The 56,674-nt window shown below is 56.2% G+C and carries 53 protein-coding genes and 1 pseudogene (1 of these 54 only partly in view); 24 read left to right on the plus strand and 30 right to left on the minus strand.

Annotated features, from left to right (window positions below):
• Nucleotides 1-666, minus strand: partial view of an efflux RND transporter periplasmic adaptor subunit gene (locus tag F3I21_RS11270; RefSeq protein WP_058776044.1) — the 5' portion only. It extends 510 nt beyond the left edge of the window; only the first 666 of its 1,176 coding nucleotides appear in the window; the start codon lies at nucleotides 664-666; its stop codon lies off the left edge, out of view.
• Between the two features lie 143 nt (nucleotides 667-809).
• A complete protein-coding gene (locus F3I21_RS11275; protein WP_150058927.1) occupies nucleotides 810-2,522 on the minus strand; it encodes an ABC-F family ATP-binding cassette domain-containing protein in 1,713 nt (570 codons plus the stop codon).
• Between the two features lie 331 nt (nucleotides 2,523-2,853).
• Between F3I21_RS11275 and F3I21_RS11280 the strand changes: the two genes are divergently transcribed.
• The gene (locus F3I21_RS11280; protein WP_058781102.1) at nucleotides 2,854-3,072 is read left to right on the plus strand and encodes a hypothetical protein; all 219 of its coding nucleotides are present in this window, start codon (nucleotides 2,854-2,856) and stop codon (nucleotides 3,070-3,072) included.
• A 195-nt stretch (nucleotides 3,073-3,267) separates the two neighbouring features.
• Here F3I21_RS11280 and F3I21_RS11285 read toward each other — a convergent pair whose 3' ends face one another.
• Nucleotides 3,268-4,284 carry a DMT family transporter gene (locus F3I21_RS11285; RefSeq protein ID WP_150058928.1) on the minus strand — a complete coding sequence of 339 codons (1,017 nt, stop codon included), beginning with the start codon at nucleotides 4,282-4,284 and terminating at the stop codon, nucleotides 3,268-3,270.
• Here F3I21_RS11285 and F3I21_RS11290 point away from each other — a divergent pair.
• A complete protein-coding gene (locus F3I21_RS11290; RefSeq protein WP_150058929.1) occupies nucleotides 4,284-5,138 on the plus strand; it encodes a LysR family transcriptional regulator in 855 nt (284 codons plus the stop codon). The genes F3I21_RS11285 and F3I21_RS11290 overlap by 1 nt on opposite strands.
• Nucleotides 5,139-5,477: 339 nt before the next feature.
• On the opposite strand, the gene F3I21_RS11295 is transcribed toward F3I21_RS11290, so the two are convergent.
• The 6 genes and pseudogenes from F3I21_RS11295 to F3I21_RS11320 form a co-directional block, all read right to left on the minus strand.
• Nucleotides 5,478-6,389, minus strand: a complete 912-nt coding sequence (locus tag F3I21_RS11295) for a DUF4365 domain-containing protein (protein ID WP_223815684.1) — start codon at nucleotides 6,387-6,389, stop codon at nucleotides 5,478-5,480.
• Nucleotides 6,390-6,532: 143 nt separating this feature from the next.
• Nucleotides 6,533-7,131, minus strand: a pseudogene (locus tag F3I21_RS11300) (tyrosine-type recombinase/integrase); the annotation flags it as partial.
• Between the two features lie 113 nt (nucleotides 7,132-7,244).
• Nucleotides 7,245-8,114: a hypothetical protein gene (locus F3I21_RS11305; RefSeq protein WP_150058930.1), complete on the minus strand. Its 870-nt coding sequence runs from the start codon at nucleotides 8,112-8,114 to the stop codon at nucleotides 7,245-7,247.
• 399 nt (nucleotides 8,115-8,513) lie between these two features.
• Entirely contained in the window at nucleotides 8,514-8,810 is a 297-nt protein-coding gene (locus tag F3I21_RS11310) for a hypothetical protein (RefSeq protein WP_150058931.1), read from the minus strand.
• A 231-nt stretch (nucleotides 8,811-9,041) separates the two neighbouring features.
• Nucleotides 9,042-9,572 carry an outer membrane lipoprotein Blc gene (gene blc / locus F3I21_RS11315; RefSeq protein ID WP_021508986.1) on the minus strand — a complete coding sequence of 177 codons (531 nt, stop codon included), beginning with the start codon at nucleotides 9,570-9,572 and terminating at the stop codon, nucleotides 9,042-9,044.
• Between the two features lie 97 nt (nucleotides 9,573-9,669).
• The gene (locus tag F3I21_RS11320; RefSeq protein WP_058759059.1) at nucleotides 9,670-10,365 is read right to left on the minus strand and encodes a hypothetical protein; all 696 of its coding nucleotides are present in this window, start codon (nucleotides 10,363-10,365) and stop codon (nucleotides 9,670-9,672) included.
• A gap of 234 nt (nucleotides 10,366-10,599) precedes the next feature.
• Between F3I21_RS11320 and F3I21_RS11325 the strand changes: the two genes are divergently transcribed.
• Together F3I21_RS11325 and F3I21_RS11330 are read left to right on the plus strand one after the other, a co-directional pair.
• Nucleotides 10,600-11,463, plus strand: a complete 864-nt coding sequence (locus F3I21_RS11325; protein ID WP_150058932.1) for a substrate-binding domain-containing protein — start codon at nucleotides 10,600-10,602, stop codon at nucleotides 11,461-11,463.
• Between the two features lie 172 nt (nucleotides 11,464-11,635).
• Entirely contained in the window at nucleotides 11,636-13,063 is a 1,428-nt protein-coding gene (locus tag F3I21_RS11330; RefSeq protein WP_150058933.1) for a trehalose-6-phosphate synthase, read from the plus strand.
• 24 nt (nucleotides 13,064-13,087) lie between these two features.
• Here the strand turns inward: F3I21_RS11330 and F3I21_RS11335 are convergent, their stop codons facing one another.
• Nucleotides 13,088-13,378, minus strand: a complete 291-nt coding sequence (locus F3I21_RS11335) for a hypothetical protein (protein ID WP_021508990.1) — start codon at nucleotides 13,376-13,378, stop codon at nucleotides 13,088-13,090.
• 305 nt (nucleotides 13,379-13,683) lie between these two features.
• Between F3I21_RS11335 and F3I21_RS11340 the strand changes: the two genes are divergently transcribed.
• Both F3I21_RS11340 and F3I21_RS11345 read left to right on the plus strand, forming a co-directional pair.
• Complete coding sequence (locus F3I21_RS11340) at nucleotides 13,684-14,067, plus strand: type II toxin-antitoxin system RelE/ParE family toxin (RefSeq protein ID WP_021508991.1); 384 nt, start codon at nucleotides 13,684-13,686, stop codon at nucleotides 14,065-14,067.
• Entirely contained in the window at nucleotides 14,060-14,386 is a 327-nt protein-coding gene (locus tag F3I21_RS11345; RefSeq protein WP_021508992.1) for a DNA-binding transcriptional regulator, read from the plus strand. The genes F3I21_RS11340 and F3I21_RS11345 overlap by 8 nt, the downstream gene beginning before the upstream one ends.
• A 165-nt stretch (nucleotides 14,387-14,551) precedes the next feature.
• On the opposite strand, the gene F3I21_RS11350 is transcribed toward F3I21_RS11345, so the two are convergent.
• A complete protein-coding gene (locus F3I21_RS11350) occupies nucleotides 14,552-15,451 on the minus strand; it encodes a LysR family transcriptional regulator (protein WP_058770278.1) in 900 nt (299 codons plus the stop codon).
• Nucleotides 15,452-15,620: 169 nt separating this feature from the next.
• Between F3I21_RS11350 and mgrA the strand changes: the two genes are divergently transcribed.
• Entirely contained in the window at nucleotides 15,621-16,655 is a 1,035-nt protein-coding gene (gene mgrA / locus F3I21_RS11355) for an L-glyceraldehyde 3-phosphate reductase (protein WP_021508994.1), read from the plus strand.
• A 27-nt stretch (nucleotides 16,656-16,682) separates the two neighbouring features.
• Here mgrA and F3I21_RS11360 read toward each other — a convergent pair whose 3' ends face one another.
• Entirely contained in the window at nucleotides 16,683-17,615 is a 933-nt protein-coding gene (locus tag F3I21_RS11360; RefSeq protein WP_223815664.1) for an AraC family transcriptional regulator, read from the minus strand.
• Between the two features lie 108 nt (nucleotides 17,616-17,723).
• Here F3I21_RS11360 and F3I21_RS11365 point away from each other — a divergent pair, with 108 nt between their 5' ends.
• From F3I21_RS11365 to F3I21_RS11375, 3 genes are all read left to right on the plus strand, one after another.
• Complete coding sequence (locus tag F3I21_RS11365; protein ID WP_150058935.1) at nucleotides 17,724-18,758, plus strand: aldehyde reductase; 1,035 nt, start codon at nucleotides 17,724-17,726, stop codon at nucleotides 18,756-18,758.
• Nucleotides 18,759-18,848: 90 nt separating this feature from the next.
• The gene (locus F3I21_RS11370; protein ID WP_141495897.1) at nucleotides 18,849-20,048 is read left to right on the plus strand and encodes an FAD-dependent oxidoreductase; all 1,200 of its coding nucleotides are present in this window, start codon (nucleotides 18,849-18,851) and stop codon (nucleotides 20,046-20,048) included.
• Nucleotides 20,049-20,392: 344 nt separating this feature from the next.
• Entirely contained in the window at nucleotides 20,393-21,589 is a 1,197-nt protein-coding gene (locus F3I21_RS11375) for a cupin domain-containing protein (RefSeq protein ID WP_150059106.1), read from the plus strand.
• Between the two features lie 131 nt (nucleotides 21,590-21,720).
• Here F3I21_RS11375 and F3I21_RS11380 read toward each other — a convergent pair whose 3' ends face one another.
• From F3I21_RS11380 to F3I21_RS11395, 4 genes are all read right to left on the minus strand, one after another.
• Entirely contained in the window at nucleotides 21,721-24,801 is a 3,081-nt protein-coding gene (locus F3I21_RS11380) for an efflux RND transporter permease subunit (protein WP_150058936.1), read from the minus strand.
• Nucleotides 24,785-25,954, minus strand: a complete 1,170-nt coding sequence (locus tag F3I21_RS11385) for an efflux RND transporter periplasmic adaptor subunit (RefSeq protein WP_150058937.1) — start codon at nucleotides 25,952-25,954, stop codon at nucleotides 24,785-24,787. The genes F3I21_RS11380 and F3I21_RS11385 overlap by 17 nt, the downstream gene beginning before the upstream one ends.
• 97 nt (nucleotides 25,955-26,051) lie before the next feature.
• Nucleotides 26,052-27,224 carry a cell wall metabolism sensor histidine kinase WalK gene (locus F3I21_RS11390; protein WP_150058938.1) on the minus strand — a complete coding sequence of 391 codons (1,173 nt, stop codon included), beginning with the start codon at nucleotides 27,222-27,224 and terminating at the stop codon, nucleotides 26,052-26,054.
• Complete coding sequence (locus F3I21_RS11395; RefSeq protein ID WP_021509002.1) at nucleotides 27,221-27,916, minus strand: response regulator transcription factor; 696 nt, start codon at nucleotides 27,914-27,916, stop codon at nucleotides 27,221-27,223. The genes F3I21_RS11390 and F3I21_RS11395 overlap by 4 nt, the downstream gene beginning before the upstream one ends.
• A gap of 125 nt (nucleotides 27,917-28,041) precedes the next feature.
• Between F3I21_RS11395 and F3I21_RS11400 the strand changes: the two genes are divergently transcribed.
• The gene (locus F3I21_RS11400) at nucleotides 28,042-28,821 is read left to right on the plus strand and encodes a MipA/OmpV family protein (protein WP_150058939.1); all 780 of its coding nucleotides are present in this window, start codon (nucleotides 28,042-28,044) and stop codon (nucleotides 28,819-28,821) included.
• Nucleotides 28,822-28,879: 58 nt separating this feature from the next.
• On the opposite strand, the gene F3I21_RS11405 is transcribed toward F3I21_RS11400, so the two are convergent.
• The gene (locus F3I21_RS11405) at nucleotides 28,880-29,608 is read right to left on the minus strand and encodes an SDR family NAD(P)-dependent oxidoreductase (protein ID WP_031279994.1); all 729 of its coding nucleotides are present in this window, start codon (nucleotides 29,606-29,608) and stop codon (nucleotides 28,880-28,882) included.
• Nucleotides 29,609-29,709: 101 nt separating this feature from the next.
• On the opposite strand from F3I21_RS11405, the gene F3I21_RS11410 reads away from it, so the two are divergent.
• The 3 genes from F3I21_RS11410 (at nucleotide 29,710) to F3I21_RS11420 (ending at nucleotide 32,432) form a co-directional block, all read left to right on the plus strand.
• Nucleotides 29,710-30,087, plus strand: a complete 378-nt coding sequence (locus F3I21_RS11410; protein ID WP_150058940.1) for a helix-turn-helix domain-containing protein — start codon at nucleotides 29,710-29,712, stop codon at nucleotides 30,085-30,087.
• 281 nt (nucleotides 30,088-30,368) lie between these two features.
• Nucleotides 30,369-30,947, plus strand: a complete 579-nt coding sequence (locus F3I21_RS11415; RefSeq protein WP_058759072.1) for a YceI family protein — start codon at nucleotides 30,369-30,371, stop codon at nucleotides 30,945-30,947.
• 417 nt (nucleotides 30,948-31,364) lie between these two features.
• Entirely contained in the window at nucleotides 31,365-32,432 is a 1,068-nt protein-coding gene (locus tag F3I21_RS11420) for a mechanosensitive ion channel family protein (protein ID WP_058759073.1), read from the plus strand.
• A gap of 307 nt (nucleotides 32,433-32,739) precedes the next feature.
• Here F3I21_RS11420 and F3I21_RS11430 read toward each other — a convergent pair whose 3' ends face one another.
• Complete coding sequence (locus F3I21_RS11430; protein ID WP_150058941.1) at nucleotides 32,740-34,416, minus strand: DUF4041 domain-containing protein; 1,677 nt, start codon at nucleotides 34,414-34,416, stop codon at nucleotides 32,740-32,742.
• A 556-nt stretch (nucleotides 34,417-34,972) separates the two neighbouring features.
• The gene (locus F3I21_RS11435; protein ID WP_150058942.1) at nucleotides 34,973-35,614 is read right to left on the minus strand and encodes an HD domain-containing protein; all 642 of its coding nucleotides are present in this window, start codon (nucleotides 35,612-35,614) and stop codon (nucleotides 34,973-34,975) included.
• A gap of 112 nt (nucleotides 35,615-35,726) precedes the next feature.
• Between F3I21_RS11435 and F3I21_RS11440 the strand changes: the two genes are divergently transcribed.
• Nucleotides 35,727-36,695, plus strand: coding sequence for a GlxA family transcriptional regulator (locus F3I21_RS11440; RefSeq protein ID WP_150058943.1), 969 nt, complete (start codon nucleotides 35,727-35,729; stop codon nucleotides 36,693-36,695).
• A gap of 55 nt (nucleotides 36,696-36,750) precedes the next feature.
• Here the strand turns inward: F3I21_RS11440 and yddG are convergent, their stop codons facing one another.
• Nucleotides 36,751-37,665 (minus strand): aromatic amino acid DMT transporter YddG, encoded by a 915-nt coding sequence (gene yddG, locus F3I21_RS11445; RefSeq protein ID WP_136547317.1) that lies wholly within the window; start codon nucleotides 37,663-37,665, stop codon nucleotides 36,751-36,753.
• A 342-nt stretch (nucleotides 37,666-38,007) separates the two neighbouring features.
• Here yddG and F3I21_RS11450 point away from each other — a divergent pair, with 342 nt between their 5' ends.
• Complete coding sequence (locus tag F3I21_RS11450) at nucleotides 38,008-38,988, plus strand: alpha/beta hydrolase (protein ID WP_369974302.1); 981 nt, start codon at nucleotides 38,008-38,010, stop codon at nucleotides 38,986-38,988.
• 48 nt (nucleotides 38,989-39,036) lie between these two features.
• On the opposite strand, the gene F3I21_RS11455 is transcribed toward F3I21_RS11450, so the two are convergent.
• A complete protein-coding gene (locus tag F3I21_RS11455; RefSeq protein WP_058781545.1) occupies nucleotides 39,037-39,891 on the minus strand; it encodes a Vmh family MBL fold metallo-hydrolase in 855 nt (284 codons plus the stop codon).
• A gap of 123 nt (nucleotides 39,892-40,014) precedes the next feature.
• Between F3I21_RS11455 and F3I21_RS11460 the strand changes: the two genes are divergently transcribed.
• Nucleotides 40,015-40,896, plus strand: coding sequence for a LysR family transcriptional regulator (locus F3I21_RS11460; protein WP_150058944.1), 882 nt, complete (start codon nucleotides 40,015-40,017; stop codon nucleotides 40,894-40,896).
• A 31-nt stretch (nucleotides 40,897-40,927) separates the two neighbouring features.
• Here the strand turns inward: F3I21_RS11460 and F3I21_RS23530 are convergent, their stop codons facing one another.
• Entirely contained in the window at nucleotides 40,928-41,059 is a 132-nt protein-coding gene (locus F3I21_RS23530; RefSeq protein WP_255467576.1) for a hypothetical protein, read from the minus strand.
• A 38-nt stretch (nucleotides 41,060-41,097) separates the two neighbouring features.
• On the opposite strand from F3I21_RS23530, the gene leuE reads away from it, so the two are divergent.
• The 4 genes from leuE to F3I21_RS11480 all read left to right on the plus strand — a co-directional run bounded on the left by leuE (nucleotide 41,098) and on the right by F3I21_RS11480 (nucleotide 45,441).
• Nucleotides 41,098-41,736: a leucine efflux protein LeuE gene (gene leuE / locus F3I21_RS11465; protein WP_058770263.1), complete on the plus strand. Its 639-nt coding sequence runs from the start codon at nucleotides 41,098-41,100 to the stop codon at nucleotides 41,734-41,736.
• A gap of 253 nt (nucleotides 41,737-41,989) precedes the next feature.
• Nucleotides 41,990-43,438 (plus strand): amidase, encoded by a 1,449-nt coding sequence (locus tag F3I21_RS11470; RefSeq protein ID WP_104187461.1) that lies wholly within the window; start codon nucleotides 41,990-41,992, stop codon nucleotides 43,436-43,438.
• Nucleotides 43,431-44,741 carry a cytosine permease gene (locus F3I21_RS11475; protein WP_021509019.1) on the plus strand — a complete coding sequence of 437 codons (1,311 nt, stop codon included), beginning with the start codon at nucleotides 43,431-43,433 and terminating at the stop codon, nucleotides 44,739-44,741. Before F3I21_RS11470 ends, F3I21_RS11475 begins: the two co-directional genes overlap by 8 nt.
• On the plus strand, nucleotides 44,734-45,441 hold the full coding sequence (locus tag F3I21_RS11480) for a cysteine hydrolase family protein (RefSeq protein ID WP_104187459.1): 708 nt from the start codon (nucleotides 44,734-44,736) through the stop codon (nucleotides 45,439-45,441). The genes F3I21_RS11475 and F3I21_RS11480 overlap by 8 nt, the downstream gene beginning before the upstream one ends.
• A gap of 125 nt (nucleotides 45,442-45,566) precedes the next feature.
• Here the strand turns inward: F3I21_RS11480 and F3I21_RS11485 are convergent, their stop codons facing one another.
• From F3I21_RS11485 to F3I21_RS11515, 7 genes are all read right to left on the minus strand, one after another.
• Nucleotides 45,567-46,361, minus strand: a complete 795-nt coding sequence (locus F3I21_RS11485; protein ID WP_058770261.1) for a hypothetical protein — start codon at nucleotides 46,359-46,361, stop codon at nucleotides 45,567-45,569.
• 34 nt (nucleotides 46,362-46,395) lie between these two features.
• Nucleotides 46,396-47,550 carry an MFS transporter gene (locus F3I21_RS11490; protein WP_150058945.1) on the minus strand — a complete coding sequence of 385 codons (1,155 nt, stop codon included), beginning with the start codon at nucleotides 47,548-47,550 and terminating at the stop codon, nucleotides 46,396-46,398.
• Between the two features lie 500 nt (nucleotides 47,551-48,050).
• The gene (locus F3I21_RS11495; protein WP_058759086.1) at nucleotides 48,051-48,434 is read right to left on the minus strand and encodes a VOC family protein; all 384 of its coding nucleotides are present in this window, start codon (nucleotides 48,432-48,434) and stop codon (nucleotides 48,051-48,053) included.
• A 57-nt stretch (nucleotides 48,435-48,491) separates the two neighbouring features.
• The gene (locus tag F3I21_RS11500) at nucleotides 48,492-49,187 is read right to left on the minus strand and encodes a YafY family protein (protein ID WP_059012491.1); all 696 of its coding nucleotides are present in this window, start codon (nucleotides 49,185-49,187) and stop codon (nucleotides 48,492-48,494) included.
• 40 nt (nucleotides 49,188-49,227) lie between these two features.
• Nucleotides 49,228-50,544, minus strand: coding sequence for an MmgE/PrpD family protein (locus F3I21_RS11505; protein WP_127834948.1), 1,317 nt, complete (start codon nucleotides 50,542-50,544; stop codon nucleotides 49,228-49,230).
• Complete coding sequence (locus F3I21_RS11510; protein WP_058775941.1) at nucleotides 50,541-51,692, minus strand: amidohydrolase; 1,152 nt, start codon at nucleotides 51,690-51,692, stop codon at nucleotides 50,541-50,543. Before F3I21_RS11510 ends, F3I21_RS11505 begins: the two co-directional genes overlap by 4 nt.
• Nucleotides 51,689-52,234, minus strand: a complete 546-nt coding sequence (locus tag F3I21_RS11515) for a GNAT family N-acetyltransferase (protein WP_021509027.1) — start codon at nucleotides 52,232-52,234, stop codon at nucleotides 51,689-51,691. Before F3I21_RS11515 ends, F3I21_RS11510 begins: the two co-directional genes overlap by 4 nt.
• Nucleotides 52,235-52,486: 252 nt before the next feature.
• Here F3I21_RS11515 and F3I21_RS11520 point away from each other — a divergent pair, with 252 nt between their 5' ends.
• Genes F3I21_RS11520 through F3I21_RS11530 form a run of 3 tightly spaced genes read left to right on the plus strand, consistent with a single transcriptional unit; the run spans nucleotide 52,487 to nucleotide 56,106 of the window.
• Complete coding sequence (locus tag F3I21_RS11520; RefSeq protein WP_058770256.1) at nucleotides 52,487-53,557, plus strand: iron-containing alcohol dehydrogenase family protein; 1,071 nt, start codon at nucleotides 52,487-52,489, stop codon at nucleotides 53,555-53,557.
• A gap of 34 nt (nucleotides 53,558-53,591) precedes the next feature.
• Nucleotides 53,592-54,890, plus strand: coding sequence for an LLM class flavin-dependent oxidoreductase (locus F3I21_RS11525; protein WP_058770255.1), 1,299 nt, complete (start codon nucleotides 53,592-53,594; stop codon nucleotides 54,888-54,890).
• A 16-nt stretch (nucleotides 54,891-54,906) separates the two neighbouring features.
• Nucleotides 54,907-56,106 (plus strand): aminotransferase class I/II-fold pyridoxal phosphate-dependent enzyme, encoded by a 1,200-nt coding sequence (locus F3I21_RS11530; protein ID WP_150058946.1) that lies wholly within the window; start codon nucleotides 54,907-54,909, stop codon nucleotides 56,104-56,106.
• 156 nt (nucleotides 56,107-56,262) lie between these two features.
• Here F3I21_RS11530 and F3I21_RS11535 read toward each other — a convergent pair whose 3' ends face one another.
• Nucleotides 56,263-56,664, minus strand: a complete 402-nt coding sequence (locus tag F3I21_RS11535) for an H-NS family nucleoid-associated regulatory protein (RefSeq protein WP_021509031.1) — start codon at nucleotides 56,662-56,664, stop codon at nucleotides 56,263-56,265.
• Nucleotides 56,665-56,674 lie beyond the last annotated feature (10 nt).

The raw sequence follows: 56,674 nt of genomic DNA on the forward strand, positions 1-56,674 counted from the left end.
CATGGTGCCGAGCTGCGCCAGTTTGGCGATGGTCGGGGCGCTCTGTACGGCGTTTACGGTCTGGCCCTGCTTCGTGACGATCGCCACTACCGTGCCGTCAATGGGTGCCATGATGCGCGTGTAGCCGAGATCGAGTTGCTTTTTATCCACTTCGATCTGCGCCTGAATCACCCGCGCCTGCTGCGCCGTCAACTCTGCCTGGGCGATGCGCCACGCTTCGGCGGCGGTATCAAAATCCTGGCGGGAAACGGCATTGGTTTTAACCATCTGCTGCAGGCGCTGAAACTGTGCCTGCTGGCGTACCAGCGTAGCCTGACGGGTCTGTAAATCCGCCTGCGCCACGCTCAGCGCCGCCTGCGCATTACGCAGATCGCTGCGCTGCGGCTGATCATCGATCTCCGCGATCAGCTGGCCCTTGCGCACGTTGTCGCCAGCTTTGATATACAGCTTTTTCACCTGACCGGAGACCTGCGCACCGACGTTAACGCGCTCAATCGCGTCCATTTTGCCGGTAGCGGCAATCACGTTTTCGATGTCGCCCTGACGCACCGCGGCGGTCATCAGCGGATTGGGTTTACTGCGTGACGCCGAATACCCCCAGAGAACCAGAATCATCACCAGCGCAGTTAGCGCGGCAAACAGCCATTTTTTCGTCATTGTGTGCATCATCGTCCCTTAAATTTAGCGAGAATAATAATCACTAAGCGGGACAAACTGGAGAAAAATTCTGCGGAATTTTGTCAGCCGCAGGGGAGTGCGCCATCCCTGGCGCAGTTTATGGGTTAGCGATACCCCGTCAGTCAATCCGTTCAGAGCAGATTCAGCTGTTGCTTCAGCTGCGCAATCTCCCTGCGCCACTGCTGCTGTTGCGCCGGTTTCTGATGCTTTGCCTTACGCGCTTCGTCCTGCTGCAGCTTTTCTTCCAGCACCAGCAGCGCCTGCAACAACGCATCTTCATCGCCCGGGCGGCCATCGACGGCGGCAGCGGCAAGCGGGTGATCGACTGGCACATGGGCGGTGGCCAGCCTGGCGGTCACCTGCGGCCAGTCGTGCCACTCGCTCAGCTGCTGCTGTTCAATCAGCCAGAAGCGATTGCAGCTGCTGGCGATCAGGCTGCGGTCGTGAGACACCAGCAGCACCGCGCCGGCGAACTGCTGCAGCGCCTGCGCCAGCTCCTCTTTGCCTGTCATATCCAGATGGTTGGTTGGTTCATCCAGCAGCAGCAGCGAGTAGCGCGCCAGCGTCAGGCCGACAAACAGCAGGCGCGAGCGCTCACCACCGCTGAGTGAGGCAACCTTCTGCTGATGGCGCAGCCAGGGAAAGCCTGCGCTAATTAGCGCCATTTTGCACTGCTCATCGCTCAGCGCAGCGAAACCGTGCAATGCCGCGCTTAACGTATGGTCGTCACGCAACTGTTGCAGGCTCTGGTCGTAATAGCCGACGCGGGCGCGCGGATGAAACAGCGGGCTGTCGCCTTGCTGCCAGCTGTGCCACAGCTGGCGCAGCAGTGAGGATTTGCCGCAGCCGTTGTGGCCGACAATCGCGATGCGATCGCCACTTTTCACCTGCAGCGCCGGCAGGGAAAAAAGGGTCGGCGCCCCGGCAGCAGGCTGAATCGACATCGGCGGCAGCGCCAGCACGCGATCCGCCTGCAGCGCTTCGCCCTGTAACTGCAGCTGCCACGGACTGCCGGCACTGAGCGTGGTCTGCGCGGCTTTCAGCCAGTCGATGCGCTTCTCCATCTGTTTCGCTTTACGCGCCAGACCTTCGTTGTCATAGGTCCGACCCCAGATCGCCAGCCGTTTTGCGCTGCTCTCAACCCGGGCGATCTCCTGCTGCTGTGCCTGGTGGCGCTGCGCATCCGCCTCATCCTGCTGCGCCAGCGCCTCGCGGGCGGCCGTGCAGGGCAGACGGAAAACATGCAGCGTGCGATCGCGCAGGATTGCGCTGCAGTTGGTGACGCGGTCCAGCAGCGCGCTGTCGTGGGACACCAGCACAAAGCTGCCCTGCCAGCCGATCAGAAAATTCTCCAGCCACAGCAGGGTCGGCAGGTCGAGATGGTTACCCGGTTCGTCCAGCAACAGTAAATCGGGCTGCAGAATCAGCGCGCGCGCCAGCAACAGCCGCATATGCTGTCCGCCGCTCAGCGTCGCCGCGGTTTGTGACTGCTGCGCTGTGCTGAAACCCAGCGTATGCAGCAGCGCCTCGGCACGCCAGCGCTCGCTGCTGCGCTGTGCTGCGGGCAGCCGGGCGATCACGCCATCCAGCAATGAGGCCTCAAGTAACGTTTCCGGCAGGTGTTGTTCGATGCGCGCCAGCAGACAGTGGCTCGCTGGCGTGACGCTGCCGTGACTGGCGGCCAGTTCACCGCTGAGAATTTTCAGCAGGGTACTTTTACCGCTGCCGTTGTCGCCAATCAGACCGATGCGGTCGCCTTTTTTCAGGCTGAAATCCAGGGAATGGAAAAGCGGGCCAAAGGCATTGTCGAAGCCGACGGCGTGTGCGGAAAGGAGTGTGCTCATCTACTTACTCTCAAGTTGCAGGCGCAAAAAAGCCTGACGTCAGAATTTCGCTGACGACAACCCGGTAAGCCGGAGAGAAGGGATTAGATTGTCAGAACTTCGCTCAGGCGGATTATCGCAGCACGAGTGCGGTAAAACCTGAGCGGGTCCAGTCACCATAGAAGTGTGAGTAAACAAACAGTTCACACGACGGCATAGGGATCCTCCTTAGTTATCAGCAGGTGAATAAGTCAGCCGATAATAGTGGCGGTGTGCGGCTTTTTCCAGCGATTTGTATCAGCGTTGGTATAGTATGGCGTCAGAGTCTGATTGATATCACAGGAGAGTGAATATGTTGATTTATGACGTTTTTGGCCGGCACATTGGCGTTCTGCGCAAGGAGGATGCCTGGCAGGTATTTCGCGCCGACGTGACAGAAAGAAAATTCTCACGAATGTTTGATATCGCTATTCCAGATGATATGCCAGAAGACGAAATTGCAGGCTGGCTGGGTGATATCTTTCATGAAGCTGCAACTGAGCATCATCCCGATGTGAAACGCATCGAATAAAACCTGGTTATGTTGAGATGTTTGCCTTTGGCATAAAGCGGACGGTGCACAAGTCCATGTCCGTTATGAGCGAAAAGCGGACATGGCAGATATCTCGATGTATTAATCTTTGGATAGCCGGTCACAGACTTATGTTCTCATGATCCAACAAAGAGTTACTCTCGAATAATCAGCGCATTGGATTAAAATGTCAGCTCATGAGGGAGGCGTTTTATCTGCTGCCTCACCATGTATGACCATCCAGATCCCGACAGAAGAAATTGCCATACCGAAAGCCATCTGCCAGGAAAGGGGCTCATTGAACATAGCCCATGCCCAAATCATAGTGACAGGTGGACTGAGGTATAGCACGGTGGTAACACGGGTTGCTGAGCTCCGGCGTAGGCAAATCCAGTATAGACCGTAGCCACCAAAAGTTGGCAGAGTCGCCGTCCATAAGACGCTGAGCGTGAACCCCAATGTGGGGATTGGCACCAGGCTACCGTTAAAGCCTTCAATAACGGCAAAACCTATCACCGCGACGAAACACTGTAGCCAGAGATTGGGCAGGAGATCCATTGACTGTGAATCATTACTGCGTTTCTGCCAAAGCGTCGCCATTGCAAGCGACAACATACCCGCCACCGGCAAACCATAAGCCCAGAGTGGGGCGTTGCCAAAAGTGAGTACGTTATGGGTCACCCATATCACGCCGAGCAATCCCGTGATTAGCCCAAGCCAGACTTGGGCGGCTAACCGTTCCCCCAAAAATGCTGTTGCCAGCAACGCCATTCCCAATGGAAGCAGGTCAGCACACAGGGCTGCGAGCCCCGCCGGGACTCCCAATGCAATCCCCCGGGTCACTCCGAACATATATCCGACCATGGCCAGCAGGCCGATTCCGGTATTTATTATTAGCACTCGAGGAGGTGTTTTTAACAGGGGGCGGTACACGAAGGGTAAGAGGATCAGGGTTAGCAAAACATAGCGCCAGAACACGACCAGTAATGCCGGGGCGTAATTAATCGAAAAGCGTGCGCCGATGAAACCTGAACTCCAGGAAAACAGTAAAGCTCCCTCAAGTACGGGCAGAGGAACGGTATAAAGCCAGTAAAGGCTTAACGAATTTTTTCTTTGAAATTGATTTAGTTTGCTCATTCCAAAAAGGTAATAGATGAGTGTAATCTGGTAAATCAAAATGATATGTACAACTGGTTTAAAGAAGGTAAACATTGACCATAACGCTTTCTATCGAGCTACTTCGCACCTTCCATGCAGTCGTACGAACAGGAAAATTCAGCGCGGCAGCTAATCTTCTCCATAAGAGTCCTGCAGCTGTGAGCATTCACATTCAGCGTCTGGAGGCCGTTGCAGGCGGGCAGCTACTGCACCGCGATAATCAGTCCGTAATGCTAACTACACTGGGGAAAAAGCTTCTGCGCTCAACAGCAGAACTCCTACGCTCGCACGATCGGATACTGGCTGACCTCCATGGGGCGAATCTTGCCGGACGAATCAGCCTTGGCATGCCTGATGAGTATGCTGCTCAGGTTATCCGGGAGATACTTCCTCCATTTAGTGCGGCGTGGCCGAACGTTGTAATGGAGTTGAAAATGGGGCCCAGTAACGAGCTTGAAGAGTGGATAGACCGAGGAAAACTGGATGCGGCAGTGGTCGTCCAGCCTAAAGAAAAAACCAGTCCCAATGCGCAGTTGTTAATGTCAACCACGCCCGTCTGGGTGGGTCCTCTGAACAATAACGTGGCGCTTGAAGATCCCTTGCCTCTGGCTGTCTACGCAGCGCCATGTATTTATCGCAAGGCTATTACAGCCTCGCTGAAAGCTTCAGGTCGAAGTTCGCGCATCGTGCTGGAGAGCCATTCAAGTAAGGCGGTCCAGGCATGTGTTGAAGCTGGATTGGCAGTAAGTTTAATGGACCGGGGAAAGGTATCAGGCCGCATGCTTATTCTTGAGAATATGCCAACTATTCCTGACCATAATATCGTGTTCATACGAAACGTCGCATCATATGGGGACGAAGCTGTAGATCTACTTTCAAAAGCTTTTCATCAATCATTCCGGCTTTAGATAGCTGATGGGATTCCTGCAATCAGATGTTCTTATCTCATTATAACTATCTGAAAGATTTCCACTGACATACGCCAATTGATGCAAACAATCTTTTTTCAATAACGTCCGCTTCTGGCACGAAGCGGACAGCCCATATCCTCAGATGTCTGCTATGAGCGAGGAGCGGACATTAGTAATTGTATCGTCGTGGGCGCATTATTATTTTTCTATTCAACTAAATGTGATAGGGGTGTCCTTTAGTGTTGTTTCTATTGTTCACAAAGGCTTCAATTTGATATGAAGCCCTTATTTAGGGATTTAGGGCCAGGATGCTTTTGCGTAGCATTGCTAATATTATTATTTAGGGCGGGCTGATGTTAATGTCGCTAGGAAGGTTGGCATGAACCACTCTCTAACAAGCTCCTCATACATATTTGAAAGATTTGTTAACTTATGCCAAACCACTTCGGAACAGTAACTCAAAAAATGTTCATAATGTTCAGGTTTTACTTCTTTATCAATATCTATTTGAAGTTGGATTAACTCCTTTTGGCTCCATGCCATCGGCTTCCAAAATTCATGTCCAGACCATATATCTTGTCTAAGAGCAATTACAATAAAGTTATTTACCATCTCTATAGCTTCATCGAAAGAGACAGGAAATTGTACGGCCGCTTTACCTTGTAGTCGGTTTATTTCTTTTAATTGATAGTTAAAAAGTGAGAATGCGCCATACATTTTTGATCTTTTACCATATGCACGTAATGAAACAAGCGCATCTTCACCATCCAGAATCTCATTTTCAAGAGGTATATATATAGTCTTTGAGTCTTTTTTAGAATAATTCGGGTCTTCTGGTATAAGAACTTTATCTATGTAATCATTAAGGCAAATAAAAAATGCCTTTTCTGTATTAGTGTCAACTAGTATCAATAATACTGGAATTGCAATGCCTATAGACTGAATAGTCAAAATGTCTGATATGTCTAACTTAAATTTTGCGACAGGAATTTCGACAAAATCGCTTTTATCTTCTGTTAAATTTCCTTTGGTTACATTTCCACGAGCATAGGCTTTACGTGTACAATATTCAATACAATCTGAAGATTTTAGTTGTACAAAGAAGTTTTCACCAAGGGTTTCTGCAATACTTTCACTGTCATCAACAAAATCAAATAATTCAACAACGCAATCAATACCATAGTCAGCGCCATAGCTATGTACGACCCATTCGCGAGGTAGTTTTTCCCGCAGGACCCTGATTGAAATGTCTTCTTTTACTTAGCTAATAGACCGTCTTTTCTTTGGCATGTTACCTCCTAAAATTACAAATTAAAAAACAGATCTTACACTCGAATGCTTAAAATGTTTGCTTCTGGCACAGGGCTGCTGTTGCAGCCCTGACAACCTAAGACTTCAATCGATTCAGAGATGTCTAACGCATCATCGACTTCAATGCCCAGATAACGGACTGTGCTTTCCAGTTTCTTATGATCCAACAGAACTTGGATCACCCGGAGATTCTTGGTTTTCTTGTAGATCAGGTAAGGTTTTGTTCTTCTCATGGAATGTGTGCTGTAAAGCGAATCTTCGAGACCAAGCTTTTGTACCCACCCATGAAAGATTCGGTTGTATTGCCGGGTTGAAATGTGCTGGTTAGTTCCGACCCGAGACCGAAACAAGAAGTCTTTACTGTGCAAATTGCTAAGCTTTATCAATGCAGCAACAGCTTCTCTTGTCCCTTTGGTTATCTTGAATTGCACAGGGCTACCGGTTTTCTGTTGCAACACCGTTGTTCTGCTTGAAACCGAACTTCCATATGCCACATCCGATACTTTGAGTTTGACAAGATCACAGTCTCGAAGCTTACTGTCCAGGGCCATATTGAACAGAGCTAAATCGCGCGTTTTACCTTCCAGTTCAAGCCGGATTCGGATCCCCCAGATATGAGATATCTGAAGTGGTTTTTTTGGCCGATGATACGGTCTTTGTTCCACGGTGACGTGTTCATACTCAAATCTCCTGCAATGTGGAATATTTGAGTATGGTTGTCCCTTATGAGCGAAGAACTGCCATATATATGGTTCTTGCGTGCAACGGAGAAAGTAGTATACGTCTGTAAGTTTAGCCAAACAATACTGAATCCATTTTGGATGCTTCAATGTTCATAAACTGACTCACTGGGAAAATTTTTATCCTGTCATTTTTATCATGATAAACATTTGATTGAATCAATCTTGTCTGCAATTCTTCATATTTTTCTTCACTGAAAACCCCGTCCTCTATTAATATTAACACAAGAGCGATTGCTTTTTTTCCTCTGAACTGTTCATATAAGCTTTTTTTATAAAGATGCTTTAGAAAAACCTCTTTTAACCAACCAAAATTAAATCCTTTGCGTATGTATTTTACTTCTACCAAACAATCACTTCTGAAGAAGTTACCTTTAATAATAAAGTCCACTTCATGATTTGCTATGATGACATTTCTTTCCAGTCCATTGCCTATATTAGTGTTTGTTAATTTTTCGGCAATTTTATCCTCCATACGTTCCCAAACACTTACCTTCTCCGAAAAGTTATTCACGCAACTTACTTCAGGTTCTGATTCTATAATCTCACTCTCAAGTTTGTCAATGATCTCATCCTGAGTAGCAGGTCTCAAACTGGCTTGTTTCAAATCGTGTTCAATTTTTATTTGCTCATCCAATAGTAATTGATTCTTTCTCCATTTTGCCACGCCAAAAATAACAACCAATACCCCTACGATAAAAAACACAGGGGAAATAACCGGTATTGATTTAAGAATATAGTAAATAATTTCTTTTTTTGTATGCGCAACGTCACAATCAAGACTTGATATCTTACATATAGCATCGGTATTTAATTCCAGTTTTTCCTTTAAAAATAACCATGGAAAAACAAATGCAGAACTTATCAAAAAAATACCCAATGAAACGATAAACCTGTATAAATCACCAAATTCAAACTTCATAATTCCTCTTATTTATCATGAATTCCTAATAAAAATGGACTGATATAATGCATTAAAACTGTAGCATTAAATGAAAAAATAGTTAATCACATGTTTGAACTTGTGACATATTTCAACGTCCGCTTCTGGCACGGAGCGGACGTTCATAGCAATTCCAGCTGTCCATAGGCATTTGACACTGACAGGCAGTATGCAGCCAGTACATTGTGTGCCATGTATTGGAATGCGTAGGTTGAGCATACTTACCGGCGGCGGCGCAATAGAGAATAGGTTTGCTACTGGCCTTTGGCGGCACCAGCCTGCTGCTGTCACTTAGAGAGTGAATGAAACCGTACATGACGAGGAAATAACTCACCCCCTGGCCCGAACATGCACTTACTCCGGCAACGCGCTAGCGAATTAAGCGCCGGTTACCGTCGGCTGATGAATCTTCATCGAATCATGCTTGCCTGGATTGCACTCCTGAGTGGTACCTGGGAGATAAAATTTTCCGTCCGCATCAGGATCAGTGCCGCCGGGACATCCCGGTCTGCCGGCAGAGCCATCAGTATTACCCCCATCTGAACCGTTTCCACCGTCAGCGCCGGATTCTCCCGCATAGCCGCCGTTTCCTCCTTTACCTCCAGCTCCTCCCTGTCCAGCGCTGACAGAACATGCAAACAGTGCCAAAAAGCAGGCCAGAAAATACTTACTCATTGGTTAGCCTCTCGATTCGTAACGGGCAGCTCAGGCTGCCGCGGCGGGTTATACTCACGAAGAGATACACTACCATCCGTTTTATCTCTGCTGACTTAACAGATCATCAACACCCGTTTTTCAATAAAAAGTAAGGCCGTCAATTTACGCAGTGCCTGCTACTGACCTTACTCTTATTAGTGCCAGGGTAATAACTGAAGCCCGCGCGGGAGTCACTGGCGCTGCACCCTTTTATCGTGACTGATTAACCCAAATCAGTTGATCGGTTGCGAAGCCCAGTCGCTGGGCATAGGCGAGATAACGCTGTTTGACTTCAGCCGGAATGGTGGGCTGACGCGACAGAATCCACAGATACCCCCGGTTCGGCCCGGCGACCAGTGCATACTGATAATCTTCATCCAGCGCGATCACGTTATAACCACCGTAAAAAGGTCCGAAGAACGAGACCTTCAGCGCGGCGACGTCAGGTTTACCGGTGAAGTAAGCTTTGCCTTCGCTCTCGCTCCACGCTTTTTTCTCCGGATCGTAACCGCGATTCAGCACGCTGATACCGCCGTCGCTGCGTTTGCCGTAGGTGGCGGTCACATGATCTTTACCGCGTTCGAAACGGTGATCGAGGCGGGCAATTTCATACCAGGTGCCGAGATAGCGATCGGCATTGAAGTGGGTGATGGGCTGCACCCCTTTAGGTGGCGTCGGGGATTTACAGGCAACCAGGGTAACAGACAGCGCCGTAATGGCGACTAACGGCCAGATTTTCATCGCAACTCCTTTATATCTCTCAAAATCCTGTCTGAAGTATAGATAAGGATAGCGAAACCGGCGCGGCACAAAACCTTACGCCGCGCCGGTCTGTCGATTAACGGCGTTTCTCAACCTCATCTTCTGGCGGAATCACCGGCTCATCGATAGCGATCGATTTGCCGGATTTCAGTAGCTGAATATCCAGAATCACGTAGGTCATAGTGGTAATAAACAGTGAGATCACACTGCCAATCACGCCGCTGGTGGTGAAGGTGAAGTAGTTGTACATCACCACCCAGGTGAGGCAGATAAACATCGCCAGCGCCACGGTAATCGCCGACTGCGAGTAATGCGTGGTACGCGCCCCCATTTCATTAATCTGCAGACTCAGGTTGCAGCCGCTGTATTTTTCCAGCAGCACGATAGTGTGATCCCAGTTGTGCAGGCGGCGTGCGCTGCCGCGCGCGGCGAACAGAAACAGCAGCGAAAGGAACAGACCAGAAAAGGCGATCAGGACCGGTACCGCTTCCAGCGCATAGGCAATGCTTTTATGGCTCGACGCTTGTGCGACCGCGCTCAAATCCAGCGTTAGCGAGCAGCCCAGTGCGCCATACAGGAACACAAACAGCAGCAGATAGAGCGCGTTGCGTTTCCAGTCGAGCTCTGCTTCATGATTTCTCTGTAACCGCGCATCCTGCAACGCCTGTCGCAGGCGCAGTTGTTCGTCAGACGTGGAATCAATACTGGCGATCTCCTCGCCCAGTAAGCGGTGAATAAAAGGCTGATCGGCCTGATCGAGGGTGATGCGCATAAGTTTTCCGCTAGCAAAATATTCGTGGCGTCAGTGTAACGTAAAACGAAGCTCACCGGGCGTCCGGTGCAGCGGCTGCGCATTTTGCCGCCGTCAACACGCACCGGATGAAGGGGGAGCGCAGCAATCCTTCGCATCCACCGATTGGCGATATCTGATTATTCGGGTAACGTGGAATTTCATACTAATACGTCAAGATTATTCCCGTACCCTACGTAGCAGGAGAGGTCAGTTATGTCCGTCCATTCGCCGCTCATCGGCATCGTCAGCGATGATGTCAGCCATCCGCACAGTATGCACATGCTCAAAGAAGTCACGCGTCAGCTCAGTGCGCGTGATCTGCTGCCGGTGCTGCTGTGCGCCGCTACGCGCGAGGATTTTCAGGCCGCGCTGCGGAACGCGGCGTCGCTGCCGCTGGGTGGACTGCTGTTCCTGAGCTCGCCGTGTCAGGATGCGCAGGAGATGGTCGCGCACCTGCAGCCATCGCTGCGCGCGGTGCATCTGTGCCCGAGCGACAGCGCGGGCGCTGATGTGGTGATTGCGGATGCGTATCACGCCGGGCAGCAGCTTGGCGCACTGCTGCTATCGCAGGGGCACCAGCGTTTGGGCGCTATGCAGGTGCAGGCAAGTGACACGCCGCCGCGCCAGGTGCAGGGGTTTATTGCCAGCCTGCAGGCGGAGGACAAGACGCTGCACGCAGCACTGCACGCCGGCGCGCTTCACCGTGAGCAGGCTTATCAGGCGATGATGGCTTACCTGAAGAAAACCCGTGCGGCAGAACGCATCAATGCATTGATGTGCGAATACGACGAGCTGGCCTTTGGCGCACTGCAGGCCGTGCGCGACTTCGGTCAGGGCGCGCATATTGCTGTGGTGGGCTTTGATGATGCTGACGAGGCGCGCGGCTCCACATGGCACCTGAGCAGCTGGGCACCGCGCCGTGATTTACTGGTGACGGAAGCCCTCAACCGGCTGCTGGATCAGCGTCCGGACCACAGCCGCGCCTGGCAGCAGGGTGAGCTGCAGGTGCGCCATTCGCATCACGGCAAATATGTGCCTGGCGAAATGTCGCAGTGCGGCTGCGCCATCCGTCACTGATCGCTGCAAGCCTTTCCCCTTTGGCGCCGGGCTGATTTCCACACACTGGCGCTGATCTTTGCCGGATTTTTATATCCGCGCAGGTTTTCTTTACGCCTTTTTTATATTGCCGGCGGTTAAATCAGCGCAGCAGGCGGCACTGTGGCGCGCCTTAACCTCAAAGGGAAATATCATGCCCGGCACTATTCTGGTCACACATAATCAGCATCAGTCTTCCACGCTGGCAGCCATTTACGATCGCCTGATGGCGCGACGCGGTGGCCTCTGGGTCTGCTGGGATGGACAACGTACCGTCGCTGCGCAGGAAGCGGCGCGCACGCTTAGCTTTCAGCAGGATAACGAATACGACAGGCTGCAGTTTGCGCTGACGCGCGCAGAATACGAAGAGGGCTATCACGGCTACGTACATCAGGGGTTGTGGCCGGTGTTTCACCAGCGTCCAGACCTGGCACGTTTCACCAGCGCCAGCTTCCTGGCCTATCGCCAGCTGAATGCGGCTTATGCCCACGCCATCGCCGAATATGCCATGCCGGACGATGTGATCTGGCTGCAGGATTATCACTTCATCCCAACGGTAAAAATGCTGCGTGATACCGGCTTAACTAACCGCATCGGTTTATTTTTACATCAGCCGTTTCCGTCCGGTCAGCTGTTTGAAGCGATCCCTGACTGGCGCAGCCTGGCAGAATCGCTGCTGTGCTGTGACCTGATTGGCTTCCAGACCGGGCAGGATATGAATAACTTTCTGCTGTGGCTGGAGAGCGAGTTTCGCGCTGAACGCTTAGGCAGGAACCGTCTGCGCGTGCACGGTCACATTATCACCACCGGCGTGTTTCCGGTCGGGATCGATCTGGCTGAGGTTCAGGCGTTACTTGAGAGCAACAGCTGCCAGTACATGGAGCAGCAGAGCCGCGAACATTTGCCGGCCAACACGGTGCTGAGCGGCGGTCATCTCGACGACAGCGCAGGTCTGCCGTATCGCATCAGCGCGCTGGAAGTGCTGCTGCGCCATCATCCCGACTATGCGGGCAACATGATGTTATTGCAGCTGGCTTCTGCTGCCAGCGGACACCCGCACCGGCAGCAGGCGATCAGCCACAATCTGGAAAATCTGTGCGGTGAGGTTAATGGCGTGCACGGTATGCTCAACTGGTATCCGGTCAGCTATCTCAACCACGATTATCGCCGTGAAGAGCTGGCCGGGCTGTACCGCGCGGCGCGGGTGGCGCTGGTGACGCCACTGATGGCGGGCATGAGCCTGATGGCGAAAATGTATGCTGCGCTGCAGGATCCCGCGAATCCCGGCGTGCTGATACTGTCACAGTTCGCGGGTGCGGCCGAACAGATGGATGGCGCGCTGATCGTTAATCCTTACGATCCTGATGCAATGGCGGATGCCATCCATACGGCATTGCGGCTGCCGCTCAGCGACCGTCAGAACCGTCATGCGCGCTTGCTGAATAATCTGCACCGCTATGATTGTCACTGGTGGGCTGACAGCTTCCTCGCCCTGTTAATGGATGAGTCGCAGCCGGAGAGTGTGCAGCTGTGTAGCCGTCACCTGTCGGGCGCAGGCATAAGCGGGCGGTTACGTTATTGATAAGCAGACTGGAGCACAGCGGGGCTAATGTCGGGTGTTTTTGCCCGTATTATCACGGTTGCGAAAAATATGGGTCACGTTATCGCTACCTTTTAACGCCACTGCTTCGCCCTGTGGCGCACTTTTGCTGTTCTGCACTTCAGCAATCGCATAGCGAAACGCGCGCTGGCGTGCCGGATCAGTTTCTGATGCCGCCATCGCGCGCAGTTTTTCCAGCAGCGCGAGAGTGGTTACCGGTCCGGCTTGTTTTAACAACTGCAGCACGGCATCGCCCATGACAATGTCGGCCAGTTTTTCATCTTCACTTCTATACATAAAAGCTCTCAGTATCCGCGTTGCGTTTAGCATTGCCTGGTGCAGGTAAACCAAAGCCTAATCAACGACTGATAGTGTCGCTCTTCCTCTGTCGGAAATGTGTGACCTGCTGAGCGAAATTTTTCCCCGACAGCACCCTTAAACTTATACAACAAAAGCGCTTCTGTACAGGCGGGAGTGTCATCCCTTTCACTCTTTAGCGCTTTGATGCGCGCTGGCGTTGCAGGTTGCTATTGTACTTAGTAGTATAGGTGGTTCAGGCAAGGACAAGGATAGTCCTCTTCTTCATAAAGCAGGGAAACAGCATGGCCATTTATGTATTGAAGCCCTTCGACCGAAATTTCAAAGGTGACATGATTGCGGACATCAAGCTCTGTCTGGCTGCCCGCGAATTGATTGCCGGACAGTATGAGGCCAGCCTGGGGGGTGGTGTTTACAAAAAACGCATTCCGCTCGGCGCCGGCAAAAGCGGCGGAGCCAGAGCCATTGTCGCGTTCAAATCGCAAAAACACCTGTTTTTTGTGAACGGTTACGCTAAATCGACCACGAAGAGTGGCATTCGTGAGATTAAAGAGGATGAGCTTAATCTCTACAGGCAGGTAGCCAGTCAACTGTTTGCCATGACGACTGAGCAAGAAAGAGCAGCGATAAAGGCGAGAAAAATGCGAGAGGTAATATGCGATGGTTGATCATCTAAAAGATCTGCAGGAAATCGCGCATGATTTTAACCCGCTGGGGGTGATTAGCGATGAGCTTACCGAAAAAATCGATTCACGTGTCAGATTACGTGAGCTGCGTACCTCTCTGCCGGTTTTACAACTGATGTCAGGCGAGGCTATTCGTCAGTTACGTGAGCGTCATGGTCTGAGTCAGGCCATGTTAGCCGCCTATATTGGCCTGTCCCCGGCCACCGTGGTGAAATGGGAGCGCGAGGAGAAAAAGCCAAATGGCGCTGCGCTGCGCCTGCTTAACCTCATTGATAGAAAGGGTCTTGAGGTATTGCGTTAATCAATTTTTGTGGCCACAGGATAACGTGGCCTGACATTGCGTGACACAACGAATTTGTCGTGACGCCGCAGCCAAAATCACGCTGTGACGCCGGGCTGAAGTGATGAATAACAGGCATAGATCTTATGCCTGTTAGTATCTATCCCGCCGTTACCCGCCCCGGCGCTAATCGCTGCTGCCCAGAATATCCATAAATTCCTGCACTGGCCGGTCGTAGACGTTCATACTGCCGGGACGATCGCTGAGCCAGGCCACAGCCAGTTCCCAGCACACATCAACGTCGCTGATGCGGCAATAATGCAGCGTCGTGCTGCGCGCTTTCACTACCTGTTCGGGCAGCAGGGCAATCCCCATATTACGCTCAACCAGACTCAGCAAAGTTTCCAGATCGCTCACTTCAAACGTCACCTTGCGGCTCAGCCCCTGCAGGGCAAAACTGTTGTCATTCACCTTGCGCGTGCCCTGGCCGGCTTCGAAATCGATGAACGACTGCTGCGCCAGTTGTGCCATGGTGACGTCCGGCTGCATCGCGGTGAACCCGGCATAATCGGCGGCAAACGCTACCACGATTTCATCGCAGGCGATGATGCGCGACGACAGCCGGTCGGAGACTTCCTCCACCGGCATAATCGCCAGATCGATCTGCTGATTGTGCACTTTTGCATTGAGCTTCGCCGATGATCCCTGGCACAGCTTGACGTCAAAATCCGGAAAGCGACGAATAAAGGTTTCCAGTAATTGCGGCAGATCGATAAACGGCGGCACGCTTTGCACCGTGCCAATCGACAGGGTTCCGGTCTTAAGCGCCACGATCGCCGCCACTTCCTGCGACGCTTTTTCGACAAAGGCACCGATGGTTCTGGCGTAATCAAGAAACACTTTCCCGGCCATGGTCAGGCGCACCTGGCGAGTGGAGCGGATAAATAGCGGCGTGCCCAGTTCCTCCTCCAGCTGTTTGATCGAGGTGGACAAGGCCGATTGCACAATATGCATACTCTGTGCGGCGCGGGTGAAATTTTCATGTTCCGCCACGGCGATGAAGTGCCGCATCTGGCGCAATTCCATCAGTTATCTCCATAAAAGATGAATTTAATCACAATAATGAATTTTACAGATTAACGATACGCGGTAAAAATTTGTCCGGCAATCGCCTGTTCGCCGCGCGGTTTTGCAGGAAGGCAGAACAATGTCTTCTGTGCACCTGTACGGCGGCATTTAATGAGAGGAATCTGTTATGAGTTATGTTGCATCGCCAGCGCGTTATCAGACCAACATGCAGTACCGTAAAACCGGCAAAAGTGGCCTGGTGCTGCCGCTGATCTCGCTGGGGCTATGGCAGAATTTTGGCGGCGTTGACGTGTTTGAGACCGGCAGAGCGATCCTGCGCCACGCGTTTGATAACGGCATTACCCATTTCGACCTGGCGAATAACTACGGTCCGCCAGCGGGATCGGCTGAAGAGAACTTTGGTCGCTGGCTGGCGCAGGATTTTGCCCCGTATCGTGATGAACTGATTATCTCCAGCAAAGCCGGCTGGGATATGTGGCCGGGTCCGTACGGTGGACCGACCGGCACCCGCAAACATCTGATTGCCAGCTGTGATAACAGCCTGCGCCGCATGGGGCTGGATTATGTCGATATCTTCTACAGCCATCGCGTTGATCCGAATACACCGCTGGAAGAAACCATGGGCGCGCTGGTACAGCTGCATCGTCAGGGCAAGGCGCTGTATGTCGGCATCTCTTCCCATTCGCCAGAGCTGACGCGTCAGGCCGCTGCGATTCTGGCCGATGAGAAAGTGCCGCTGTTTATTCATCAGCCCAATTACTCGATGCTAAACCGCACGATTGAGCACGGGCTGCTCGATACGCTGGCGGAGCTCGGCAGCGGTTGCATCGCCTTTTCCCCGCTGGCACAGGGCATGCTGACCAGTAAATACCTCAACGGCGTACCGCAGGGCGCGCGCGCCGGCGGCAGCGATCCGCGTCTTTCTGCCATGCTCAGCGAAGAGAACCTGGCAAAAATTCGTGCGCTTAACGCGATTGCTGAAGCGCGCGGTCAGACGCTGGCGCAGATGGCGATCGCCTGGGCGCTGCGTGATGAGCGGGTCACTTCTGCGCTGATTGGTGCCCGCACGGTTGATCAGTTAAGCGATTCCCTGCGCGCGCTGGACAACCTGACCTTCACGGCACAGGAGCTGGCGGACATTGATCGCTACGCCACCGAAGGCGGGGTGGATATGTGGCGCGTATCTTCTCAACTTAAATAATGCCGGCGCCGCGCAACGCGGCGCGCTTTATCGCTGCGCCTGCTGTAACCGCACGGCGCGGCGAAATGCATTGGGTGACTGACCCGTTTCACGCTTAAAAGCATGGCTGAAAGCGCTCTCTGAGGCGTAACCCAGCGTCTGCGCTACCACGGCCACCGCCTCATTTTCCTCCTGCAACGCACGCTCTGCCAGCCGCATGCGCCACGCCGTCAGATAGGCTATCGGCGTAATGCCCACCACCTGGCGAAAATACTGGGCAAAACGGGTGCGCGACATGGCACAGGCACGCGCCAGTTCGTCCAGATGCCAGTTGCGCGCCGGATCGCCATGCAGCCGCTGTAACGCCGGTGCCAATCGCGCATCGCTCAGCGCCCGCAGCCAGCTGGCGGGCAGTGTGCTGCTGATTTGCAAATGCGCCCGCAGAATCTGGATGAACAGCAGTTGTGCCAGCTGGGCCGTTGCCAGCTGCGATCCCGGCTGGACATGCTGGCCTTCCTGCACCAGTTGATCCAGCACCCAGCGGAATGACGCCGCCTGCGGTGACGCCGCCGGTACCTGAATCCAGGGAGGTAATACGTGCGTCAGTAAACGACCACTGTCTGGATCAAGCAGTACATGGCCACCGATATGGACAAAATCATCACCGCTGCCAATCGGCGCATGACCTTTTCCTGCGCCATAAAACACACTCATGGCGTCAACCGGCGGCTCGTCCGGATGGCTGGCCAGCACGAAGGCGCGTTTAGCGCTCAGCAAGCCGACGTCGCCGGTGGCAAAGTGGAAGGGTTCAGATTCGCCCTCCAGTATGACCCAGCAACTGCCTTTGATAATGGCGAAGAATTTAATTTTATCGGGCGCAGGGAAACGCAGCGCCCAGCGTCCGCCTGCGGTAAAACCGCCGGTCAGCAATGATTCAGCGCGAACGAATCGCAGAATGTCGGAAAAGGGATCAAGGCTCATTTCTGTACTATCACGCAAGTAAACTGCATTTACAAGCATTCAAAATCCTCACTCCGCCGCTTAACGTAGAGCGCATCGAATGAACGATGCTTGTGATGAGGAAGAAAGATGAGTAATGACAAAGTTCTGGTTACCGGCGGCAGCGGGTTTATCGCTCAGTACTGCATTATTGCGCTGCTGCAGCAGGGCTATCGGGTGCGAACCACCTTACGTGATGCCGAACGTGAAACTGAAGTCAGGGCGCATCTGTTGCAGGCCGGGGTGGCCGCAGGCGAGGCGCTGCAATGTGTCGTTGCCGATTTAACGGCAGACGCGGGCTGGGAAGACGCAGTGGCGGGCTGTCGCTTCGTGCTGCATGGCGCTTCACCCACCCCGACCGGCAGCCAGGTAAGCGAAGCTGACTGGGTGAATCCGGCGATTGAAGGAAATCTGCGCGTATTGCGCGCCGCGCGCGATGCAGGTGTTAAACGTGTGGTGCTGACCTCGGCATTTGGCGCGGTCGGTATCGGACATCCAGCGGACTATCCGCGCCCCTTTACCGAGCGCGACTGGAGCGATGTCAGCGGCGATGTGTGGCCGTATCAGAAATCGAAAACCCTGGCGGAACGCGCCGCCTGGCAGTTTATCGCTGAGCAGGGTAACGGTCTGGAACTGGCCACGGTGAACCCGGTGTCGGTGCTGGGACCGGTGCTGGGGGCCGACTATTCACATTCGATTCGCATTGTGAAGGAGCTACTGGAGGGGCAGCCAGGCTGTCCTGACATCAACTCATGTTTTGTTGATGTGCGTGACGTGGCCAGTCTGCACGTGCTGGCAATGACCCACGCCGCCGCGCAGGGGCAGCGCTTCCTTGCCAGTTCGGGGCACAGCCTGCCGCTTATTGAGGTGGCGCGCACGCTCAAAACCCATCTGGCAGCAGAAGCAGAGAAGGTTTCGCTGCAGCCAATGAGTGACGCCATGGTGCGGGCGGCGGCAGCGCAAAATCCGCTGATGACGGGAATGGTAAAACTGCTGGGCGTTGATATGAACGTCAGCGCCGCTAAAGCTGGCTGGCTGCTGAACTGGCACCCGCGTAGTCCGCAGGAGGCCATTCTTGCCACCGCGCGCAGCCTGATTGCGCTGGGGCTGGTAGCAAACCACTAGTCTGACTGCGGCATTTATCATCACCCTGGTGACGCGCAGATGCTATATAAATGATAACAATTATCATATATAGCGATTGATGAGGATATCATGCCGTCTCCACAGGTGATAAACGCCGACTGCTGTATCGTCGGCGGCGGTCCGGCCGGCTTAATGCTGGCCTATTTACTGACGCGCGCCGGCCTGCGCGCGGTCGTGATTGAGAAGCACGCCGATTTTCTGCGCGATTTTCGCGGCGACACCATTCATCCCTCAACCCTGGAGATCATGCACCAGCTGGGTCTGCTCGACGCGCTGCTGGCGCTGCCGCATCAGCGCGCGGAGAAGTTACAGGCGGAAGTAGGCGGGCAGGAGATCACCATGGCCGATTTCTCCCGTCTGCCGTTGCGCTGCCGTTTTATTGCCTTCATGCCGCAGTGGGACTTCCTCACTTTCCTCGCCGCCCAGGCGGCGCACTATCCCGGTTTCACGCTGCTGCAATCCACCGGTTTTGACGATTTTCTTTATCAGGATGGCGTAATCGCAGGCGTGAAAACGTTACAAGGTCACGAAATTCACGCGCCGCTGGTGATAGGCGCTGATGGCCGTCGCTCGGCGGTGCGACAGAAAGCCGGGCTGGTGGGTAAAAGCTTTGGTGCTCCACGCGATGTGGTGTGGTTCCGACTGGATAAACAGCCGGACGACCCCGAGCTGGGGATGGGCCACAAGGGGCCGAAGCAAAACTTCATCGTCATTGACCGCGGCGAATACTGGCAGTGCGGATTTACCATTCAGAAAGGCGAATTCGAGGCGCTGAAGCAGGCCGGGCTCGACGCGCTGAAAACCCGCATGGCAGAGGTTGCGCCGTTCAGCGTGGCGCGCATGGCGCAGCTGCAGGAGTGGCAGCAGCTGAGTCTGTTGTCCATCCGTATCGATCGGCTGGACAAATGGATGAAGCCCGGCGTGCTGTGCATTGGCGATGCCGCACATGCGATGTCGCCGATTGGCGGCGTGGGTGTGAACCTGGCGATTCAGGACGCGGTGGCCAGCGCCAATTATCTGACGCGGCCGTTGCAAAACGGCACGCTCACGCTGCGCGATTTGGAGAACGTGCAGCGGCGGCGGCAGTTTCCGACGGTGGCGACGCAATTCCTGCAGATCAAAATGAGCAGCGGCAAGCGCCCGCGTACCACGCCCAGTAAGGTTCCGCAGCTCATCAGCCGCTATCCGTTTTTACGCCATCTGTTTGGCCGATTGATTGGCATGGGCTTCCGCCCGGAACGGCCACGTCTCGCCGGAGAAAAAACGTAGCCGGGTAATTATTGCAATTGCGATGCTTTTGTAACATTAAATTAACTTTTGCAGCGAGCTATCATTAAAAAAATTGCTTAATCGGAGGCGAGATTTAATCACTTTGTGCCTTATTTGTCGGCTGATATCACCTGAACGTCAACGCGATCTCAACGAAGCGCAAATGGCGTGAGGCGGGTGAAGAGCGGGATTACGCGATGATAAAGGTTTTCTATTGATTTCAGCGGTGACACAAGGTTGGCGAAAGCCACAGTTTGATTATGGTTAAGGGGCGTGACACTAACCATAAGAAACTGAGGAAGACGGCAGGTATGAAACTGGAAAACTTATCTCGCAGAAGCTTTATGGCCTTCGCGGCTGGTGGCACCGTGGCGCTGGCGGCCGGCAAGGTCCATGCCCACGATGGCAAGGTGGCGACTTATCCGGCGAATGATCCCAACCATCCGCGCGACCCTGGCCCGCACGATCCGGTGCGCGAAGCGCTGAATCCGGATCTGGTCGATCCGCCAGCAACCGACAGCGGCACATTACCCAACCTGCGCTTTTCGTTTAGCGATGCGCACGTGCGCAAGGGCAGCGGCGGCTGGACGCGCCAGGTGACGCAGCGCGAACTGGGCATTTCCACCACCATCGCTGGCGTCGATATGCGGCTGGATAAGGGAGGCATCCGCGAACTGCACTGGCACAAAGAGGGCGAGTGGGCCTACATGCTGTACGGCAATGCGCGCATCACCGCGCTGGATACCGCAGGTGGCTGGTTTGTCGATGACGTCGGCGTGGGCGATTTATGGTATTTCCCGCCGGGCGTGCCGCACTCAATTCAGGGCCTCGGGCCGGACGGCTGCGAATTCCTGCTGGCCTTCGACAACGGCAATTTCGATGAAGACAGTACCTTTCTGCTCAGCGACTGGTTCAAACATATCCCGCCTGAAGTGCTGGCAAAAAACTTTGGCGTGCCGGCTGAGGTGTTTAACACGCTGCCCTCGCCAGAAGAGGAGTACATCTTTGCCGGGCAGGCACCGGACGGCGCGGCGGCTTCGGCGGTGAGCGGCGGGGTGAAATCGAAGCAGGTCTTCTCGCATAAAATGCTGGCGCAGAAGCCGTTGACGCTGCCGGGCGGCACGGTACGCATTACTGATTCCAGTAATTTTACGGTATCGAAAACCATCGCCGCCGCGCTGGTGGAACTGGCTCCCGGCGCAATGCGCGAACTGCACTGGCATCCCAATAACGACGAATGGCAATACTATCTGGAAGGTCAGGGGCGGATGGGCGTGTTTGCCTCGTCGGGTCAGGCGCGTACGTTTGACTTCCGCGCCGGTGATGTCGGCTATGTGCCCTTTGCCATGGGTCACTATATCGAAAACACGGGTGACAAGCCGCTGCGCTTTCTGGAACTGTTTAAAAGCGATTATTACGCGGATATTTCGCTTAACCAGTGGCTGGCCAGCACGCCGCTGGCGCTGGTGCGTCAGCATCTGCATCTCAGCGACACCTTCATGAATGCGCTGCAGCAGGTGAAGCATCCGGTAGTGAAATAGCCCGTGACCACGCGCAGCCGGTGCTGCGCGTTCTCTCCTGATACTGTCCACATCTGGCGTGCATATCCCGCCCGGAACCCTGTGGATAAACCTTTCGTTGCCCCATGCCAGCAGGGCTGACCAGCAGGCGGTTATTTTATGAACGGCCACCAGCGCAGCGATTTCAGTTTGTCCCGACGGGCTGCTGCCTGCATCACCAGACTCATCGCCGCGGGTAAAACCGTGAGCGTCACCAGCGTCGCCACTAACAGCCCACCGATAATCGCCAGCGCCATCGGTCCCCAGAAAACCTGACGCGAGATGGGGATCATACCGAGAATCGCGGCGCTGGCGGTGAGCACGATCGGCCGTGCGCGGTGTTCGGCGGCAGCCGCAATGGCCGCATCCGGCGGCATACCTGCATCAACGTTGTTATCCGCCTCGCTGATCAGGATCACCGCGTTGCGGATGATCATGCCAGCCAGAGCAATAACACCCAGCAGCGCCACAAAGCCCATCGGCGTGCCGGTCGGCAGCATGGTCAGCACAATGCCCGGCAGACCAAAGGGCGCCATCAGCAGGGCCAGCAGCATGCGGGAAATCCGCCGCAGTTGTAACATCAGCAGCAGAAGCATGCAGAGCAGCGTGACCGGCAGGATAGCGATCACCGACTGGTTGCCCTTGTCAGACTCTGCTACCGCCCCGTCCTCGCTCAGGCGGTAACCCGCCGGCAAGCTGGCCCTGAAGGTGGCAATCAGCGGCGTGAGGGCGGCGGAGACGGCTTCCGCGCGCAAACCCGGCGCCGTATCGGTCTGGACGGTGATAAACGGCAGACGCTGGCGTCGCCAGATAACGGGATCCTCCAGCCCCCACTGCGGTGTTGCGACCTGCGTCAGCGGAATTTTTGCGCCCGACGGCGCGGTTAGCAGCAATCCGGACAGGCTGCTCAGGTCATGGCGCGCTGCAGCGTTGCCCTGTAGCACCACATCAATCAGCCGGTTGCGATCGCGTACCGTAGTGATCAGCGTTCCTGACCAGAGCGTATGCAGATACTGAGCAATCAGGTCAGAAGAGAGGCCGGCTGCGCGCGCTGCCGTCTGATTCACCTGCAAGGTGATAACGCGTTCGGGCTCACCGGCGGTTTGATTGACGTCACGCGTCAGCGCTGAGCTGCCGAGCGCGGCGGCCAGCCGCTCTGCCAGCTGCTGCACCTGGCGATAATCCGGACCGCTGATGCGATAACGAATCGGCCAGCCTACCGGCGGACCGAGCTCGAGCGGCGCGACGCGCGTGGTGATGTCGCTGAAGTCCCGGGCAAGCACCGCATCCAGCGAGCGCTGCAGTCGTTCACGGGCGGCCAGGCTTTTGGCCACGACCACCAGCTGAGCGCTGTTATCATCGTCCAGCAGCACATCCATGGGCAGGTAGAAGCGTATCGCACCGGTGCCGACGTAAGACGAATAGTGGTCAACATCCCGGCTGGCGGAGACAATGTGCTCAAGGCGTTGCACCTGACGCAGGGTGGCCTGCTGCGACGCACTGGCCGGCAGCGCCAGGCTCACCAGCAGCTCAGGCCGATCGGAGGCCGGGAAAAACTCGCCCTGCATATACGTGGTGCCGACGCCGGCCAGCAACAGCGCCAGCATCGCCATCGCCAGCGTCAGCATGCGGTGGCGCAGCACGCTGCTCAGCAGGCGGCGATAGCACTGGCTGAGGCGCCCGTTTCCGGCGCGGTGCTGCTTTAGCGTGGCCGGCAACAGCCAGCTGCCGGTCAGCGGTGAAAACAGCACCGCCACCAGCCATGAGCTGATGAGCGCCATCAGCACCACCGCAAACAGGGTATAGCAATATTCGCCCGCGCTGGATGCGGCAAAGCCGACCGGAATAAAACCGGCAATCATCACCAGCGTACCGGTCAGCATCGGGAAGGCGGTGGTACTGAACGCCCAGGTCGCTGCGCCGGTGCGGGAATCGCCGGCCTCCAGCCGCGCCACCATGGTTTCCACCGTGATCATTGCATCGTCTACCAGCAGGCCCAGCGCAATGATCAGCGCGCCGAGCGAGATGCGCTGCAGGCCGATACCGGCCAGATGCATGCCGATAAACGTCATGGCGAGCACCAGCGGGATCGCCGCCGCGACCACCAGGCCGGCGCGCAGTCCCAGCGAGACAAACGAAACCGCCAGCACAATGATCACTGCCTCGCCCAGCACATCGACAAATCCGCTCACCGCCTGTTGCACTACCGCTGACTGATCGGCGATGCGCGTCATCTCAATGCCGTGCGGCAGCTGGCTGGCTTCGCTCTCCATGCGCGCCCGCAGTGCCTGGCCAAACTCCAGCATGTTGCCGGTGGCGGCCATCGACACGGCCAGTCCGATGGCCGGCTGGCCGTTAACGCGAAAAAGCGGGGCAGGCGGCTCAGCGGGGCGGCGCGTGATGGTGGCGATCGCCGTCAGCGGAACATAGCGATCGTTAACGTGCAGCGTAACCGCCCGCAGGCTCGCCTCGCTGTTGAACGCGCCACTCACGCGCAGGGCGATGTTATCGGTGGCGGTGCGCACGCTGCCCGCCGGCTCCACGACGTTCTGCGCCCGTAGCGCCTCTGCTACCTGCTGCAAATCCAGTCCCATAGCGGACAGCTGGCGCGGGGAAAAGGCCACCACCAGCTGCTCTTCCTGCTCGCCCAGTAGCTGGATCTTACCCACATCCGGCAGACTCATCAGATCGCGGCGAACATCGTCCACCCGGTCCCGCAGCTCACGCGGAGAAAAACCGTCAGCGGTGAAGCCGTAAATCGTGCCAAAGGTATCGTCAAACTCATCGTTGACCGCCGGGCCCTGCACGCCCTGCGGCAAAGCCGGGGTCACATCCTGCATTTTTTTACGCACCTGGTACCAGATGCCGGCCACCTGTGCGGGCGGGGTGTCGTCACGCAGATTGACGAAAATGACCGTGCGGCCAGCGTGCGTTTCACTCTGCACATAATCCAGCCAGGGAATTTCCTGCAGCTTTTTCTCCAGCGGATCGGTGACCAGTCTGACCGTATCGTTGATGTCGGCACCTGGCCACTGCGCAGACACCACCGCAGTTTTGATGGTGAACGCCGGATCTTCGTTGCGCGAGAGCTTTTCATAGCTGACGATCCCTGCTGCCACGATCAGCAGCATAAGAAAGGCCATCAGCTGCTGCTGCTTCAGCGCCCAGGCAGAAAGATTAAACGCCGGTTTCATGCTGGTCCTCCTGGCTGCCGGCAACGCGTTCACCATCACGCAGGCTTCTTACGCCCGCCGTGATCACCCGATCTCCTGGCATGATGCCGGCGCGAATCCATACCGCATCTGCCGTGTAGCCGGCAATCGCCACCGTGCGCCTGATAACGCAGTTTTTCACCGGGTCAAGAATAAACACCGCCGGCTGGCCGGCCTGGCGGGTAAGCGCGGTGGCCGGAATCGACATCACCGCATCTGTCGTCGTGTCGATCTGCGGCAGGGTGACGGCGACGCTGGCACCCAGCACCATCTCCGCAGGAGGATTGTCCAGTGTGATGCGCACCCGCCAGCTGCGTGTCTGGGCGTCGGCCTGTGGACTGACGTCACGCAGGTGCGCTTCGGCTATCACGGACGGATTCTGCAACAGCGCAACGCGGAAGCGGGCACTGGCCCGGCGATCGAGGGTTTCAGGTGTGGCAATGTCAAATACCACGTCACGGCCTGTGCCGGTCGCAACCGTAAACACCGTCTGACCGGCGCTGACCACCTGACCGGCTGCGGCGCTGACGCCCGTCACCACGCCATCCTCAGGCGCGGTAAGGTGGATCCAGCGCAGGCTATCCTGCGCATTTTTCAATGCCGCTTCACTGCTCTGCCGCCGCGCCAGCGCAGCCTGCCAGTCGGCGCTGGCGCTATCGAGCTGAGCACGGGCAATTGCCCCGGACGGCATCAGCAGGCGCATGCGGTGCAGATTGAGGGCCGCCACCTTTTCGGCCGCGCGGCTGCTGTTCAGCTCCGCCTGTGCGCTCGCCAGCTGATTCAGCGCGCCGGGACTGTCAAGCACGGCGAGCGTCTCTCCCTGCCTGAAGCGGCTGCCGACATCGGCGCTGCGCGTCAGAATCCGCCCCTCCAGCCTGAAACTGAGCGAGGTTTCATCGTGCGCGCGGATCTCGCCGGTCAGGGTTTGCTGCCCGGCGGGCGTGGGCGGGCCAACCGTGATGAACTTTACCGGACGCGGTGGCGGCGGCGTGGGTGAACGCTTGCGGTCACAGCCGGTCAGCAGCAGGGCCGTCAGCAGCAAACAGGGCAGCAGCGGCAGCAGGGAAACCAGGTGGCGCGGATTAAGCAGGTGGCGCACACCCTGTTTGATCAGGCAGGGAAGCTCGTCGGTCATGGCGCAATTCCTTTATCGGTATTTGCGCCATTACACCGTGCGATTATCAAGAATCCGGCGATGTTCCATCAAGAGCGTGTCAAGAAGGGCAACAACGTCAGGCGTTGCGCGGCAACAAAATCTGTACCTGCAAGCCTCCCGTTGCCGGCAGCGTGGCATTAATCGTGCCGCCGTGCGCCTGGCAAATCGCCCGCGCAATCGACAGGCCCAGCCCGCTGCCGCCCGAGTGGCGGGCGCGTGACGCCTCACCGCGCGCAAAGCGCTCAAACATCAACGCCAGAAACGCCGCAGGAACGCCCGGGCCGCTGTCCTGCACGATGATTTCGTAATAATCAACGGTGTTGCGCGTGCGCAGCTGCAGCTGGCTGCCGCTTCCGGCATAGCGCAGGGCGTTTTCCAGCAGGATGGTGAAAACCTGCCCGAGACGGAACGGATCGACCGGCAGCAATGTCTCTTCAGCCAGCGCTACCCCGGTGCTGATGCGCGCTTCATCCAGCTGCGGTTTGATCCACTGCAGGCGCTCGCGCAGGATATCGGCCGGGTTGCAGCGGACTTTCTCCAGCGTGAGCTGGCCGGCATCCGCCAGTGACAGCAGATGCAGCTCATCGATCAGCCGGTGCAGACAACTGAGCTGCGCCATGATCAGGGCGAGCTGACGTGAGTCAGCGCTGAATACGCCATCAAGCAGCGCCTGCAGACGCACCATGGCGGCGTTGAGCGGCGACCGCAGCTCATGCGCCATGGCGACATGCGACGTACGCAGCTCTTTGTCGTAACGCGCCAGCTGGCGCGTCATCGCGTTGAAGTTGTGCGCGAACTGCGCCAGTTCGGCGGGCGCTGCCGGTGTTAACGCCGCCTGCGCACCGAAATCGCCTGCGGTCACCTGGTCTGCCGCTCGTCTGAGCTGGCTGAACTGTGCAGAAAGCGGGCGCGCGTGGCGCAGCCCGAAATAGGCAATAAACGGAATGGTCACCAGCACCAGGATGCCGACGGTGATCCAGTCCGAGGAGGCAATGGACGGGTCGGAGTAGCGTATGCCCCACCAGCTATCGATGATCTGGTGAAAGCGCGCGGGATCGCGTTCCGGATGTGCACGCAGGGCGAGAAATTCATGCAGAACCGCCGGCGGCATATGGTGCGTGATCCACAGGTACTGCACCGTGAAGCGCAGCCACATGCACAAAGCAATCAGTACCACGGTACCGATAGCCAGCGTCAGAATGCGCAGACAAAGCCAGCGCCAGAGCGTTTGTGGGGATTTTTCTGTCATGGCTGGCGGAACCGGTAGCCTACGCCGCGCACGTTGAGCAGCACGCCCGCCATACCGGCCGCCTCCAGCTTTTTGCGCAGGTTATATACGTGGGTATCAATCACCCGCTCCAGCGCGTCACTGTCCGGCATACACTGCTCCAGCAAAAACGGGCGGCTCAGCGCGCGCACCGGTGCGCGCATCAGCGTGACCAGCAGCGTGAATTCGGTTGGCGTGGTATCAACGCAAAGCACGTTACCGGAGGCCTGCGTGACGGTAACCGTCATCGCGCCGCTGTTCACCTCCAGCCCCTGCCAGCGCAGGATCTCTTCCTGCGGCGTTTTTACCGCGCTGCGCCGCAGCACTGCCTGCACGCGTGCCACCACTTCGCCAGGATGATAAGGCTTGACCACATAATCATCCGCGCCGTAGCGCAGCGCACCGATGCGATCGGGCGTATCGCCCATGGCCGTGACCATAATCACCGGCACCTCGCTGCTGCGCCGGAGTTTTGCCAGCACCTCGGTGCCGTTCAGGCCGGGCAGCATCACATCAAGCAAAATCAGATCGGGCTGCCAGCGCAGGGCCAGCTCAAGTCCGCTCAGGCCATCAGCGGCAACACGCACCGCATAATTTTCCCGTAGCAGATACGCCTCCAGCACCTCAGCCGCGTCAGCGTCGTCCTCAATAATCAGGATATTTTTGGTCTGCATAACTCACCTTGACAGTTTCTTCATAAATCCCTGGCTGTTTGTTGACACAGCCCCGGGATACTTCGGCTTCGCGCTGCGGCTGCCCGGGCAAGGGGCGGTAAACGGACCGATAAAGAGGTGACACGATGATAACCAGAAAAACACTGATGTACATGACCCATCTGCTACTCATGATTTCCGCTGCTGCCAGGGCGGATGGCGACGCACAGACCAGCCTGACGCTCGGCGCGGGGGCGCAATTCGCGCCACGCTACAGCGGATCGAATAAAACACGGGTGCAGCCGGTACCGATTTTCCAGGCCAGAGATGGCGCATTTTTTGCTGATACCCAGAAAGGCATCGGGTACGACCTGCAGAGCGACAGCGGGTTTTATCTGGAACACACGCTGGGTTATGGCCTGGGCCGAAGCGATAAAGATTCAACGTGGCGCGACGGCGCCAGCCGGCTGCAAGGCATGGGAAACATCAGTGCGACGGTGAACACTGCACTGGCGCTGGGCTGGCAGCTCACGCCGTGGCTGAGTGCAGAGGGCAAAGCGGTGCTGCCGCTCAGCGATGATCAGGGCGTGAACTATCAGGCATCCGTTACGCTGGTGCCTCTCCAGCGCGACAGCGATACCGTTGCACTGCAGACGGCGGCACTGTTTGGCGATGCGCGTTATATGAATACCTGGTATGGCGTGAGCGATGTCCAGAGCAGGCGCAGCCGGTTTTCACGCTACGATGCCGGCGGCGGCTTTTATGGTGTTGCGACTACGCTCACCTGGAGCCACCAGTTTGATGCCCACTGGGGCACGCTGGTCAGCGCGGGTTACAGCTGGCTGGGCGATCGCGCCGCGGACAGCCCGATCGTGTCCCGGCGCGATCAGGTCACCGGAACGGTCGGCTTTAGCTACACCTTTTGAGAAACGTTTTCGGTGGCTGCACAACGCCCGGCCGGCGCGCTGTGCAGCACGACAACCATTACGCGGACATACCGCCATCAATCACCAGTTCGCTGCCGGTGACATAGACACTTTCGTCCGATGCGAGGAACAGGGCGGCCGCCGCAACTTCGTCAGGATGGCCGAGGCGTTTGGCCGGTATCTGCGCGCTGAATGTCTGTCGTACCTCGTCGCTGACCTGGTCAAACATCGGTGTGTCCGTCGGGCCGGGACTGAGCGTGTTGACGCGAATGCCGCGCGGTGCCAGTTCGCTGCTCCAGGTGCGGGCATAGGCGCGCACCGCGGCTTTGCTGGCCGAGTAAGCGCCATAGCCGGGATTGGCCATGCTGCCCGCAATCGAGCCCACCAGCACGATGGCACCGCCTTCCGTCATGTGCTTCACCGCATGCTGTACGGTGAATACCATGGCACGCACGTTGAGGCCGAACGTGCGGTCAAAGTGCTCTGCGCTGGTCTCTTCGAGGCTGGCGGGTTCGGCCACGCCAGAGGAGTTCACCAGAATATCGAGACGTCCGGCGCGGGCCTGCACGGTGTCAAACAGACGGGCAACATCGTCTGCGCTGGTGAGGTCGCCCGCTATTGCCTCAATGCGGCCGCCAGTCAGCGTGACGGCTTCGGCCAGCAGCGCTTCGCGTCGCCCGGTGATGAAAACGTGGGCACCTTCCTGCACAAAACGGCGCGCGATGGCGAGGCCGATACCACTGCCGCCGCCGGTCACCAGCGCGACTTTTCCTTCGAGTTTCATGATGGCTGCTCCAGAATAAGAGGGGTGGACGGCTGATGATACATTTCGTATATTTAGTGTCAATTACGCACCTTATCTACATTAGATATACATAAGGAAACCCCATGCCGACTGATATCGCGGCGCTGCTGGCAGAGATCAACAGCACCCGTCCGATCCTGGAACAGGTCGCCAATAAGTGGTCGGTATTAATTCTGACCGTGCTGTGCACTGAACCCGCGCGCTTTAACGCGATCAAGCGCCGTCTTGATCCGATTACCCACAAGGCACTGACGGAGGCGTTGCGCCGGCTGGAGCGTAACGGCCTGATTAGCCGTCGCGTGATCGCCTCGTCCCCGGTGGCGGTGGAATATGCCATTACGCCGCAGGGCCAGACGTTGCAGGATCCGTTTGTTGCGCTGGTGAAGTGGGCCAGAGAGCAGGGCGACGCGATTGAAAAGGCACAGGTTGTCTATGATCAACGTCGTGCCAGCGAAGAATAAAGCGTGGCGGCCGCCGGCTATTCAGGCGGTCTGTTAATCGCATGCTCAACATGATTTGCCGTTCTTCTCCTCGCCGCTAAATTAGCCCACATAAAAACGGAATTATTAAATTCTACTCGCCGGAATTTAATTACGTCATTTAAGTAAAATTCACTCTGCGTTATAATTTGCTTGCGGTAGAAAACGGTTAAAAATTTTGAATGGGTAAAGCAAATGATTTCAATAACACCTCTGCAGGTTTGCGCTACAGTATTAGCACTTGATTATTTGAGGATGTTTCCATGAAATTTTTGAAAAAAACGGCGCTGCTTTCTCTGGTGGCATTATATGTTCCCCTGTCACATGCCGCAGCGACGGAATATAACCTTGACCCGCAACATACTTCCGTGGTGATCGCATGGAATCACTTTGGTTTCTCTCATCCGACTGCTGATATTTCTGATGTTTCCGGTCAGCTGGCTTTTGACAAAGAAAACCCGGAAAAGTCACAGGTTAATGTGACCCTGCCATTAAAAACGATTGACACGCATGTGCCAGCGCTGACCAAAGAGTTTTTGGGTAATGAGTATTTTGACGTTAAAAAATATCCTCAGGCCACCTTCCACAGCACCCATGTGGAAAGCAAAGGCGATAATAAATATGATGTGCAGGGTAATTTAACCATCAAAGGGATCACTAAGCCGGTTGTGCTGCATGCCACGCTGAACAAACAGGATATGCATCCTATGGTTAAAAAGCAGGCGATCGGTTTTGATGCCACCGGCGTCATCAAACGCTCGGATTTTAAAATCGATAAATATGTTCCGGCCGTGGGCGACGAAGTGACGATTACGCTCTCTACCGAGGCGTACGCCAAATAAGGCATTGCGCGCTTAATCGCGCGCTTTTTCTCTGCATCAACCTGCTGCGCTATGCGCGTGGTCAGCGCGAGCTGGCGCAACAGGTTGTCTGTACTTCTTCCCCGGGCGCAGCATCACTGCCTGTCAGCGCATTTCTCGTCAGCACCCTCTGACGCTTTGCCTCATCACCTGCCTGAAATTTCAGACCTTTAGCAGTAAAGCCGAAAAAAACCACCAATTCATAACCTTGCGATGATCGCCAGCAGAACACCCGATGACCTGAAGGGTTTTTACCCTGCTAACAGCGGCCAGTGAACTATATTTTTACCCACTGAAGTGCGAAATCATGGGTTTAGCAGATAACCGGCACGATAACGGTTACTGATTTTGGTGACTTATCTGACAACCACGGTTGTTAGCTGAACAGAAGGGAATATCATGCCATTACTTCTAGGTGAGTTATCTGGTGCGCCGACATGGGTACCTGCTGTATTGCTCGTCACACTCTCGCTACTGCTGGGTTTTCTGGCCCGCTTTATTCTTCTCAGGTTTATTCGCTACTGGCAAAGCCGCGATCGCAAGCTATTTAAATCGCTGGAAAAGCATCTGCGGGGATCGTTATTTTTATTCATTCCATTACTGCTGATTAATATGGGGATGAATTATGTGCATCTTGATCCTGGCTCACTGAGCTTTATCGCCACCACGCTTAATATCTTTATCATCTTATCGTTCTGTTCCATTTTGATTCGCCTGATTAACGTAGCGCAGGATATGTTGTTTATTCGCTACGATATCAACCTGTCGAACAACCTGCGCGCGCGTAAAATTCGTACGCAATTAATCTATGTTAAAAAAGTGGCTATCGTCATCCTGGTACTGTTTTGCCTGAGTTTAATTCTGCTCAACTTCCCTGGTGTACGTAAATTCGGCACCACCATCCTCGCGGGTGCCGGTGTCGCCGGTATTATTATCGGTTTCGCTTTGCAAAAGTCGCTGGTGAATCTGTTTGCCGGGATTCAGATTGCTTTCACCCAACCGATAAAAATTGACGATGCGGTGGTGGTCGAAAAGGAGTGGGGCTGGATTGAGGAAATCAATCTGACCTATGTTGTGGTGCGCATCTGGGATTTACGCCGTCTGGTGCTGCCCATCACCTATTTTACCGAGAATGCATTTCAGAACTGGACGCGAAATAATGCGCAAATATTGGGGTCTGTGTTTCTCTATGTTGATTACTCGATGCCGCTGGCGCCGTTGCGTGAGCATTTTGAAAAAATTCTCAATGAGACGCGGCTCTGGGATCGCGAAACTCAGGTACTGCAGGTGACCGATACCACGGAAAAAACCATGACCATCCGTTTACTGATGACCGCGCAGAACTCACCGACGGCATGGGATTTACGCTGCTACGTCCGCGAGAAAATGATTGAATTCATTCAGCAGAATTACCCGCAGAGTCTGCCGCAGGTGAGAGCCACCCTGACCGACGCCGACAAAGCATAGTTCAGGCTGGCGATGGGGCATTGCGCGGTAACTGCTCAGGTTGCCATTGCTATCCGGCGTTATTATCAGGGCCCTTGTCGGGGCCCTGAACAGGGCGTTTTCTCCGTCCGTTTTTACTGACTCTTTTCCTTATCCGCCTCCGCTGCCTTTGGCAGATCTTTACGCAGTTTTGCCACCTGATCCGCGCTTACCGCAGGTGCCTGATTGCCCCAGCCGTTACGAATGAACGTCACCAGATCCGCCACTTATTCTTACATTCACAATGACCTAACGTATCATCATCAGGTCATATCATGGCTACAAAATATTATGCAACAATCAACTCTTCGCTTTCTTTCAACGCTGTGTTGCGTTCATTTTCGATGGCCAAAGATTCTCTGTACTCTTTGGCTTCTGCAGAAATTGTCCAATGTACATCAATGCTCATTTCCTGAATCGTGGATTTGATGTCTTTAATACCTACGTTAAAGAACTCTTTGCGAGAGTTAACTTTGTTTACCTGTTTATCGTTAAACACTTTGTGAAGGTGGTTTTCAAGCGACGGAGCATCATCACTGTAGATCATTGCATGTACATCGAATGAAAACGGGACGCTGGCATCGCCAAGTTCACGAACCCGGTCGAGCGGTTCGAGTCTGCGTGTCATCCCAATTTTATAAACGTTTTCTCCAAACGAGCCGATATTACTGATCACATACACATGACCTGAACGTGTTTGCTGTGCCATCGAAATGGCTCGTTGGTTTTTGGCTTCAGCTTCTTCGTATTTAATTTGTAGCTCAGCCAGTCTTTGTTCGAGGGCTATACGTTGTTCTTCGCCTGCGAGCATCAGTTCTTTAGTTGCTTTATCAATCGCCTGCTGAATTGTTTTTTCTTCTTTTTCAGCTTCTTTTATCGCTTTTTCATACTCGCGACGCGCTTTTTCTTCTTCACGCAACTGTTCTTTAATTCGTCTTTGCTCTTCTCTTTCTTCGAGCATAATTTCATTTACAGCTACTCCCCATTTAAGCTCGTTGAGACGGGCCTGCAAGCAGATATCAGTGATCCTGGCTGACCTAAAGGCTGAACCGTTAAAATTAACAAGCTCAAATGCATCTTTTATTTCCTGGGATAATTTGCCGTAATTGTTGTGTTTAATTTTTGAGAGGGTACTATCGACTTTTCCATTGAAAGCATCCAGTACAAATTTGATGGCCGTGTTTCTTCTGTTTGGTTCGACGTAATCACAGCTAGCCGCTTTGTTCGTTTTGATAAGAGACTTAGTTAACTCTCTGGCTTTTTGCAGTTCTTTTCCTGCATCCGTAAATTCATAACTCTCTGCCAGTTCGTCCAAAACGCTTCGGTTTGGCACTATCCATTCATCGCCGTACCCTTCAATTTTATTTTTCATTGACCTGGCTACAGCCTGATAGGTCTCTGCAAACTCTTTCGCTTCATATGCGGAGCCAGCTATTTCCATTGCACGTATCTCTGCATCCGCGATTATTTTCATCGCATTATCATTTGCGTTGGAGATTAGCTCATCCGCTTTACTATTCGCGTTATCGAGTCGTTCTTTGGCTTTCAGGCGCGCATCACGCGCATCCTGGGTGATAGCGACAGCTTCGCTACTGGCGTTGCTTATTGTTAATGCAGCCTGATCGTGAGCTTCGTTTACCGCTCTTGCCGCTTGTTTTTGCGCGTCATCCAGCTTTTCTCTGGCAATAGCGTCAGCGGTTTTAATCTTCTTCTCCGCATCTAATACTGCATCGTGTAATTCCTGATACTGCCACAAAGGAGTGGCTTTTCCTTCAAGTTCTGCGTGGTCACGTATAGCCTGAGCTAATTTTTTCTGCGTTTCACCTAATTCTTCGCCAAGCGTATTTTTGCCGGAGATTAGAAGAGCTATTTCCTCTCGGTATTTTTTACTTTTTTTGAAAAGTACGACAGATAAAACCGGAGCCAGAAGTGCTAATAAGAGTACTACTACTAAAAATAATTCCATTTCAAAGTCCTTTTACTCTATCAATTTGTAACAGCTGTGCTTCTTAACTATGTTATCACTTCTATATCTGAAAAAGCACATTCAAAAATATTATTTACAGTGGAAAGTTTGAACCTGCCGCTGGGCGACCGGGTGATGAGTCTAATGAAATTGTAATGAAGAAATACCTATAGCATGGTCGAATTGTTATGAATTGATTGCTTTGGTTAACACCGTGTCCGTGCATGACCCTCTGTGAACTGAACGTACAAGGACGACCGCAAAGGCATTGCTGGAAGCAGGGGAATCAGGCCGTTTGAAACCTGCGGCGTAAGGGGTTTGGCAGCAGCGCGACGGTGCATTTTTCGGAAAAAAATGCCCGCAGAGCGGGCATAACAAAAAACTACAGGAAAAATTCTCGTCGCAACGCTTGAGCTGTGTGTTGCGTCACTATAGTAGCAACGAAAATTCGCCCCTGCTGACAATGTTCGATGAGTTAATTTTGTTGCCGGGATTCACAGCGCACACTTCCGTCGCCATTTCTCCCGTTCGCGGTGAGCTATCTCCGCTGTCCATGTTAACCCGCCCAGCGCGACTGACGGATAATCCGGCAAAAATTCATCGGGCGAAATGCCGGTTGCTTATCAGCGATGACGTCAGCTTTCACGTTGCCGAGAGTCGTCGCCGGTTTGTGTTGAATGCCTTCATAAAATGCCTGGATAATTTCTTCTTTAAACTGTGCCGGACGGGGATGCTGCTGCACCACGGCTTCACGTTGCTCATCGCTGAAGTGGTCATAGTCAATACCCAGCACATCCATCTCAACGCCGGCCGTCACCAGGGCTATTTCCCCGGCCATAAATTGCGGAATGCCGGGCGTCGTGTGCAGGGCAATCGCCGTCCACACTTTATCAATATCCGCCTGGGCAACCCCATAATGTTGCAGAAAATCGCGCGCCGCATTGGCGCCATCGACTTCAAAGCGCTTATCGCAACTGCAATGCTGTTGCGTCAGGCCCACATCATGAAACATGCAGCCAACGTAAAGCAGCTCGGCATCCACTTTGACGCCCAGTCGCTGACCTGCCAAAGCGCCCCAGTAAAAAACGCGGCTGGAGTGATGAAACAACAGATCCGATTCGATGTCACGTACCAGCGCGGTAGCATCGCGCGCCATTTTGCTGTCCGGAATACGAATGCCGTTAAGAGTAAAACTCATGGTGATGTCTCCGCTTAGTGAAGTTGCGTTCAGCATAAAGCCGCGCGACAATGTCATGAATATCTGTTTAACGATGATTTAAGACATTGCGATTTAAGCGGACAGCCAGACAATGACTCACCATCACATTACCCTTTTGGCCGTTCCCGGCGCCCAGCTGCTGGATATTTCCGGGCCGCTGGATGTGTTTGCCGAGGCAAATCGGCTGCTGCATCGTCAGGTGTATCAGCTCAGCGTGATGTCGCTGCAGCACACCAGCATCCGCTGCTCGTCTGGTGTCCGGCTGGAAGCCGACGTTGCGCTCACTGCGGCGACACAGCATCGCGCCGATACCTTTCTGGTCGCCGGAGCACCTGACGCCAGCCAGATGCAGCTTTCCGCCAGTGAGCGCCAGCAGATTATCGCGCTCTGTCAGCGCAGCCAGCGTTACGGCTCGGTGTGTACGGGGGCGCTGCTGCTGGCGCAAACGGGTTTGCTGAACGGCAGGAAAGTCACTACTCACTGGGCGTGTGCGGAACGGCTGGCGTTACTGCTATCCGATGCGCAGGTCGAAGCCGATGCGCTGTATGTGGCGGATGGTGCATTACGCACGGCAGCGGGGGTGACGTCCGGACTGGATCTGGCGCTGCGGCTGGTGGAAGAGGATCTCGGGCGCGAGCTGGCGCAGGAGGTGGCCGCCAGCCTGGTGATGTTCTTCCAGCGCCCGGTCACACAGGGACATTTTGTGCGTAAACAGCAGGTGTCCCTGGCCGGACGCAGCGCCTTTCAGGAGATGCAGCGCTGGGCAATCGCGCATCTGGCACAGATTCGTGGGCTGGAAGACCTGGCAGCGCACATGCACCTCAGTACGCGGCATTTAGCGCGTCTGTTTCAGCAAGAGATGCAGATCCAGCCTGGCGCATGGCTGGAGCAGGCACGCATCAGCCACGCGCGGGCTTTGCTGGATGCCGGTGAGCTGCCGCTCAAAGCGATCCCGGCGGCCTGCGGTTATCACAGTGCCGATGTGATGCGCCGCGCGTTTGTCAAAGTGACCGGCATGACGCCGTCGCTGTATCGCAAAATGTTCCCGCCGCCGCGCTGAGTGTGCACCACTGTCTGCATTCTCGTCCGGCTGCGCCATTGCGCCATTTAGCCGCTTATTCCAGCGTGTTGCTTTCCAGCTTATGCGTTGCAGTCCCGCGCGTTGACCACCAGCAGAGCAGCGAACCGAGGCAAACCATCGCCGTGCCTTGCCAGAAGGAGAAGGTCAGGCTGGAGTTAAGGATAAAAGCGGCTATCAGCGATGAAATGATAGGGATAAAGTAGGAGGCTGCGGCTAACAGCGTGACATTGCCGTGCAAAATGCCGACGTTCCACGCCGCATAGCCAAGCCCCATCGCCATCGCTGCCAGCGCCAGGCTGATGCACGCCTGTAGCGAAAACACCACGGGCGGCTGCGGTGATAGCAGCGATTTCAGCCACAGCGTCAGAGCAGTTAAGATGAAAAACAGCGTGATGCCGTTACTGCCTTTAGCGCTACTTTTTGTCACCACGCAATAAACCGCCCAAATCATCGCACCGCCAAATGCCAGACCATAACTGAGCGGATTATCCATCACGTTGTCGATCATTTCGCCCAGTGAAAACCCCCGATCTCCGCTCAGTACCCGACAAATACCGGCGACGGCCAGCAGGAGGCCGGGAATAATCAACGGGCTGGTCTTTTGCCGGTTAACCATCACCGTTAAAACGATGGTCATCGCCGGCCACAGGTAATTAACCATGCCGACTTCAATCGCCTGATGGCCGCTATGAGTAAAACCCAGCGACAGCGACAGGCAGAGCTCATAGCAGACAAACAGCAGGCTGCCGATCAGCAAATAGCGGCGGGGAAACTGGCGCAGGTCAGGAAAACCCACGGTGAGCAGCAACAGCAGGGCGCTGGCGCTGTAAATCAGCGCGGCACCGGTTACCGGACCAAAACTTTCACTGACGCTTTTTATTAATCCTACAATCGTGCTCCACAGCAGAATGGCCAGCAGACCAGTCAGGGTAGCTTTACTCTGCGGCATTACCCGTTACCTCAATGTGTGAAAAATCGCGGCGTGCTCGCCAGTGTGGCGGCTGGCGGGGACGCAGACAAGATGAATCTGCAGGTTGCCGATGTGACTGGCCGGAAAGCGCACCCGTATGCAGACAAAAAGTTGAAATAATATTCTGATTAAAATCAGTGTAATAGAGCAGTGATGTAAATCTTCGCTAAAAAATAACTTGCTATTAAATAGTGCACTATATAAATTCAGTCTCAGTTCAGAACACGACCATCAAGTCATTATCATTTAAATAGCGTGCGATATAATCGCAAAAAATATTAAAGGAGTAACACCATGAAATTACAGCACTCTCTGCTTGCCATGGCGATGGCTACTGCATCTGTTAATAGCTTTGCTGACGCACCACAACCTGAACGTCACGTGCAGCAGTTTTTACAGGCGCTGAACAGCAGCGGCGGCAAACCGATTGAGCAACTGTCACCGCAGGCGGCGCGCCAGGTCCTGATTGATGCGCAGAAGGGCGTAACGCTGCCGCCGGCCGACGTCACTGAAAAAACCATTCAGGTAAACGGCCAGCCCATTAAGCTGAATATCGTAAAACCGCAGGGCGCACAGGGTACGCTGCCGGTATTTATGTTCTTCCACGGCGGCGGCTGGATCCTCGGTGATTTCCCGACCCACGAACGTCTGGTGCGCGATCTGGTGGTGGAATCTGGCGCAGCGGCTGTGTTTGTGAACTATACGCCGTCACCCGAAGCGCATTATCCGCTGGCCATCAATCAGGCTTATGCGGCGACACGCTGGGTGGCGGAACACGGTAGTGAAATTGGTGTCGATGGTAAGCGCCTGGCGCTGGTCGGTAACAGCGTCGGCGGCAATATGGTGGCGGCGGTCGCGCTGCAGGCTAAACAGCAGCAAACGCCAGCGATTCGTTATGACATCATGCTGTGGCCGGTAACCGATGCGCGCTTTGATACCGCTTCGTATCACCAGTTTGCCAACGGATATTTCCTGTCGCGTAACATGATGAAATGGTTCTGGGACGCCTACACCACCAAACAGAGCGAGCGCGACAATATTCTCGCTTCGCCGCTGCGCGCCACCAAAGAGCAGCTGCAGGGCTTACCGCCAACGCTGATTCAGACGGCAGAACTGGATGTGCTGCGTGATGAGGGTGAAGCCTTTGGTCGCAAACTGGATGCTGCCGGTGTGGATGTCACCGTGACGCGCTATAACGGTCTGATTCATGACTACGGCCTGCTCAATCCGCTGAGCGAGGTGCCGGCGGTCCGCACTGCGATTCGCCAGGCGGCGGAAGAGCTGAAAACCCATCTGCAGTAAGCTTCAGGCCAGGCGCGGCGGCGTCTGGCCCGTTCATTTATCCTCGCGTCACTTCCACTTCATCTCACCGGTGTTCACCTTCGCGCTCAGCTCCAGCGAGCTGACATCCGCTAAGGTTGGCCATGCCTGTTTCATCGCCTGAATCACCGCCGCGGAGCCTTTGTGCTGTTGCAGCGCCCGCTCAAAACTTTGCAGATAATCCAGCGTAAAGGTGACCGCCTTATCGCCCGCCGGACGCGCACCCAGATAGTGGCCGGGGATCACCATCTGCGGCTTCAACTGCTGCATTTCTCGCAATACCTGACGCCACTCTGCGCGGCTGTCTGCGGTCTGGGTGTCCGCGGTCCAGACGTGAATGCCGGAATCCACCACTGTGCCACCGAGTATTGCCTTACTGGAGGGAATCCACACGTAGGCTGATTTTTCTGCCGCGTGGCGCAGCTCGATGCGCTCACCATCGACGCTAAACCGCGTCTGGTGGGTAATCTGCGGTACATACAGCTGGTGTGGCGCAGCGCCGTTCATCTGCGGTCCCCAGTACTGCAGCTTGGCATCTTTAGTCGCTTCGATATGTTCCACTACCAGCGGCGAGGCGACAATTTTGGCCTGCGGGAACGCCTGCACCAGCGGCTCAAGACCGAAGTAGAAATCCGGATCGCCCGAGGTGATCACGATGTGGGTCAGCTGCTTGCCGCGCGCTTTAATCAGTTCCACCAGCTTTTCACCATCTTTGGGGCTGAACTGCGCATCAAACAGAATCGCTTCATGCGGACCGGAGACCAGCGTCGACGAGACCGGAAAAATTCCCTGTTCCTGTGGGTTATACACGTCTAACTGCAACGGGGCGGCAAAAACCGGCGCGGCGGCTAAGGTGACCAGCAGCGCGAGTGATTTCATCTTCATGGCATCTTCCTTTTTACGGCAACGTGCCGTCACTGAAAGACGCTATTGTAAGCAAATCGCCAGCTGGCAGAATTCCCGCAATCAGATATGATCAGTTGCATAAAACGATCAGATGGAGCCTGCATGGACAGAGTGACGGCAGCGCGGGTGTTTAACCGGATTTGTGAACTGGGAAGCCTGAGCGCGGCGGCGCGCGCGCTGGATATTTCGCGCCCGATGGTCAGTCGCTATCTTGATGAAATGGAGAAGTGGGCAGGCGCACGCCTGCTGCACCGTTCTTCACGGCGGCTGACCATTACCCCGGCGGGTGAGCAGATTTTGCATAAGACACGCGCACTGGCCCGGCTGGCCAACGAGATTGAACAGCAGGGCGATGAGGGCAAACCGCAGGGCACGTTGCGCGTGGCCTGTGCACATTCAACCGCCACCCACATTCTTGGACCGATGATTCCGGCGTTCCTCGCGCGTTACCCGGCGGTGCGTATTGAGCTGGAGATCAATAATCAGCCGGTTAGCCTGGTGGGTGAGCGCATCGATGTGGCCATTCGCATTACCGACGATCCGGAGCCCGGCGCGATTGCCCGCAGGCTGGGTGAATGTGCCTCGGTAGTCTGCGCCGCGCCGGCCTATTTAACGCAGCAGGGCGAGCCTCAGACGCCAGCGGATCTGGCACAACATAATTGCCTGCACTACAGCCGCTTCGCCGGGCAGCGCTGGCAGTTTCACGATGCGCAAGGCGAGGCGGTTTCCGTAGTGGTGAGCGGCAATTTCAGCGCCGGTATTTCATCCGTGTTATGTGATGCCGCTATCGCCGGCTGTGGTGTTGCCATGGTGCCGGCAATGGAGGCACAGACTGCGCTGGCCAGCGGTCAGTTACGTTGCGTGCTGCCCGGCTTTCAACCGCGCACCTTAGGCATTTATGGCCTGTATATGTCGCGCGAACGCCAGCCTGCGGTATTACGGGTATTTCTGGATGCGGTGATGCAGCAGTTGCAAACGCTTTGAATCACCAGAGTGACAACGTCACTGGTGCCTGTCACGCGCTGTATGTGTTACGTAACACCGTTTCGACATACTGAACCATGGCGTTAAGCGACAAATCCACCGCACAACTGCTACTATGCGCCGCGCCGCGGCAGTTGAGCAGCGCGCCGGGTTCCACTTTCACTCATTTTTACCTGCTTAACGGCATGGGGTAGCACCGTAATGTTTCACGATTTAGGCATCATCAATCTCTGGACTTTCCTGGCGGGCGCGCTGGTGATCATTCTATTACCCGGACCCAACAGTCTGTATGTGCTGCGCACCGGGATGAGTCGTGGGGCAAAGCCGGCCTGTCAGGCGATAGCCGGGGTGATGGCGGGCGATTTGATTTTGATTTTCCTCGCCTGGGCGGGTGTCGCGACGCTGATCCGTACCAGTCCGCATATTTTTATGGTGGTACGTTATCTTGGTGCCATGTTCCTGCTGTATCTCGGCGTGAAGATTATCATCGGCGCGCTGCGCAAACGCAGCGGCGATCAACCGGCTGAAGCGGTAAAACAGGAAAACTATTTCCTGCGTGCGCTGCTGCTTGGCGTGACCAATCCCAAGGCGATTCTGTTTTACGTTTCGTTCTTCATTCAGTTTATCGATCCGCGCGTAACCCATACCGCGCCGGCGTTTGCCACCCTGGGTGCGCTGATTCAGGTGATAAGTTTCAGCTACTATTCCCTGTTGCTGGTGGCTGGCGCAGTGATGGTGCGCTATCTGCGCAGCCGCACCCGCCTGGTCAAGCTGGCGAACATGCTGACCGGCATGCTGTTTTTTGGCTTCGCCGTGCGATTAGTCAGCGCGCAAAGCTAACCCTTCTGACGCACGCCACGGCAGCAACGCCGCCTCCGCCGGCTGCACCCTAAAATGGCAACGCCATGATGCAGCGGTGCGCACAGTTTGTGCGTATTGCCTGCATCCGTATGACTGCCGCATCCATAAGTATTCCATCTTGTATCCCAGACCGTATCCCATCTGGTCCGGCGCATAACGGCCGCGCACACCACACTATTCTGGCACGCAAACTGCACTCATCCCGGTAGCCAATTAACCCGGGAGAACGATCATGTTTGATGCACTGCTGGATGAAGATGCCACCCAGCTGGCGGCGCGGGTGCGCGACGGCGAGGTTTCCGCGCGCGAGTTAACCCAGGCGACGCTGGATCGCCTGGAACAGCGGGAGCCGCTGATTCAGGCGTTTTGTACCCTGACGCCGGAGCGGGCGCTGGCACAGGCAGAGCAGATCGACTGCCGTCGTGCGCGCGGCGAGCCGCTGGGCGCACTGGCGGGTGTGCCGCTGGCGGTAAAAGATTTGATCTGTACCGCAGGTGTGCGAACCACGTCAGGATCGGCCGCCTACGCCGATTTTATTCCCGAAGAGGATGACATCACCGTTGAGCGCCTGCTGGCGGCGGATGCCATCCTGCTGGGCAAGACCACCGCGCCGGAGTTTGGCTACAGCGGTGTCGGCCATAATCCCCTGTTTCCCTCACCGCGAAATCCCTGGGATGTGAGCAAAACGCCGGGCGGATCGAGCGCGGGTTCCGGCGCGGCGCTGGCGGCGCGGCTGTGTCCGATTGCGCTCGGCAGTGATGGCGGGGGATCGGTACGTATCCCGGCGTCCCACTGCGGTGTCTATGGACTCAAGGCCTCGATGGGGCGGGTGCCGCTGTGGCCGGGCTGCCGCGATGAGCGCTATCCTGGCGTTTCCAGCTGGGAATCGCTTGAACATATCGGTCCGATGACGCGTAGCGTGCGCGACAGCGCGCTGATGATGTCAGTGATGGCCGGTCCGGACATGCGCGATCGGCACTCCATCCCATGCAGCGATGTTGACTGGCTGGCCAGCCTGCATCGGCCACTGCAGGGGTTGCGCATCGCTTTCAGCGCCGACTTTGGCTATATCGCCGTCGATGCGGAAGTGCGCGCCGTGGTCACCGCGGCCGCGCGTCGTTTCGCTGCGGCGCTGGGCGCAGAGCTGGAAGAGGTGGATCCCGGCATCGCTGACGAAAGCGCCAGCTTTGCTGCGCTGGTGGCGTTCGAAAGCGATCTGAGCGGCATGCGCCAGATCCAGAACCAGCTGGGAACAGCGATGTCACCGCACCTGAGTGCCATGCTGCAGCGCGACTGGCGCGCGGAGCATTTCACCGACGCCAATACCACGCGCAAAAAGCTCTGCAACCAGCTGTGGCGCTTTATGCAGCGCTACGACCTGCTGCTGTCACCGACGCTGGCGGTGCCGCCGTTTGCGCTGCACATGCAGGGCCCGGAAGTCATTGATGGCCGCATGGTGCGCAGCGATCACTGGCTGTCGTTCTGCTTCCCGTTCAATTTTACCGGTCAGCCTGCCGCCTCGGTGCCTGCCGGCTTCACGGCCAGTGGTCTGCCGATCGGTATGCAAATTGTGGGTCGTCATCTGGACGATGGTCTGGTGCTGGCGGCCAGTGCCGCTTTTGAGCGCATCCAACCATGGAATCATCACTATCCTGCTGCTATTGGAGTTCTCCATGAGTAACAAATCTTCCCCTGCGCTGGAGCAGGAGTTCGAGCATGAGCCGGTGCCGCTTAGCCATCGCCACTCGACGGGTTCGGTGTCGGCGGTGTGGTTTGGCTTTCCGATGATCCTCACTAATGCGCTGTTCGGCGGCATTATCACCTGGCATCTTGGCTTCTGGCCGGCACTGCTGGCGATTTTGCTGGGTAACCTGGTGCTGTTTGCCTATGTCGGCGCACTTAGCTGGTTCGCCGGGCATACCGGTATGAACTTCGCGCTGCAGGCGAAGCGGACCTTTGGCACCAAAGGCTATATCCTGGTGTCCGGCTTTCTTTCTACAGTGGTGATAGGCTGGTACGCCTTCCAGACCGGCCTGACCGGGACGGTGATCAACCAGACTTTTGGCTGGAACGCGCTGGCGGTCACCGCGTTTGCCATGGTGCTGTATACCGGCGTCACCTTTCTCGGGGTGCGGGCGCTGTCGGTGCTGGGAATGATTGCCGCTCCGCTGTTTGTGGTGCTGGGGCTGGTGGCGCTGTGGCTGGTGAGCAAGGATCATGATTTCACCACGCTGACCCAGTGGCAGGGCAGTCCGGCAGCCGCTGGCGCCATGAGCATGGGCACGGCGGTCACCATGGTGATTGCCGGCTTTGCGGATTCCGGCACCATGACAGCGGATTTTACCCGCTGGTCGAAGGACGGCAAATCAGCGGTGATCGCCGCGTTTTCCGCGTTCCCGCTGGCGAATGTGATTTCCTATCTGTTTGGTGTGGTGATTGTCGCCGTCGGCGCGGCGGTCGATCCGCTCAGCAACGGCGGTAACTTCCTGCCGCTGCTGATGGGGCACGGCATGCTGCTCTCCGTCATTGCCTTTCTGTTTGTGTTTATCAACCTCGGTTCGGTGTGCACGCACTGCCTGTATAACGGCGCGGTCGGTTTCAGCCATCTGTTCAGCAGCAAAATGCGCCTGTGGACGCTGATCCTCGGGGCCATCGGTGGCGTGCTGGCGCTGGCCGGCGTGTGGTCCTGGTTCCTCGAATGGCTCAGCCTGCTTGGCATGGTGGTGCCGCCGTTTGGCGCAGTGATGATTGTTGATCTGATCTTTATGGCAAAAATCAGCGAACAGCGGCAAACCCGGCGCCTGCGCGGCAGCGCGTTCGCCGCCTGGGCCATCGGCAGCCTGTGTGCGGTGATGGCCCACCTCGAATTCCCGCAGTTTGGTGAAGCGGTTATCGGGCTGGTCACCGCGGCACTGAGCTATACGCTGATCGTGAAATGGAAACCGGAAAGCAGCACGGCGGTAATGGAGAAAAGCAATGCCTGATTATATCGTTGATTCAACCCCCTATCCGTGGCCGTTTGACGGCAACTGCACGGTGCAAAACACCGCGTTGCTGGTGATTGATATGCAAACCGACTTCTGCGGCAAGGGCGGTTATGTTGACACTATGGGTTACGACATCTCCCTGACACGCGCCCCCATCAAACCGCTGCAGCAGGTGTTAGCGCGCATGCGCGAATCCGGCTTCCCGATCATCCATACCCGTGAAGGCCATCGTCCGGACCTGAGCGATCTGCCGGCCAACAAGCGCTGGCGATCGCGGCGGATGCAGGCGGAGATTGGTGCACCAGGGCCCTGTGGCCGCATTCTGGTGCGCGGTGAGCCAGGCTGGGAAATCATTCCCGAGCTGGCGCCGCTACCGGATGAAGTGATTATTGATAAACCCGGCAAAGGCTCTTTTTACGCCACCGACCTTGAGCTGATTCTGCACAGTCGCGGTATCCGCAACTTAATCATCAGCGGCATCACCACCGACGTTTGCGTGCATACCACACTGCGCGAAGCCAACGATCGCGGTTTTGAATGTCTGGTGCTGAGCGACTGCTGCGCGGCGACGGAGTTGAAGCATCATGAAGCGGCGCTCAGCATGATTCATATGCAAGGCGGTATTTTTGGTGCAGTGGCGGACTCGGCAATGCTGCTGGCCGCGCTGAACAGCCCGGCAGCGGCGCGGGTGAGCTAATCCGGCAACGGACGCGAATGGCGGGCTGGCCAGGCGTTGAGGTGCCGGGCCAGCCACAACCGCACACCAACCTTGCGCGGGCGTGATGATGCAGTCTGACCGGCCTCCGCCGGTCATGGCAAACTTCAGCCAACGTTGCCGGCAATCGTCAGATAGTCGGTATACATTTGCGGTGCGCCGGAGAACGAGGCCATGGTGCGCCATTCATCATACATACGCTCGCTCTCCTGATGGTTTTTCACAAACGTCAGCGATTTTTCGGTTGAGACGTCCATCGCCGGATGAAAGCTGTTGAGCGAGTCGAGGCTCTCGATCACCAGCATCACCGCATATTGCTCACTTCGATTACCGCCGGTGCCCTTCAGCATGTGAAACTTCCAGCCAGGATAGTCATCAATGCGCGCGACGTTCTCAATCATAAAGCGATCGAAGTCGGCAGCCGTCACGCCCGCGCGGAGCGCCAGATGATGAAAACCGACCACGCGTGCCACCGCAGGTTGAGCATCGGGCTGAAAGTTCGGGCCGGGCGGCAGTGAACTGTGGCGGTTTTCTGCCAGCAGCGAGAAGGTGGAGAAGAGTGTCGGTAACTCCCCGTAGGTGGCAAAGTTTTTCCACTCCTCAAGCAGCGCGCACGCCTCGGGCCGTTGTTGCCAGAAGGCGATGGCCTCAGCCGTGAGTTCGCCAGCCGGTGTGATATAGCGGTCATAGTCTGCCTGGCTGGGAGCCTGATACAGCATCAGGTATTGTTCCTGGCGTTCGCCGCGCAGGCCTTTTAACAGCGACCATTGCCAGCCCGGATAAGCAGGAATCTGCGTGCCGCGCGCCTTGAGAAAGGCTTCGAAGGTCGCGGCATTAACGCCTTTCTTCAGATTGAGCCCGACGTAGTGCAGGCTGAACACCGGTTGCGTTGAGGTTGTCATAGAAACTCCTTGTGAATATGACAGGGCAGAGGCGCTATTTCGCTGCCAGAGCGAAACGCGCCGCGAAAGTCACCAGCAGCAACATCACGATGCCGGCGCTGAGCGTGGTGGTCAGGAACGTGAGCTGGGCGCTAAAGCCAATCAGCGCCGGGCCCAGCAGTAGCCCGGAGTAACCGCACAGCGTGACGGCCGGTATGGCGTAATGCGCGGCGACAGTGCGCTGGTTACCCGCCGCGTTGAATAAAATCGGCACGATATTGGCCAGACCGATACCCACCAGCACAAAGCCGAGCAGGGCGCTCCACAGCCAGACGGAGAAAATCGCTAATGCCAGCCCCCCGCTGGCGACGAGACCGCCCCAGGTGAGCACGCGGCGACTGCCATAGTGATTAATCAGCCGATCGCCAAACAGGCGCAGCGTGGCGACAGCCGTGGCGTACAGCGTGAAGCTGAAACCGGCCAGCTGCATCGACATGGCGCGCTCACTGTTCACAAACACCGCTGACCAGTCGAGCATGGCGCCTTCGGTGAGGAACAGCAGGAAACACAGCAGGGCAATCAGCACCACGTTACGGTGCGTCAGGGCGCGCAGCGTACCGCGCGTTGGTTTTGCATCCGTGCGGCGACGGGGCAACAGGGCGGTATGGCTCATCAGCAGCAGCAATAAAATCAACACACACAGCGGCAGCAGCGCCAGCAGAGGCGCAACCTGCAGCCACAGCAGCAGACTCACCGCGCCGGCGCCAGCAATGCTGCCAAGACTGTAAAAGCCGTGAAAGCCCGACATCTTGCTGACCCCGGCCTCGCGCTCCACGATCACCGCCTGATAATTCATGCTGACATCCATCAGTCCGTTGATCGCGCCGAAGAGCAACAGCGCGCCCGCCATCGGCAGTGGTGAGGACAGCAGCATCAGCAGCGGCAGATCCAGGGCCAGTCCGGCACCGCACAGCAGCAGCAGTGTGCGACAGCCAAAGCGGGCAATCAGCGCGCCGGTAAAGGGCATAACTGACATGGAGCCTGCAGCGATACAGAACAGCAGCAGCCCCAGCATGCCGTCATTGATCGCCAGCTGCGCTTTGGCGAAGGGAATAAGCGGCGCCCAGGCGGCCATGCCCAGTCCGGCGATAAAAAATAGCGTGCGCGTCGCGCGCTGCTGGCGCAGGTTAAGCAGATTACTGTTCATCATCACATCCCGGTGTAGTACGGCGTTTAATCGCCTGGCCTTATCCATGGTCGGGCTACAGGTACACTGCAGCCTGTGCAGAGGCCCATAAAAACGTAATTAATATTTAACAGTAACAAGACTTGTCCTGGAAATGACGTAGCGTGTTCAGGTGGCTGTATTCAGTAGATTTTATTTATGGCATACACGGAAGGCATTTTAAAAAAGCGCGATGTGGGATGGGAGCGGTAATGACGGGTAAAGTCAACGATGACAAGAATTACTTTAATAAACTGAAATATATGGTAATTAGCCTGAGGTAATACAAGCTTCTCGCGCACTGTGTAGCGGTGCAACTTATTGCGCGATAAATCGCACCGCTATCCACCAGGATGAATTACCTGCACGTTGCTTAACTGAACAGCAGCGTTAATGTCATTAACCGGCAATTAAGAATATAAATATAGTTAATGATTTATCAGCGCGGTTAACAACCTGTAATCGTCAGCGCCAGGTCTCTTCACTTACTCATCCAGCTGTAAATAGCAGACACGCAGGCGGTGCCCGTCCGGGTCCAGCGCGGTAAAGGTGTAGCCAAAGTCCATGCGCACCGGCGATTGAATGATGGTGATTTCGCGCAGCACGCCCCATTCGTGATAAAGAAAATCGACATCGTCTTTGCGCGCGGTTTTAAACACAATTTCGCTACGCGCTGCACTGGCGGGCAGAGAGAGTGCGGGTTCAACGGTATACTGCGACCAGATACCCAGTTTAAAGCCGCTCTCAAACACAAACATGGCAAAGGTCGGGCTGAGTTCTGCGGGTTTGATGTCGAACAGCGCGGCATAAAAGTCAGCACTTTTCACGACGTTGGGCACATAAATAATGGTCATGTTAGCGGTAAGCATGGTGATCTCCTTGTGTGTTTACCGCTGCATAGTAGGGGGAGGCTGTGACAGATTTTGTCAGGAGTCTACCGGGTACCGCAGATTCTGATAATCCCGCCAGCGTTTCAGCAACTGATGACGCGTGTCGGGATAGAGTTCGCTGGTGACGCTGATCGCTTCAATGCGGTCGACGCGGAAGTTGCGGAACTCCTGGCGCAGTTCGCACCAGCCGCACAGCAGGCGCACGCGTTCAAAGTAGCCAATCACCACCGGCCAGATGGTGCGCGTGGAGAGGTTATCCTGCAGATCTTTGTAGCGCAGGCTGATCTTGCTGCGCTGATGGATTGCCTGGCGAATCTGCGGCAAATGGGTTTCGAATAATGCTTCGCCCTGGGAGGCGATCAGCAGCGACTGGTGATCGATACTCTGCGTAAGATGGGACGGAATCACAGCCTGGACTTTGGCAAGCGCATGGCGCGCGGCGGACTTAAGCTCATCGTCGGTGTGTCGGGTGACCCAGTTGAGCCCGAGCACCAGCGCATCAATCTCCTGCCGGGAAAACATCAGCGGCGGCAAATGGCCGTCGGATTTGAGTAAATAACCAACGCCCGCGCTGCCCTCAATCTCCACGCCCTGCTGCTGCAAACTAAGAATGTCACGATAGACGGTGCGCACGCTGATGTGCAGCTGTTCGGCGATACGCTGCGCGGTCAGCGGATAGCGATGACAGCGCAGCAATTGCAGCAGTTCGGGAAGCCGCTGAGTTTTAGACATGATACGCCAGCCTTAAGCGAAGAACGCGCGCCGGCAGGATTCAGGCGCGCAACAGTTGGCTTAATGTAGCCAAATCCGCCGTGCTTTGCAGCTCGCTGATAGTCAGTAACTGCTGCTGGCGCGCCGGCACTTCATGGCGCAGCGCCTGACGCAGTTTGGCCGCCACATCTACGCCATCCGCCAGCGACTGCTGCCGCGTGCGGCGCTGCTGCAGCTGACGCCCCTCTTTCAGCGTCAGCGTGACGAGATGAAAACGCCGCGCCGGGTTGAGCGCATCGGGCGGCGCGGACGCATCCGGCGTGCGACGCACTTTGGCCGCCAGCGGCATCACCGCCGGATTGAGTGCACCTTCGGCAAAATCTTCCAGCCGTAAATCGTCGTACATCAGCATGGCGGCGATCACGTACTCCAGGCTAAAGCGTGCTTCGATGCCGTTAGCCGGCACGCGAACTGCCGCCGCGATGTCACCACCCGGCGGGAAGGCGACCGTGATGTCATCAATATTTTCCAGCAGCGAGTCCAGCGAGTGGCCTTCCGCCAGCCAGGCGCGCCGCAGCAGACGTGCCGCTTCGGCAGCGCTGTGAGTTCCGGCGCAGGTGGGGAAGGGTTTGAACTCCAGACCGGGGGTACTGATGCGCCACGGCGCGCCCCAGTTTTCCACCAGCCGTTGCGGCTGCGCCTCGCCGTTACTGCTGGCGGCGAGAAACGCGTCGAGCACGCCTTCATGCCGGCCATCGAATTTCGCCAGCGTCAGCTGCGCCGCCATCACCGCACGCTCTGCCGCCAGTCCGGCGTGCAGCGGCTTCACCGCTGAACCAAACTGAGCGCGCAGTCCGCTGGCCTGGGTCGCCGCGATGCCGATCAGCGTGGCGCAGTCGGTTGCATTAAGCTGCAGCAGACGTGCCAGCGCGGCCGCCGCCGCCAGCGTGCCCAGCGTGGCCGTGTTGTGATAACCCAGCGCATAGTGCTGCTGGCTGGCGGCCAGTCCCAGCCGGCCAGCCACTTCCACGCCGATGACATAGGCATCAAGGAACGCTTCGGCAGTGGCGGGCTGCTGCTGCTGCCAGGCAAACAGCGCGGGCAGAATCGCCACGCTGGGATGGCCGCGAAAATCGGCATGGAAATCATCGTAATCCAGCGCATGCCCGGCATAGCCCAGCAGTAACGCCTGTGAGCGTACGCTGCCGTCGCCATAAACCTGTCGCAGCGCCGGTAAGCCGCTGTCCGGCACCTGCTGCTGTAACACCGGCCAGCTCACAGCGAGAAAATCCTGCACGCCAGTGCGCGCGGCATCACGTGCCGCCGCATCCGGCTGGCTTTGCAGGATGCGCTCAGCCAGCGCGAGGCTCAGGTTCATGCCTGCTCCAGACTGCGCAGCGCCGCCACGGCGAGCTGCGCGAGGTAGCGTGAGGTGGGCAGTAACACCGCATCATTGATGCGAAAAGCCGGATGGTGCAGCGCATAAGGTTCACCAGTGCCGATCATCACAAAGGCACCGGGCAGCTGTTGCTGATAAAAAGCAAAATCTTCGCCGATCGGGCTGGCTTCAACCACGCGCGCCTCAAGTCCGCTGGCGGTGGCCTGCTGCAGAGCAAAATCCGCCCAGTGCGCATCATTCACCACCGCAGGCGGACCGGCGTGCCAGTTAAACTCAACCTCTGCGGCAAAAGCCGCACCAAGGCCGAGCACGATTTCGCGGAAGCGCTGCTCCAGTCGCTCACGCGTGGACTGAGAGAAGGTGCGCACCGTGCCTTCCAGCCAGGCGCTGTCCGGAATAACGTTCCAGGTGCTGCCGCTGTGCAGCTGGGTGATCGACACCACCGCGTTGTCAGCGGAGGGGGCGTTACGGCTAATTAGCGTTTGCGCCGCGGAGACAATCTGCGCCGCGATAACGATCGGATCGTTGCCCTGATGCGGTTTGGCAGCATGGCTGCCGGTGCCGGTGATGCGGATATCGAAGCGATCCACCGCCGCGGTCAGCGCACCGGCTTTGCTACCCACCACGCCAGGCGGCAGCGACGGATCGTTATGAATGCCGAAAATCGCCACCGCCTCCTGCAGCGCGCCGGTGGCGATGACATCCGGCGCGCCCTGGCCGGTCTCTTCGGCGGCCTGGAACAGAATCCGCACGCGGCCGGGCAGCGTTGCCTCCTGCTGCTTAAGCAGAATCGCCGCGCCGAGTGCAGCGGAAGCGTGAAAATCGTGGCCGCAGGCATGCATCACGCCGGGACGCTCCGAACGAAAAGCGACGTCCGACTGCTCTTCAATCGGCAGCGCATCAATATCCGAACGCAGCACAATCAGCGGTCCCTGTGCTGGGCCGACCTCTGCCACCAGACCGGTTTTCAGTGGCAAATCAACGATGCGAATCTGGTGCTGTTCCAGCTGCTGGCGCAGGCGGGCGGTAGTTTCAAACTCCTGATTAGAGAGTTCCGGAAAACGATGCAGTTCGTGGCGAAAGGCGATCAGCTGCTCGCCCAGCGCTGTTTCATTCAGTTGGCTCATGCCTGGCTTCCTTGTGATGCCGCCTGGCGCGTCAGCCAGGCATCGTGCGCGGTTTCATCCAGCACTTTTTTCATATATTGCGTGATGTGGCCTTTGCCGAGATCGGTGGTGTGCATGAGCACAAATCCGCGCTTGCGATACATATCAATCAGCCAAGGATGGCTGATGGCGGTACCGAGCGAAACTGCCGGTGCGCGTAACTGGCCGCGTAAAATTTCCTGCTCCAGGCGATCCTGAACCTGGCGGCCAAACTGCTGCCCCGCATAGTCCGGGTGAGCACCAAACCAGCCGATATGCGGCAGGCCGAACGGACCCGGCAGCGGGCCCCACGGATAACGCACGGTGACCGAGGAGACCATCACGCCCTGGGCATACAGCGCATACACGCCGTGGCTTTGCAGATGCCGCAGCGTTTTTTCGCGGTCAGCGGTGGCCGCATCAAATTTGATCCCCAGCGCCAGCGTGGGTGCATAGGCGGCATGCATCAGCGCCTGATAAGTGTCCACTTCGTCTTCTGTGACCTGACGAAACTCAAGTGTCATAGCTATCCCCGGAAAACCGCCCGGCGGGCGATAAAGAAAGAAGGCTCAGAGTAGCAGTAAAGCGCTGACGGGCTATATGTGAAATCCGGATAAGCTAATGCAAATTTGTGAAAATGAAATGGCGGCTTTTTCATTGCACAAATCTCCATTTACCGTAGTATGCATAAAATACATAGCGCTATAACTATTTCGCATTAATCCTCTGAAATATAACAATTTTGTTATGGCGTTTTTCCTAATCAGGGTGACAACGTGTTAGCGATTAAATCTCCGCGTGCCTACGCACACGAACCGGGACTGCGTGCGCGCACCGGCGAATTCATTAAACCTTATGCTACGCATATCCGTATTTTCACCTCTCCGCGCGCCTGGCAGGCGGTTAATCCGCAATTAACGCAAAGTCTGGAAACCTGTGGTATTCGCTGGGAAATCGAGTATTTACACGGCGAATGCACCGACGCGGCCATTGATACGCTGAAAAGCAATCTGCAACAGCAGCAGGCTGAACTGCTGCTGGCAATTGGCGGCGGGCGCGTACTGGATGCGGCTAAAGCGGTCGGCAGCCAGTTACCGGAAATCACCGTCGTCAATTTCGCCACCGTCGCGGCGACCTGTGCCGCCTGGTCGCCGGTGGCGATTATTTATGACGCGCAGGGCGGCCACGTGCGCAGCCAGCCGCTGGGCAAAATGCCTGAACTGGTGCTGGTAGACAGCGAAGTGATTGCGCAAAGTGATGTGCGTTACCTCAAAGCGGGCATTGTCGACGCGCTGGCTAAATACTACGAGTTCTATCCTTATCTGCGGCACAACCCCCACGATCTCGCCCTCGATCTTAAAGTGATGACCGCGCAGCGCGCGCTGGATGTCTATCGCCAGCACGGTGCCGCCGCCGTGCTGGCCAACCAGCAACAGCAGGTAACGCCGGAACTGGTGAAGGTGATTGATGCCAGTATTGTGCTGGCCGGCCTGGCCAACAGCGTGCGTGACGTGCTGCCAACGCCAGGCTTTGCCCATGCCATTCATAACCGTCTGACCCATCAGCCGGAGCTGCACCACTGGCTGCACGGTGAAAAAGTCGGTTACAGCCTGCTGGTGCAGTCGCTGATTGAGCACGACGGTGAGCCGGACGCCGCGCTGCTGGCGCTGCTGCGGCAGTATGATATGCCGCTGACCTTAGCGCCGCTGCACGGCGATCGTCGCGCAGCCATCAGAAGCATTGCTGAACAGATCAAATTCCCGGCGGCCAGCGCCGAACGTCTGCCGTTCCGCATCAGCGCGGATGCCTTAGAGCAGGCGCTGCTGGCGACCGAGAACGCCTTTTAATTGTTATTGACCCTTTTATTGACCAGGAAAAAATATGGCTACTTCATCTTCACGCCGCATCCGTTTAGGGCTGTTTGTACAACCGGTTGGACAGCATGTGAGCGGCTGGCGGCTGACGGAAAATCTGGGCGATCCGACGGATATTGACTGGCTGATCACCATCGCGAAAAAAGCCGAAGCCGGCAAGTTTGATCTGTTCTTCGTGGGTGATGCCCTGGCGACCAGCATGTATCGTCTGCCTTCCACCATGGCGCGTCTGGAGCCGTTAACGCTGCTGTCGGCGCTGGCGGTCAACACCAAACGTATTGGCCTGGCGGCGACCGCCTCGACCACCTTCAGCGACCCGTTCACCATGGCGCGCAGCTTCTCATCGCTGGACCACATTAGCCGCGGCCGCGCCGCCTGGAACGTGGTGACGTCGTTCTCTACCGATGTGGCGCGTAACTTCAGCCGCAGCGATATGCCTAATCATGCGGAGCGCTACGCGCGCGCCCGTGAATTCCTTGATGTTACCTATAAGCTGTGGGACGGCTGGCAGGCAGGGGCGGTGCAGCCCAACAAAGAGACCGGTCAGTACTTCATTGATGACAAAATTCAGCCGATTAACCACGTCGGCGAGCACTTCCAGGTGCAGGGCCCGCTGAACATTACCCGCTCACCGCAGGGGCGTCCGGTGATTATCGAAGCCGGTTCTTCCAGCGATGGGCAGAAGCTGGCGGCAGAGACCGCCGAGGTGATTTTCACCGCCTCGGCCAGCCTGGAAGAAGCACAGAGCTTCTACCGTTCGCAGAAAGATCAGGTGATTGCCGCCGGACGCAATCCGGATCACGTGGTGATCATGCCTGGCGTGATGCCGATTGTTGGCCGCACGCGCGAAGAGGCCAAAGCGCTGTGGAAAGAGCTCAACACGCTGGTTGATATAGACAACGGTCTGCGTCAGCTCTCGCTGCGCTTCAATATGGATCTGAGCCAGTATCCGCTCGACGGTCCGGTGCCGGAAGTGCCGCTGGGTGAAGGCAACCAGAGCCGTGTGAAGCTGATGACCGACATGGCGAAACGTGAAAATCTGACGCTGCGCGAACTGGCCGCGGTAGCCGCCGGATCGCGTGGTCACCGGGTAATCGTCGGTACCGCGCAGGATATTGCCGATGACTTTGAGCTGTGGCTCAACGAGGGCGGTGCCGATGGTTTCAACATCATGCCGGCGATCATGTCCGAGCAGCTTGATTTGTTTGTGGAGCTGGTGATTCCGGAACTGCGCCGTCGCGGTCTGTTCCGCGAAGAGTACGAGTTCGCCACGCTGCGTGAAAACCTCGGCCTGCCGGTGGTGTGAGAGACAGGAGCGAAACATGATCACCCTATCGAAGCGCGTACAATCTGTGTCGCTCTCGGCTAACGCGGCGGCACGTCAGCTGACGTGCCAGCTAAAAGAGCAGGGCGTGGATATTCTTGACCTCACCACCGGTGAGCCGGATTTTGATACGCCCGCGCACATCCGTGCCGCCGCCAGCGCCGCGATGGATGGCGGTGAAACCCGTTATACGCCGACCAATGGCACCACCGCGCTGCGTAAAGCGGTGCAGGCCAAACTGGCGCGCGAGAACCAGCTGCAGTACGCGCTGGGTCAAATCTGTATCGCCAACGGCGCAAAGCAAATCATCTTCAACGCGTTTGCCGCGACGCTAAACGACGGCGATAAGGTGATTGTGCCCACGCCATACTGGCCAACTTTCCCGGACAGCGTGCGCTTCAATGGTGGCGAGGCGGTGCTGCTGCCTTGTCCGCTTGAGCAGCAGTACAAGCTGCAGCCGGCGCAGCTGGCGCAGGCGATCACTGAGAAAACCCGCTGGCTGGTGCTGAACAATCCCGGCAATCCCTCTGGCATGGTGTACAGCGCACAGGAGTTGCAGGCCCTGGCGACGGTGCTGCGCGATCATCCCGATGTGCTGATTATGCTGGATGAGCTGTACGAACATATCCTGTTTGACGATCGTCAGCATGTTAGTCTGCTGCAGGTGGCGCCGGATCTGGCTGAACGCGTTTTGCTGGTGGGAGGCGTGTCGAAAACCTATGCCATGACCGGCTGGCGCATTGGCTTTGCTGCCGGGCCGCAGCCGCTGATTGATGCCATGGTGGTGGTGCAGTCGCAGAACAGTTCTGGCGCCAGCGCCATCAGCCAGGCGGCGGCGGTTGCGGCCTTTAGCGGTGGGCTCGATTTTCTGCCCCCGCAGCGCGCCGCGTATCAGGCGCGACGCGATGTCATTGTGCAGCAGTTGCAGCAGGTGGCCGGCATTGAAGTGCTGCAACCTCAGGGCGCATTTTTTGTCTTTTGTCGCTGTGCTGGCCTGCTGGGCAAAACCCGGCCTGACGGCGCCGTACTGCATGACGAACAGGATGTGCTGAATTATCTGCTGGAGAGCGGTGTGTCCGGCGTGGCGGGCAGTGCTTACGGCCTGTCGCCGTATTTCCGTTTGTCGATCGCCACGGATATCGATAGCGTGCAGGAGGCGGGTAAACGTATTGCGCGCGCCTGTGCAGCGTTAATCTGACGGGCGGGTGTGGGAAGGCGTAATGGCCTGATCACCTCGCGGCACACTGTATGAAAGGAATGCATGAAAGGATTGCATGAAAGCATTTAGGGTGCCGGGATACAGGGGCGGTGATGCGGCAATTAGCCGGTTCCGCCCCGATTTCCTGCGACTGGATTAAATCAGAAAATCATCCAGCGAACCGCCAGCGTCAATCGCTGACTTTATCGGCGAGGGAGTACGACCCTGACCGGTCCAGAATTTCTCATTACCCTGTTCGTCGGTAAATTTATACTTCGCCGGACGCGGTGCACGTTTTGCTTTGCTCTTCGTTTCACCCTGGTTTAATTGCGCCAGTTCATTAATTGTAATGCCGTCTTTGCGCAGCATCTCTTTATATAACGCCAGCTTCTCTTCTTTTTCGCGCTGTGCAGCACTCTCTGCCGCCGTCTCTTCGCGGCGTTCGGCGACCACCACGGCAAACTTCTCCAGCATTTCGTTTAATACCGCAACCTCAATATTACGTGCTTCAGCACGCAGCGTACGAAGATTGTTCAATGCCTTGAGTGCATCGCTCATGTATAAACCC

Source organism: Pantoea sp. B_9, assembly GCF_008632015.1.
In the GTDB taxonomy this organism is placed as follows: Bacteria; Pseudomonadota; Gammaproteobacteria; order Enterobacterales; family Enterobacteriaceae; genus Pantoea; species Pantoea dispersa.

Excerpts from the sequence above, each read along its gene's own strand:
- F3I21_RS11435 (WP_150058942.1), bottom strand. The coding sequence starts at position 35,614 with ATGAGTTTTACTCTTAACGGCATTCGTATTCCGGACAGCAAAATGGCG.
- F3I21_RS11305 (WP_150058930.1), bottom strand. The coding sequence starts at position 8,114 with ATGAAGTTTGAATTTGGTGATTTATACAGGTTTATCGTTTCATTGGGT.
- F3I21_RS11475 (WP_021509019.1), top strand. The coding sequence starts at position 43,431 with ATGAGTAACAAATCTTCCCCTGCGCTGGAGCAGGAGTTCGAGCATGAG.
- blc (WP_021508986.1), bottom strand. The coding sequence starts at position 9,572 with ATGAAAATCTGGCCGTTAGTCGCCATTACGGCGCTGTCTGTTACCCTG.
- F3I21_RS11275 (WP_150058927.1), bottom strand. The coding sequence starts at position 2,522 with ATGAGCACACTCCTTTCCGCACACGCCGTCGGCTTCGACAATGCCTTT.
- F3I21_RS11505 (WP_127834948.1), bottom strand. The coding sequence starts at position 50,544 with ATGAACCTGAGCCTCGCGCTGGCTGAGCGCATCCTGCAAAGCCAGCCG.
- F3I21_RS11515 (WP_021509027.1), bottom strand. The coding sequence starts at position 52,234 with ATGACACTTGAGTTTCGTCAGGTCACAGAAGACGAAGTGGACACTTAT.
- F3I21_RS11330 (WP_150058933.1), top strand. The coding sequence starts at position 11,636 with ATGCCCGGCACTATTCTGGTCACACATAATCAGCATCAGTCTTCCACG.
- F3I21_RS11320 (WP_058759059.1), bottom strand. The coding sequence starts at position 10,365 with ATGCGCATCACCCTCGATCAGGCCGATCAGCCTTTTATTCACCGCTTA.
- F3I21_RS11525 (WP_058770255.1), top strand. The coding sequence starts at position 53,592 with ATGGCTACTTCATCTTCACGCCGCATCCGTTTAGGGCTGTTTGTACAA.
- F3I21_RS11410 (WP_150058940.1), top strand. The coding sequence starts at position 29,710 with ATGCCGACTGATATCGCGGCGCTGCTGGCAGAGATCAACAGCACCCGT.
- F3I21_RS11455 (WP_058781545.1), bottom strand. The coding sequence starts at position 39,891 with ATGAAGATGAAATCACTCGCGCTGCTGGTCACCTTAGCCGCCGCGCCG.
- leuE (WP_058770263.1), top strand. The coding sequence starts at position 41,098 with ATGTTTCACGATTTAGGCATCATCAATCTCTGGACTTTCCTGGCGGGC.
- F3I21_RS11485 (WP_058770261.1), bottom strand. The coding sequence starts at position 46,361 with ATGACAACCTCAACGCAACCGGTGTTCAGCCTGCACTACGTCGGGCTC.
- F3I21_RS11380 (WP_150058936.1), bottom strand. The coding sequence starts at position 24,801 with ATGAAACCGGCGTTTAATCTTTCTGCCTGGGCGCTGAAGCAGCAGCAG.
- F3I21_RS11450 (WP_369974302.1), top strand. The coding sequence starts at position 38,008 with ATGGCGATGGCTACTGCATCTGTTAATAGCTTTGCTGACGCACCACAA.
- F3I21_RS11360 (WP_223815664.1), bottom strand. The coding sequence starts at position 17,615 with ATGAGCCTTGATCCCTTTTCCGACATTCTGCGATTCGTTCGCGCTGAA.
- F3I21_RS11470 (WP_104187461.1), top strand. The coding sequence starts at position 41,990 with ATGTTTGATGCACTGCTGGATGAAGATGCCACCCAGCTGGCGGCGCGG.
- yddG (WP_136547317.1), bottom strand. The coding sequence starts at position 37,665 with ATGCCGCAGAGTAAAGCTACCCTGACTGGTCTGCTGGCCATTCTGCTG.
- F3I21_RS11500 (WP_059012491.1), bottom strand. The coding sequence starts at position 49,187 with ATGTCTAAAACTCAGCGGCTTCCCGAACTGCTGCAATTGCTGCGCTGT.
- F3I21_RS11325 (WP_150058932.1), top strand. The coding sequence starts at position 10,600 with ATGTCCGTCCATTCGCCGCTCATCGGCATCGTCAGCGATGATGTCAGC.
- F3I21_RS11395 (WP_021509002.1), bottom strand. The coding sequence starts at position 27,916 with ATGCAGACCAAAAATATCCTGATTATTGAGGACGACGCTGACGCGGCT.
- F3I21_RS11350 (WP_058770278.1), bottom strand. The coding sequence starts at position 15,451 with ATGGAATTGCGCCAGATGCGGCACTTCATCGCCGTGGCGGAACATGAA.
- F3I21_RS11345 (WP_021508992.1), top strand. The coding sequence starts at position 14,060 with ATGGTTGATCATCTAAAAGATCTGCAGGAAATCGCGCATGATTTTAAC.
- F3I21_RS11480 (WP_104187459.1), top strand. The coding sequence starts at position 44,734 with ATGCCTGATTATATCGTTGATTCAACCCCCTATCCGTGGCCGTTTGAC.
- F3I21_RS11535 (WP_021509031.1), bottom strand. The coding sequence starts at position 56,664 with ATGAGCGATGCACTCAAGGCATTGAACAATCTTCGTACGCTGCGTGCT.
- F3I21_RS11530 (WP_150058946.1), top strand. The coding sequence starts at position 54,907 with ATGATCACCCTATCGAAGCGCGTACAATCTGTGTCGCTCTCGGCTAAC.
- F3I21_RS11510 (WP_058775941.1), bottom strand. The coding sequence starts at position 51,692 with ATGAGCCAACTGAATGAAACAGCGCTGGGCGAGCAGCTGATCGCCTTT.
- F3I21_RS11285 (WP_150058928.1), bottom strand. The coding sequence starts at position 4,284 with ATGTTTACCTTCTTTAAACCAGTTGTACATATCATTTTGATTTACCAG.
- F3I21_RS11375 (WP_150059106.1), top strand. The coding sequence starts at position 20,393 with ATGGCCTTCGCGGCTGGTGGCACCGTGGCGCTGGCGGCCGGCAAGGTC.
- F3I21_RS11340 (WP_021508991.1), top strand. The coding sequence starts at position 13,684 with ATGGCCATTTATGTATTGAAGCCCTTCGACCGAAATTTCAAAGGTGAC.
- F3I21_RS11335 (WP_021508990.1), bottom strand. The coding sequence starts at position 13,378 with ATGTATAGAAGTGAAGATGAAAAACTGGCCGACATTGTCATGGGCGAT.
- F3I21_RS11310 (WP_150058931.1), bottom strand. The coding sequence starts at position 8,810 with ATGAGTAAGTATTTTCTGGCCTGCTTTTTGGCACTGTTTGCATGTTCT.
- F3I21_RS11440 (WP_150058943.1), top strand. The coding sequence starts at position 35,727 with ATGACTCACCATCACATTACCCTTTTGGCCGTTCCCGGCGCCCAGCTG.
- F3I21_RS11365 (WP_150058935.1), top strand. The coding sequence starts at position 17,724 with ATGAGTAATGACAAAGTTCTGGTTACCGGCGGCAGCGGGTTTATCGCT.
- F3I21_RS11460 (WP_150058944.1), top strand. The coding sequence starts at position 40,015 with ATGGACAGAGTGACGGCAGCGCGGGTGTTTAACCGGATTTGTGAACTG.
- mgrA (WP_021508994.1), top strand. The coding sequence starts at position 15,621 with ATGAGTTATGTTGCATCGCCAGCGCGTTATCAGACCAACATGCAGTAC.
- F3I21_RS11390 (WP_150058938.1), bottom strand. The coding sequence starts at position 27,224 with ATGACAGAAAAATCCCCACAAACGCTCTGGCGCTGGCTTTGTCTGCGC.
- F3I21_RS11420 (WP_058759073.1), top strand. The coding sequence starts at position 31,365 with ATGCCATTACTTCTAGGTGAGTTATCTGGTGCGCCGACATGGGTACCT.
- F3I21_RS11385 (WP_150058937.1), bottom strand. The coding sequence starts at position 25,954 with ATGACCGACGAGCTTCCCTGCCTGATCAAACAGGGTGTGCGCCACCTG.
- F3I21_RS11415 (WP_058759072.1), top strand. The coding sequence starts at position 30,369 with ATGAAATTTTTGAAAAAAACGGCGCTGCTTTCTCTGGTGGCATTATAT.
- F3I21_RS11490 (WP_150058945.1), bottom strand. The coding sequence starts at position 47,550 with ATGATGAACAGTAATCTGCTTAACCTGCGCCAGCAGCGCGCGACGCGC.
- F3I21_RS11495 (WP_058759086.1), bottom strand. The coding sequence starts at position 48,434 with ATGCTTACCGCTAACATGACCATTATTTATGTGCCCAACGTCGTGAAA.
- F3I21_RS11370 (WP_141495897.1), top strand. The coding sequence starts at position 18,849 with ATGCCGTCTCCACAGGTGATAAACGCCGACTGCTGTATCGTCGGCGGC.
- F3I21_RS11400 (WP_150058939.1), top strand. The coding sequence starts at position 28,042 with ATGATAACCAGAAAAACACTGATGTACATGACCCATCTGCTACTCATG.
- F3I21_RS11280 (WP_058781102.1), top strand. The coding sequence starts at position 2,854 with ATGTTGATTTATGACGTTTTTGGCCGGCACATTGGCGTTCTGCGCAAG.
- F3I21_RS11430 (WP_150058941.1), bottom strand. The coding sequence starts at position 34,416 with ATGGAATTATTTTTAGTAGTAGTACTCTTATTAGCACTTCTGGCTCCG.